At 63.4% G+C, this 56,175-nt stretch carries 53 protein-coding genes and 1 tRNA gene (1 of these 54 cut by a window edge); 36 read left to right on the top strand and 18 right to left on the bottom strand.

Translation table 11 applies throughout. The annotated features are described in order from the left end of the window. Together AC0L2U_RS09065 and AC0L2U_RS09060 are read right to left on the bottom strand one after the other, a co-directional pair. On the bottom strand, window positions 1-304 hold the start of the coding sequence (locus tag AC0L2U_RS09065) for a prephenate dehydratase (RefSeq protein ID WP_473601760.1). Its footprint begins 560 nt before the window's first position; only the first 304 of its 864 coding nucleotides appear in the window; it begins with the start codon at window positions 302-304; its stop codon lies beyond the left edge, outside the window. Between the two features lie 9 nt (window positions 305-313). Beyond that, the gene (locus AC0L2U_RS09060) at window positions 314-1,042 is read right to left on the bottom strand and encodes a 3-deoxy-manno-octulosonate cytidylyltransferase (protein ID WP_292659621.1); all 729 of its coding nucleotides are present in this window, start codon (window positions 1,040-1,042) and stop codon (window positions 314-316) included. A 193-nt stretch (window positions 1,043-1,235) separates the two neighbouring features. On the opposite strand from AC0L2U_RS09060, the gene AC0L2U_RS09055 reads away from it, so the two are divergent. From AC0L2U_RS09055 to AC0L2U_RS09025, 7 genes are all read left to right on the top strand, one after another. Next, a complete protein-coding gene (locus tag AC0L2U_RS09055; RefSeq protein ID WP_127807985.1) occupies window positions 1,236-1,919 on the top strand; it encodes a c-type cytochrome in 684 nt (227 codons plus the stop codon). Window positions 1,920-2,074: 155 nt separating this feature from the next. Further along, window positions 2,075-3,952, top strand: a complete 1,878-nt coding sequence (locus tag AC0L2U_RS09050) for an extracellular solute-binding protein (RefSeq protein WP_473601759.1) — start codon at window positions 2,075-2,077, stop codon at window positions 3,950-3,952. After that, window positions 3,952-5,820 (top strand): extracellular solute-binding protein, encoded by a 1,869-nt coding sequence (locus AC0L2U_RS09045; RefSeq protein ID WP_128362710.1) that lies wholly within the window; start codon window positions 3,952-3,954, stop codon window positions 5,818-5,820. The genes AC0L2U_RS09050 and AC0L2U_RS09045 overlap by 1 nt, the downstream gene beginning before the upstream one ends. 30 nt (window positions 5,821-5,850) lie before the next feature. Beyond that, window positions 5,851-6,948 carry a microcin C ABC transporter permease YejB gene (locus AC0L2U_RS09040; protein WP_127321004.1) on the top strand — a complete coding sequence of 366 codons (1,098 nt, stop codon included), beginning with the start codon at window positions 5,851-5,853 and terminating at the stop codon, window positions 6,946-6,948. Then, window positions 6,948-8,093 carry an ABC transporter permease gene (locus AC0L2U_RS09035; RefSeq protein ID WP_473601758.1) on the top strand — a complete coding sequence of 382 codons (1,146 nt, stop codon included), beginning with the start codon at window positions 6,948-6,950 and terminating at the stop codon, window positions 8,091-8,093. The genes AC0L2U_RS09040 and AC0L2U_RS09035 overlap by 1 nt, the downstream gene beginning before the upstream one ends. Then, window positions 8,090-9,721, top strand: a complete 1,632-nt coding sequence (locus AC0L2U_RS09030) for an ABC transporter ATP-binding protein (protein ID WP_127807990.1) — start codon at window positions 8,090-8,092, stop codon at window positions 9,719-9,721. The genes AC0L2U_RS09035 and AC0L2U_RS09030 overlap by 4 nt, the downstream gene beginning before the upstream one ends. Before the next feature lie 29 nt (window positions 9,722-9,750). Next, entirely contained in the window at window positions 9,751-10,692 is a 942-nt protein-coding gene (locus AC0L2U_RS09025; protein WP_473601757.1) for a 2-hydroxyacid dehydrogenase, read from the top strand. On the opposite strand, the gene AC0L2U_RS09020 is transcribed toward AC0L2U_RS09025, so the two are convergent. Then, entirely contained in the window at window positions 10,689-11,051 is a 363-nt protein-coding gene (locus AC0L2U_RS09020) for a hypothetical protein (RefSeq protein WP_127326244.1), read from the bottom strand. The two genes, AC0L2U_RS09025 and AC0L2U_RS09020, sit on opposite strands and share 4 nt — an antisense overlap. A 276-nt stretch (window positions 11,052-11,327) precedes the next feature. Next, window positions 11,328-12,257, bottom strand: a complete 930-nt coding sequence (locus AC0L2U_RS09015; RefSeq protein WP_473601756.1) for a class I SAM-dependent DNA methyltransferase — start codon at window positions 12,255-12,257, stop codon at window positions 11,328-11,330. Between the two features lie 106 nt (window positions 12,258-12,363). On the opposite strand from AC0L2U_RS09015, the gene AC0L2U_RS09010 reads away from it, so the two are divergent. Then, window positions 12,364-13,374: a ligase-associated DNA damage response exonuclease gene (locus tag AC0L2U_RS09010; protein WP_473563770.1), complete on the top strand. Its 1,011-nt coding sequence runs from the start codon at window positions 12,364-12,366 to the stop codon at window positions 13,372-13,374. Window positions 13,375-13,378: 4 nt separating this feature from the next. Next, window positions 13,379-14,980 carry a cisplatin damage response ATP-dependent DNA ligase gene (locus AC0L2U_RS09005; protein WP_473601755.1) on the top strand — a complete coding sequence of 534 codons (1,602 nt, stop codon included), beginning with the start codon at window positions 13,379-13,381 and terminating at the stop codon, window positions 14,978-14,980. A 14-nt stretch (window positions 14,981-14,994) separates the two neighbouring features. Here AC0L2U_RS09005 and AC0L2U_RS09000 read toward each other — a convergent pair whose 3' ends face one another. Then, window positions 14,995-16,134, bottom strand: coding sequence for a hypothetical protein (locus tag AC0L2U_RS09000; protein ID WP_473601754.1), 1,140 nt, complete (start codon window positions 16,132-16,134; stop codon window positions 14,995-14,997). 331 nt (window positions 16,135-16,465) lie between these two features. On the opposite strand from AC0L2U_RS09000, the gene AC0L2U_RS08995 reads away from it, so the two are divergent. The 7 genes from AC0L2U_RS08995 (at window position 16,466) to AC0L2U_RS08965 (ending at window position 19,439) form a co-directional block, all read left to right on the top strand. Then, window positions 16,466-16,541, top strand: a tRNA-Thr gene (locus AC0L2U_RS08995). Between the two features lie 135 nt (window positions 16,542-16,676). Beyond that, complete coding sequence (locus tag AC0L2U_RS08990; RefSeq protein ID WP_023811455.1) at window positions 16,677-16,865, top strand: YodC family protein; 189 nt, start codon at window positions 16,677-16,679, stop codon at window positions 16,863-16,865. 163 nt (window positions 16,866-17,028) lie between these two features. Then, window positions 17,029-17,460, top strand: coding sequence for an EF-hand domain-containing protein (locus tag AC0L2U_RS08985; RefSeq protein WP_473601753.1), 432 nt, complete (start codon window positions 17,029-17,031; stop codon window positions 17,458-17,460). 45 nt (window positions 17,461-17,505) lie between these two features. Continuing rightward, the gene (locus AC0L2U_RS08980; protein WP_473601752.1) at window positions 17,506-18,048 is read left to right on the top strand and encodes an RNA polymerase sigma factor; all 543 of its coding nucleotides are present in this window, start codon (window positions 17,506-17,508) and stop codon (window positions 18,046-18,048) included. Window positions 18,049-18,134: 86 nt separating this feature from the next. Beyond that, window positions 18,135-18,587: a hypothetical protein gene (locus tag AC0L2U_RS08975; protein ID WP_473601751.1), complete on the top strand. Its 453-nt coding sequence runs from the start codon at window positions 18,135-18,137 to the stop codon at window positions 18,585-18,587. Next, on the top strand, window positions 18,584-19,039 hold the full coding sequence (locus tag AC0L2U_RS08970) for a periplasmic heavy metal sensor (RefSeq protein WP_127269063.1): 456 nt from the start codon (window positions 18,584-18,586) through the stop codon (window positions 19,037-19,039). The genes AC0L2U_RS08975 and AC0L2U_RS08970 overlap by 4 nt, the downstream gene beginning before the upstream one ends. A 112-nt stretch (window positions 19,040-19,151) precedes the next feature. After that, window positions 19,152-19,439 (top strand): GCG_CRPN prefix-to-repeats domain-containing protein, encoded by a 288-nt coding sequence (locus AC0L2U_RS08965; protein ID WP_127397731.1) that lies wholly within the window; start codon window positions 19,152-19,154, stop codon window positions 19,437-19,439. Between the two features lie 120 nt (window positions 19,440-19,559). On the opposite strand, the gene AC0L2U_RS08960 is transcribed toward AC0L2U_RS08965, so the two are convergent. The 5 genes from AC0L2U_RS08960 to AC0L2U_RS08940 are packed head-to-tail and all read right to left on the bottom strand — an operon-like array spanning window position 19,560 to window position 26,191. Then, window positions 19,560-21,140, bottom strand: a complete 1,581-nt coding sequence (locus AC0L2U_RS08960) for an indolepyruvate oxidoreductase subunit beta family protein (RefSeq protein WP_473601750.1) — start codon at window positions 21,138-21,140, stop codon at window positions 19,560-19,562. After that, the gene (locus tag AC0L2U_RS08955) at window positions 21,133-23,286 is read right to left on the bottom strand and encodes a thiamine pyrophosphate-dependent enzyme (RefSeq protein ID WP_473601749.1); all 2,154 of its coding nucleotides are present in this window, start codon (window positions 23,284-23,286) and stop codon (window positions 21,133-21,135) included. The genes AC0L2U_RS08960 and AC0L2U_RS08955 overlap by 8 nt, the downstream gene beginning before the upstream one ends. A 44-nt stretch (window positions 23,287-23,330) precedes the next feature. Beyond that, complete coding sequence (locus tag AC0L2U_RS08950) at window positions 23,331-23,813, bottom strand: MarR family winged helix-turn-helix transcriptional regulator (RefSeq protein ID WP_292189333.1); 483 nt, start codon at window positions 23,811-23,813, stop codon at window positions 23,331-23,333. Further along, window positions 23,813-25,384 (bottom strand): phytoene desaturase family protein, encoded by a 1,572-nt coding sequence (locus tag AC0L2U_RS08945; RefSeq protein WP_473601748.1) that lies wholly within the window; start codon window positions 25,382-25,384, stop codon window positions 23,813-23,815. Before AC0L2U_RS08945 ends, AC0L2U_RS08950 begins: the two co-directional genes overlap by 1 nt. A gap of 15 nt (window positions 25,385-25,399) precedes the next feature. Then, entirely contained in the window at window positions 25,400-26,191 is a 792-nt protein-coding gene (locus AC0L2U_RS08940; RefSeq protein WP_256745904.1) for a cyclase family protein, read from the bottom strand. Between the two features lie 119 nt (window positions 26,192-26,310). Here AC0L2U_RS08940 and AC0L2U_RS08935 point away from each other — a divergent pair, with 119 nt between their 5' ends. The 13 genes from AC0L2U_RS08935 to AC0L2U_RS08875 all read left to right on the top strand — a co-directional run bounded on the left by AC0L2U_RS08935 (window position 26,311) and on the right by AC0L2U_RS08875 (window position 40,166). Then, window positions 26,311-27,885, top strand: a complete 1,575-nt coding sequence (locus AC0L2U_RS08935) for a phytoene desaturase family protein (protein ID WP_473601747.1) — start codon at window positions 26,311-26,313, stop codon at window positions 27,883-27,885. A 111-nt stretch (window positions 27,886-27,996) separates the two neighbouring features. Next, entirely contained in the window at window positions 27,997-29,526 is a 1,530-nt protein-coding gene (locus AC0L2U_RS08930) for an ABC transporter substrate-binding protein (RefSeq protein WP_128287531.1), read from the top strand. Between the two features lie 222 nt (window positions 29,527-29,748). After that, window positions 29,749-30,756 (top strand): ABC transporter permease, encoded by a 1,008-nt coding sequence (locus AC0L2U_RS08925; protein WP_127381535.1) that lies wholly within the window; start codon window positions 29,749-29,751, stop codon window positions 30,754-30,756. Further along, complete coding sequence (locus AC0L2U_RS08920) at window positions 30,749-31,597, top strand: ABC transporter permease (protein WP_473601746.1); 849 nt, start codon at window positions 30,749-30,751, stop codon at window positions 31,595-31,597. The genes AC0L2U_RS08925 and AC0L2U_RS08920 overlap by 8 nt, the downstream gene beginning before the upstream one ends. Continuing rightward, window positions 31,594-32,472 carry an ABC transporter ATP-binding protein gene (locus AC0L2U_RS08915; protein WP_128287530.1) on the top strand — a complete coding sequence of 293 codons (879 nt, stop codon included), beginning with the start codon at window positions 31,594-31,596 and terminating at the stop codon, window positions 32,470-32,472. Before AC0L2U_RS08920 ends, AC0L2U_RS08915 begins: the two co-directional genes overlap by 4 nt. Then, window positions 32,465-33,301 (top strand): ATP-binding cassette domain-containing protein, encoded by an 837-nt coding sequence (locus AC0L2U_RS08910; protein ID WP_292701028.1) that lies wholly within the window; start codon window positions 32,465-32,467, stop codon window positions 33,299-33,301. The genes AC0L2U_RS08915 and AC0L2U_RS08910 overlap by 8 nt, the downstream gene beginning before the upstream one ends. 78 nt (window positions 33,302-33,379) lie before the next feature. Further along, complete coding sequence (locus AC0L2U_RS08905; protein WP_127808064.1) at window positions 33,380-33,979, top strand: VOC family protein; 600 nt, start codon at window positions 33,380-33,382, stop codon at window positions 33,977-33,979. Window positions 33,980-34,120: 141 nt separating this feature from the next. Then, window positions 34,121-36,415 carry a bifunctional salicylyl-CoA 5-hydroxylase/oxidoreductase gene (locus AC0L2U_RS08900; RefSeq protein WP_473601745.1) on the top strand — a complete coding sequence of 765 codons (2,295 nt, stop codon included), beginning with the start codon at window positions 34,121-34,123 and terminating at the stop codon, window positions 36,413-36,415. Further along, window positions 36,412-37,185, top strand: a complete 774-nt coding sequence (locus AC0L2U_RS08895) for an SDR family NAD(P)-dependent oxidoreductase (RefSeq protein WP_292139042.1) — start codon at window positions 36,412-36,414, stop codon at window positions 37,183-37,185. The genes AC0L2U_RS08900 and AC0L2U_RS08895 overlap by 4 nt, the downstream gene beginning before the upstream one ends. Beyond that, window positions 37,179-37,649: a MarR family winged helix-turn-helix transcriptional regulator gene (locus AC0L2U_RS08890; RefSeq protein WP_473601744.1), complete on the top strand. Its 471-nt coding sequence runs from the start codon at window positions 37,179-37,181 to the stop codon at window positions 37,647-37,649. Before AC0L2U_RS08895 ends, AC0L2U_RS08890 begins: the two co-directional genes overlap by 7 nt. After that, window positions 37,646-38,458: an enoyl-CoA hydratase family protein gene (locus AC0L2U_RS08885; protein ID WP_473601743.1), complete on the top strand. Its 813-nt coding sequence runs from the start codon at window positions 37,646-37,648 to the stop codon at window positions 38,456-38,458. Before AC0L2U_RS08890 ends, AC0L2U_RS08885 begins: the two co-directional genes overlap by 4 nt. Before the next feature lie 99 nt (window positions 38,459-38,557). After that, window positions 38,558-39,706 carry an acyl-CoA dehydrogenase family protein gene (locus AC0L2U_RS08880; RefSeq protein ID WP_128362778.1) on the top strand — a complete coding sequence of 383 codons (1,149 nt, stop codon included), beginning with the start codon at window positions 38,558-38,560 and terminating at the stop codon, window positions 39,704-39,706. A 64-nt stretch (window positions 39,707-39,770) separates the two neighbouring features. Next, the gene (locus AC0L2U_RS08875; RefSeq protein WP_473601742.1) at window positions 39,771-40,166 is read left to right on the top strand and encodes a RidA family protein; all 396 of its coding nucleotides are present in this window, start codon (window positions 39,771-39,773) and stop codon (window positions 40,164-40,166) included. A gap of 144 nt (window positions 40,167-40,310) precedes the next feature. Here AC0L2U_RS08875 and AC0L2U_RS08870 read toward each other — a convergent pair whose 3' ends face one another. Beyond that, on the bottom strand, window positions 40,311-41,402 hold the full coding sequence (locus AC0L2U_RS08870) for an LLM class flavin-dependent oxidoreductase (protein ID WP_128287525.1): 1,092 nt from the start codon (window positions 41,400-41,402) through the stop codon (window positions 40,311-40,313). Window positions 41,403-41,514: 112 nt separating this feature from the next. Here AC0L2U_RS08870 and AC0L2U_RS08865 point away from each other — a divergent pair, with 112 nt between their 5' ends. The 4 genes from AC0L2U_RS08865 (at window position 41,515) to AC0L2U_RS08850 (ending at window position 44,856) form a co-directional block, all read left to right on the top strand. Beyond that, entirely contained in the window at window positions 41,515-41,838 is a 324-nt protein-coding gene (locus AC0L2U_RS08865; RefSeq protein WP_127322019.1) for a hypothetical protein, read from the top strand. A 71-nt stretch (window positions 41,839-41,909) separates the two neighbouring features. After that, the gene (locus tag AC0L2U_RS08860; protein WP_127268313.1) at window positions 41,910-42,707 is read left to right on the top strand and encodes an ABC transporter substrate-binding protein; all 798 of its coding nucleotides are present in this window, start codon (window positions 41,910-41,912) and stop codon (window positions 42,705-42,707) included. A 153-nt stretch (window positions 42,708-42,860) separates the two neighbouring features. Then, window positions 42,861-43,535 (top strand): amino acid ABC transporter permease, encoded by a 675-nt coding sequence (locus AC0L2U_RS08855; protein WP_023811481.1) that lies wholly within the window; start codon window positions 42,861-42,863, stop codon window positions 43,533-43,535. Between the two features lie 46 nt (window positions 43,536-43,581). After that, entirely contained in the window at window positions 43,582-44,856 is a 1,275-nt protein-coding gene (locus AC0L2U_RS08850; RefSeq protein ID WP_127808072.1) for a cysteine desulfurase-like protein, read from the top strand. A gap of 251 nt (window positions 44,857-45,107) precedes the next feature. Here AC0L2U_RS08850 and AC0L2U_RS08845 read toward each other — a convergent pair whose 3' ends face one another. Further along, entirely contained in the window at window positions 45,108-45,692 is a 585-nt protein-coding gene (locus AC0L2U_RS08845; RefSeq protein WP_245481810.1) for a TetR/AcrR family transcriptional regulator, read from the bottom strand. A gap of 103 nt (window positions 45,693-45,795) precedes the next feature. On the opposite strand from AC0L2U_RS08845, the gene AC0L2U_RS08840 reads away from it, so the two are divergent. Beyond that, window positions 45,796-46,707 carry an alpha/beta fold hydrolase gene (locus AC0L2U_RS08840; protein WP_127397773.1) on the top strand — a complete coding sequence of 304 codons (912 nt, stop codon included), beginning with the start codon at window positions 45,796-45,798 and terminating at the stop codon, window positions 46,705-46,707. A 144-nt stretch (window positions 46,708-46,851) separates the two neighbouring features. Here AC0L2U_RS08840 and AC0L2U_RS08835 read toward each other — a convergent pair whose 3' ends face one another. From AC0L2U_RS08835 to AC0L2U_RS08815, 5 genes are all read right to left on the bottom strand, one after another. Further along, entirely contained in the window at window positions 46,852-47,682 is an 831-nt protein-coding gene (locus tag AC0L2U_RS08835) for a dipeptide ABC transporter ATP-binding protein (protein WP_023811483.1), read from the bottom strand. Next, window positions 47,679-48,536, bottom strand: coding sequence for an ABC transporter ATP-binding protein (locus AC0L2U_RS08830; protein WP_473601826.1), 858 nt, complete (start codon window positions 48,534-48,536; stop codon window positions 47,679-47,681). The genes AC0L2U_RS08835 and AC0L2U_RS08830 overlap by 4 nt, the downstream gene beginning before the upstream one ends. Before the next feature lie 2 nt (window positions 48,537-48,538). Then, a complete protein-coding gene (locus AC0L2U_RS08825; protein ID WP_224618710.1) occupies window positions 48,539-49,393 on the bottom strand; it encodes an ABC transporter permease subunit in 855 nt (284 codons plus the stop codon). A 70-nt stretch (window positions 49,394-49,463) separates the two neighbouring features. Further along, window positions 49,464-50,471 (bottom strand): ABC transporter permease subunit, encoded by a 1,008-nt coding sequence (locus AC0L2U_RS08820; RefSeq protein ID WP_127398204.1) that lies wholly within the window; start codon window positions 50,469-50,471, stop codon window positions 49,464-49,466. 50 nt (window positions 50,472-50,521) lie between these two features. Then, on the bottom strand, window positions 50,522-52,114 hold the full coding sequence (locus tag AC0L2U_RS08815) for an ABC transporter substrate-binding protein (protein ID WP_127330705.1): 1,593 nt from the start codon (window positions 52,112-52,114) through the stop codon (window positions 50,522-50,524). 470 nt (window positions 52,115-52,584) lie between these two features. Here AC0L2U_RS08815 and AC0L2U_RS08810 point away from each other — a divergent pair, with 470 nt between their 5' ends. Both AC0L2U_RS08810 and AC0L2U_RS08805 read left to right on the top strand, forming a co-directional pair. Continuing rightward, window positions 52,585-54,588, top strand: a complete 2,004-nt coding sequence (locus AC0L2U_RS08810; protein WP_127397300.1) for a long-chain fatty acid--CoA ligase — start codon at window positions 52,585-52,587, stop codon at window positions 54,586-54,588. Beyond that, on the top strand, window positions 54,585-55,322 hold the full coding sequence (locus AC0L2U_RS08805; RefSeq protein ID WP_127808075.1) for a class I SAM-dependent methyltransferase: 738 nt from the start codon (window positions 54,585-54,587) through the stop codon (window positions 55,320-55,322). Before AC0L2U_RS08810 ends, AC0L2U_RS08805 begins: the two co-directional genes overlap by 4 nt. A 233-nt stretch (window positions 55,323-55,555) precedes the next feature. Here AC0L2U_RS08805 and AC0L2U_RS08800 read toward each other — a convergent pair whose 3' ends face one another. Continuing rightward, window positions 55,556-56,170, bottom strand: coding sequence for a TetR/AcrR family transcriptional regulator (locus AC0L2U_RS08800; protein WP_127397304.1), 615 nt, complete (start codon window positions 56,168-56,170; stop codon window positions 55,556-55,558). Window positions 56,171-56,175 lie beyond the last annotated feature (5 nt).

The raw sequence follows: 56,175 nt of genomic DNA, 5'->3' as shown, positions 1-56,175 counted from the left end.
TGATCTCGTCGCGCTTGACGCCCGGCAGCACCATCAGCTGGAAATGGATGGGCAGGAAATATTCGCCGATGATGTGCAGCTTCGATTCCGGCAGGAGATGATGGATATCGGCGACGCGCCCGGCAATGGTGTTCTCGATCGGGATCATGGCGAGGTCGGCCTTGCCGGTCTCGACCGCGCTGAACGCATCCTCGAAGGTCGGGCAGGGCAACGGCTCCATCGAAGGGAACATGTTGCGGCTGGCGGTGTCGGAATTGGCGCCCGGCTCGCCCTGGAAGGATATTCTGTTGGTCTTTTCAGGCATGCCGATATCTCAGGTTGAAAGGATCTGTCTGGCGCGTTCGAGGTCTTCCGGCGTGTCGACGCCGAGCGGCAGCGACTGGACGATCTCGGCGTCGATGCGCATGCCGGCTTCCAGCGCCCGCAACTGCTCCAGTCGCTCGCGCCGTTCGAGCGGCGACGGCTTCAGCGCGACGAAACGCTCGAGTGCTTCGCGGCGATAGGCGTAGAGGCCGACATGATGGTAGAGCGGCCCCTCGCCCCAAGGCGCCGTGGCACGGGTGAAATAGAGCGCCCTCAGCCTGCTGCCGGAAAGCGGCGAGCCAACGATCTTGACGACATTGGGATTGGCCTTTTCCTCGTCACGGACGATCTCGACGCCGAGCGTGGCGATGTCCACCGCACTGTCCTCGAAAGGCCTGAGCGACGCGGCGATGATCTGGGGATCGATCGTCGGCAGGTCGCCTTGTACATTGACGACGGTTTCGACCTTGCGCCCGGGGTCGAGCGCGATCAGCGCCTCGTGGATGCGGTCGGAGCCGGATTCGTGATCCATGCGCGTCATCACGGCCTCGAAACCGTGCGCGCGCACCGCCTGCGCCACGCTTTGGGTGTCGGTCGCCACCACCACCCGTCCAAGGCCGGCTTCGGCGGCACGGCGGGCGACATGGACGATCATCGGGGCGCCTGCGATGTCGGCCAGCGGCTTGCCCGGCAGGCGGGTCGAAGCCATGCGGGCCGGGATCAGGATCAGCGTGGACATTTCGGGTGCAAGGCGTCTCGAAAGAGGACAGGGAAAGTGGCAAAAGGTCTCACTGGAAGCGCCCTTATAGGTGTTGCAACGCCGCAGCAAAAGACCTAGTTTCCGCCCGATTTGACCGCCCTGGCAGGACGGGTCACGATACCGACGGACGGAGTGGACGGTTCTGTCCGCCGGAAAAGGGAGCAAGGGGCGTATGGATTCCAACGAAGTCAACAAACTGCTCGCCGGATTGCTCGGAACCGTTTTCGTCGTCTTCTCGGTCGGCATTGTGTCGGACGCGCTGTTTGCCTCGCCGGCGCCGGAAAAGCCCGGTTTCGCCATCGAGGCCGCCGAGCCCGCCGAGGGCGGCCCGGCCGCTCCTGCAGCAGCCGAAAAGCCGATCGCAGATCTTTTGGCCAACGCAAGTGTCGAACAAGGCGCTGCCATCTTCAAGAAGTGCCAGGCCTGCCATTCCGGCGAAAAAGGCGGTCCGAACAAAGTCGGCCCCGACCTGTGGGACATCGTCGACCGTCCGGTCGCCTCTCACGAGGGCTTCGCATATTCGGCGGGGATGAAGGAATATTCCAAGGGCGGCACAGAGAAGTGGACCTACGATAACCTCAACCACTTCATCACGTCGCCCAAGAAGGACGTGAAAGGCACAGCGATGGGCTTTGCCGGCCTGCCGAAGGAAGAAGACCGCGCCAACGTTATCGCCTATCTGCGCACGCTGTCGGACAATCCCAAGCCGCTGCCGGCACCGGGTGCCGCCGCCGATGCAGGCGCGCCCGCCAAGCCTGCCGATGCAGCCGCTCCGGCAAAGCCGGCTGAGGGTGCCGCGCCGGCCGCTCCCGCCGCCCCGGCTCCGGCCGCACCGGCACCGGCGCCTGCCCAATAGCCAGATATCATCTCGACGACCTTGAAAAAGCCGGGTTCAGCCCGGCTTTTTTGTTGGGAAAACCGCATAGGCGGCGACAAAGCCGCGCATGGCGGTTTTCACGAGCGCCAAATCATCTAGATTGCCATGAACGGGCATTGCGAAGAGGATAGTGCATGACGGTTGGCCGAACGCTTCTCAAGTCGTTGCTGGCGGCAGCCCTTCTGGCGGCGGGCTTGCAGGGTGCCCGCGCCGACGAATGGCGCACCACCTCATCGCTGATCGGCGAGTCCAAATACGGCGCCAATTTCCAGCACTACGACTACGTCAACCCGAACGCGCCCAAGGGCGGCACGCTGAATTCGGTGGTGCCAGGCACATTCGACAGCTTCAACCCCTACATCGTCCAGGGATCACCGGCCGCGGGCCTGGTCGGGTTCGGCGGCGGCGTGCTCTACGACACGCTCATGGAGCAGGCGACCGACGAAGGCAGCACCAGCCATCCGCTGATCGCCGATGCCTACAAATATCCTGATGATTATTCCTCCGCGACCTACCGGCTCGATCCGCGCGCCAAATGGCATGACGGCCAGCCGATCACCGTCGATGACGTGATCTGGTCGTTTCATGTGCTCAAGGCCAACAGCCCGCAATACAGCCGCTATTTTGAAAATGTCACCGATGCGGTGGCGATTTCGGATCGCGAGGTGGAGTTCCATTTCAACCAGAAGGGCAATCGCGAACTGCCCAAGATCATCGGCGACCTTGCCGTGCTGCCGAAACATTGGTGGGAAGGCACCGATGCCAACGGCAAGAAGCGAGACGTAACCAAGCCGACGCTGGAAATTCCGCTCGGTTCGGCCGCCTACAAGATCGCCAGCTTCAAGCCGGGTTCGGAAATCATCTGGCAGCGTGTGCCGGACTATTGGGCGGCCAAGCTGCCGGTGAAGATCGGCCGTGAGAATTTCGACACCCGACGCTACACCTATATCCTGGACGACAACGCTGCCTGGCTCGCCTTCACCAAGGGTGGGCTGGAAGACATCAACCGCGAATACAGTTCGCGCAAATGGGCGACGGCTTACAATTTCCCGGCATTCCAAGCCGGCGATGTCATCAAGAAGGATTTCCAGACCCAGGCGCCGGAACCGATGCAGGGCTTCGTCCTCAACCAGCGGCGGCCGCTGTTCCAGGACCGGCTGGTGCGTGAAGCGCTGACCATTCCGTTCGATTTCGAGAGCATGAACCGCACACTGTTCTTCGGCTTCAACACCCGCACGTCGAGCTATTTCCAAGGCACCGAACTGGCCTCGAACGGGTTGCCGCAGGGCAAGGAACTGGAAATCCTGGAAAAATACCGAGACAAGCTGCCGCCCGAACTTTTCACCCAGGAATTCAAGCTGCCGGTTTATGATTCACCGCAGGCGGAACGGAAGTACCTGAAACAGGCGGTCGATCTCTTCGCCAAGGCGGGCTGGGTGATCAAGGGCGGCAAGATGGTCAATGCCAAGACCGGCGCGCCGTTCAAGTTTGAAATCCTCGGCTGGAACGACACCGACCAGGTCATCGCCAGCCCCTACATCGCCAATCTGCGCAAGATCGGCGTCGACGCCACTTTGCGCATCATCGACCAGACGCAGTACATCAACCGCGTCAACAATTTCGATTTCGATGTCGTTACCGGGATGCTGCAGCAGTCGGAATCGCCGGGCAACGAGCAGCGCGACTTCTGGAGCTCGAAAGCTGCCGACTCGCCCGGTTCGCGCAATCTGATGGGCATCAAGGACCCGACCGTCGACGCGCTGGTCGATCGCATTATCTTCGCGACCGATCGCGACGATCTCGTCGCCGCCACCCATGCGCTCGACCGCATCCTGCTGTGGAACTTCTACGTGGTTCCCCAATATTACCGGTCGGCGGTGTGGCTGGCCTATTGGGACAAGTTCAAATTCCCCGACAAGCAGCCTGCCTATGCCGGAGCCGACATCGATTCCTGGTGGATCGACCCGGACAAGGAGAAGGCGCTGGCGGCCAAGTACAAGGGTGGCAATTGATGGCGGCCCTTCCCCGCCGCGACTTCCTGGCCCTGGGCAGTGCCGCGGCAGCCGCCGCCTTGCTGCCCGGCAAGGCCTTCGCCGACACTGCGACCGGCACCAAGCTGCACGGCCTGTCGGCCTTCGGCGACCTCAAATACAAACCCGATTTCGCGCATTTCGACTACGTCAATCCTGACGCCCCAAAGGGCGGCCAGATGAATTTCGCGCCGCCGAACTCGACCCTCAATCAGAGCTTCCTGACCTTCAACACCCTGAATTTCCTGGTGTTGAAGGGAGAGGCTCCGCCGCGCGCCGAACTCTGTTTCGATTCCCTGATGACAAGCGCGCTCGATGAGCCGGATGCGGCCTACGGCCTGCTCGCCGAAACCGTTACCCTGTCGCCAGACCGCAACGGTTTCCGCTTCGCCCTGCGACCGCAAGCGCGTTTTCATGACGGCTCGCCGCTGACCGCGGACGACGTTGTCTTCGCGCTGAAGCTTTATAAGGACAAGGGCCATCCGAACCTTTCCCAGGCGTTGCGGTACATGACCGACGCGGTTGCGGTCGATCCCGCCACCGTCAACCTCACTTTCAACGGCGAACAGTCAGCGCAAAACATCCTGGCGATCGTGGGGATGCCGATCGTCTCCAAGGCCTTTTATACGGCCAATGATTTCGATGCCTCGACCATGACACCGCCGCTTGGCTCGGGTCCCTACAAGATTGGACGCGTGGCGGCCGGACAGACTGTCGAATATGACCGCGTGGCCGACTATTGGGGCCGCGATCTGCCAGTGAACCGCGGCCTCTACAATTTCGACCGCATCCGCATCGACTTCTATCTTGACCGGCAGGCGGCGTTCGAAGCCTTCAAGAAAGGCGACACGCATTTCCGCGAGGAATTCACCTCGCGGGTATGGGCGACCGGATACGACTTTCCGGCGCTGAAGGACGGCAAGGTCGTCAAACGGGAATTTCCCGGTGAGAAGACGCCGGACATGCAGAGCGTCGCACTGAACCAGCGTCGTCCGCAATTCCGCGATGAGCGGGTGCGGCGGGCGATCGCCAGGTGCTTCGATTTCGAATGGATGAAGCGGGCGCTGTTTTACGGCTCCTACGAGCGTTCTCAATCGAACTTCGAACGGTCGGATTACAAGGCCGAAGGCCTGCCCTCGCCTGAGGAATTGGCCCTGCTGGAGCCGTTCCGGGCCGAATTGCCGCCAGAGGTTTTCGGTGAAGCGGTGACGCAGCCCCTTTCCGACGGTTCGGGCCATGACCGCAAGCTGCTGGGCGAGGCTTCGAGATTGCTTGCGCAGGCCGGCTGGAAGCGCGATGGCAGTTTTGTCGTCAACGACAAGGGTGAGCGGCTGCGGGTCGAAATGCTGGCGGAGGACGACGGCATCGTTCGCATCTACACCCCGTGGTCCGAGAATATGAAGGCGATCGGGATCGACGCATCGATCCGGCAAATCGATTCGGCGCAGTATGAGCAGCGGCACAGCAATTACGACTTCGATCTTGCCTTGCTGCATTGGTCGATCGGGGCGACGCCGACTGACGACAGCCTGCAGATGCTCTATGATTCCCGAATGGCGAAAATCCCGGGGCAGCGCAACTATCCGGGCACGGAAAGCAAGGCCATCGACGCCCTGATCGCGGCAGCCGGCAAGGCGAAAGACCGTATAGAACTCGTCACGGCGCTCAGAGCGCTCGACCGGGTCTTGCGCGCGCGGCTGGACTGGATTCCAACATACTATCTGGCGAATCACCGCGTCGCCTATTGGGACATGTTCGGCTTTGTCGAACAGAAGCCCGATTTCGGCTTTCCGGTCGAGACGCTGTGGTGGTTCGATAAGGGCAAGGCGGCAAGAATTGGCAAAGGCTGAGATGTTCGCTCAACGAGGGCAGAAGGCCTGATGGGCGCCTATATCCTGCGCCGCATCCTTTTGATGATCCCGACGCTGTTCGGCATCATGGCGATATCCTTCGCCGTCATCCAGTTCGCCCCCGGCGGTCCGGTCGAACAGGTCATCGCCCGGCTGACCAATCAGGGCGGCAGCGACCGCCTCGGCGGCGGTGGCGGCGACGCGGGTGCTGGGGGCAACCTGGATGTCGCCGGTGACGTCAGTTCGAAATATCGCGGGGCGCAGGGGCTCGATCCGGAATTCATCAAGAAGCTGGAAAAGCAGTTCGGCTTCGACAAGCCGCCGCTCGAGCGCTTCGGCATGATGCTGTGGAACTATGCCCGCTTCGATTTCGGCGACAGCTATTTCCGCGACATTTCGGTGCTCGACCTGATCCTGGAGAAGATGCCGGTGTCGATCTCGATCGGGCTGTGGATCACGCTTTTGTCCTACCTGATCTCGATCCCGCTCGGCATCCGCAAGGCGGTCAAGGACGGCACTCCCTTCGACGTCTGGACCAGCGGCGTCGTCATTGTCGGCTATGCCATTCCGGGCTTCCTGTTCGGCATCATGCTGATGGTGCTGTTTGCCGGCGGGTCTTTCTGGGACTGGTTTCCGTTGCGCGGCCTCACCTCGGACAATTGGGATCAATTGTCCTGGTGGGGAAAGATCGTCGACTATTTCTGGCACATGACCTTGCCGCTGACCGCGCTGGTGCTGTCGGCCTTCGCCACCACGACGCTGCTGACCAAGAACTCGTTCCTCGAAGAAATCCGCAAACAGTATGTTGTGACGGCGCGGGCCAAGGGTCTGTCGGAACGGCAGGTGCTCTACGGCCATGTCTTCCGCAACGCCATGCTGATCGTCATCGCCGGCTTTCCTGGCGCCTTCATCTCGGCCTTCTTCACCGGCTCGCTGCTGATCGAGAACATCTTCTCCCTCGATGGCCTCGGCCTGCTCGGCTTCCGGTCGGTGGTCGAGCGCGACTACCCCGTGGTGTTCGCCAATCTTTACATCTTCTCGCTGCTGGGGCTGTTCGTCGGTCTCTTGTCCGACCTGCTCTACACCTGGGTCGATCCGCGCATCGATTTCGAGCGGAGAGACGTCTGATGTCGGAGACTACAGTCCCCGTGGACGCGGCACCCGCGCGGATCAAGCGGCCGTTTCTGTCGCCGCTCAACAAGCGGCGCCTGCAGAACTTCAGAGCCAACCGGCGCGGCTACTGGTCGCTGTGGATCTTCCTCGTCCTGTTCGTGCTGTCGCTGTTTTCCGAGTTCATCGCCAACGACAAGCCGATCATCGCCTCCTACAAGGGCGAGATCCTGTTTCCGGTGCTGGTCGCCTACCCCGAGGAAAAATTCGGCGGTTTCTATGCCGTCACGGATTATCGCGACCCGGTCATCCAGGACGAGATCAACGCCAATGGCTGGATGATCTGGCCACCGGTGCGCTACTCCTATCAGACCGTCAACAACGCCATTCCGGAAGCAGCACCGGCCAGGCCGTCGTGGCAGTATGACGCCACGAAGCGCTGCAACCAGTATCCGCAGGGTGCCGCCGACCCGGCCTGCATGGTCGGCAACTGGAATTGGCTCGGCACCGACGACCAGGCGCGCGACGTGCTGGCACGCGTCATCTACGGCTTCCGCATTTCGGTGCTGTTCGGCCTGATCCTGACCGCCGGCTCGGCCTTGATCGGCGTCGCGGCCGGCGCCGTGCAAGGCTATTTCGGCGGCTGGACGGATCTCTTGTTCCAGCGTTTCATCGAAATCTGGTCCGCCATTCCGGTGCTCTATCTCCTGCTCATCGTCGCCGCCATCCTGCCGCCGGGCTTCTTCATCCTGCTCGGCCTGATGCTGCTGTTCTCGTGGGTGGCGCTCGTCGGCGTGGTGCGGGCCGAGTTCCTGCGCGCCCGCAATTTCGAATATGTCAACGCGGCCCGGGCGCTCGGCGTGCCCAACCGCACCATCATGTTCCGGCACCTGCTGCCCAACGCCATGGTGGCGACATTGACCTTCATGCCCTTCCTGCTCTCAGGCTCGATCTCGACGCTGACCTCGCTCGACTACCTCGGCTTTGGCCTGCCGCCCGGCTCCGCCTCGCTCGGCGAACTGCTCAAGCAGGCGCAGCGGAACCTCAATGCGCCGTGGCTCGGCATTTCCGGCTTCGTCGTCATCTCGCTGATGCTGTCGCTGCTGGTCTTCGTCGGCGAGGCGACGCGCGACGCCTTCGATCCGCGCAAGACGTTCAGATGAGCGAAGCCCCCTTGCTCAGCGTACAGGACCTCAGCGTCGCCTTCAGCCAGGGCGGCGGCCAGTCGACGGCGGTCGACCACATCTCGTTCGACATCGCCAAGGGCGAGACGGTGGCGCTGGTCGGCGAATCCGGTTCCGGCAAATCGGTCTCGGCGCTTTCGGTGCTGAAGCTGTTGCCTTATCCAAGCGCCAGCCATCCCTCGGGAAAGATCCTGTTCCAGGGCGCCGACCTGCTGGCGATGAACGAGAAGCAGTTGCGGCAGGTGCGCGGCAACAAGATCACCATGATCTTCCAGGAGCCGATGACTTCGCTCAATCCGCTGCACACGATCGAGCAGCAGATCGTCGAGATCCTGAAGCTGCACCAGGGCATGGCCGACCGCCCGGCCAAGGAGCGCACGCTGGCCTTGCTCAACGAGGTCGGCATCCGCGATCCGCACAAGCGCCTCGATGCCTATCCACACCAGTTGTCCGGCGGCCAGCGCCAGCGCGTGATGATCGCCATGGCGCTGGCCAACGAGCCCGAACTTCTGATCGCCGACGAGCCGACGACGGCGCTCGACGTCACCGTGCAGGCGCAGATCCTCGAACTGCTGGCAGGCTTGAAGAGCCGCAAGGGCATGTCGATGCTGTTCATCACCCATGATCTCGGCATCGTGCGCAAGATCGCCGACCGTGTCTGCGTGATGACCAAGGGCAAGATCGTCGAGACAGGGCCGACCAAGGAGATCTTCGCCAATCCGCAGCATGCCTATACGCGGCATCTGCTGGCGGCCGAGCCGAAGGGCAAGCCGCCGGCCGCCAATGCCGATGCCAAGCCTGTCATGACCGGCAAGGACGTAAAGGTCTGGTTCCCGATCAAGCAGGGCTTCTTCCGCCGCACCGTCGACAATGTGAAGGCGGTCGACGGCATCGATGTCACCGTGCGCGCCGGCCAGACGCTTGGCGTGGTCGGCGAATCCGGCTCCGGCAAGACGACGCTCGGCCTGGCGCTGGCAAGAATGATCTCGTCGACCGGAACGATCCAGTTCAACGGTCGCGACATCAACCAGCTGACTTTCAACGCCATGCGGCCGCTCAGGCGCGAATTGCAGATCGTCTTCCAGGATCCGTTCGGCTCGCTCAGCCCGCGCATGTCGATCGCAGAGATCATCGAAGAAGGCCTCAAGATCCACGAGCCGAAGCTGTCGCCCGACGAGCGCGACGACAAGGTGGCCGCCGTGCTGAAGGAGGTCGGGCTCGATCCGGCGACACGCAACCGCTATCCGCACGAGTTTTCCGGCGGCCAGCGCCAGCGCGTTGCCATCGCACGCGCCATGGTGCTCAACCCGCGCTTCGTCATGCTGGACGAGCCGACATCGGCACTCGACATGAGCGTGCAGGCGCAGGTCGTCGATCTGCTGCGCAGCCTGCAGGCCAAGCACGACCTCGCCTATCTCTTCATCAGCCATGATTTGAAAGTCATCCGGGCGCTCGCCAACGACGTCATCGTCATGCGCAATGGCCGGATCGTCGAAGCTGGTCCTTCCCAGCAGATTTTTGAAAATCCGCAAACCGACTATACTCGGGCGCTGATCTCGGCCGCCTTCAAGATCGAGACGGCACCGGTCGGCATCGTCAGCGAGTGATTTGCGTAGAGAGGGACTAAAAGACCGCAATGGAAAAAGGCCGTATCCTGCTTGCCGTCACCGGCTTTCATCCGCAGCGCTGGCGCGAGCTCCTGTCGGCCGAGCGCGAGGTGGTGCTGGAGCCCGACGGCGCCAGCGACCCGTCCATCACCTATGCCGTGGTGTGGAAGCAGAAGCCGAACCTGTTGTCGTCGCTGCCCAATCTGCGCGCCATCTTTTCGATCGGCGCCGGCGTCGATCATATCTTCGCCGATCCCGGCCTGCCCGATGTGCCGATCGTCAAGGTCGTCGCCGACAATCTCACCCAGTACATGACCGAATATGTCGTCTGGCGGGTTCTCGATCATCACCGCCAGGGCCTGCTCTACCGGTCGCAGCAGCCGAAGAAGATCTGGCACGAGCCGCAGCAGAGGCCTGCCGGTGACATTTCGGTCGGCATCATGGGCCTCGGCAGTCTCGGCCGCGCCGCGGCCTCGGTGCTTTTGCCGCTCGGCTTTGCCGTCAATGGCTGGTCGCGCACCGACAAGGTCATGGAAGGCGTCGCGACTTATTCCGGCGAGGCTGGACTGATCCCCTTCCTCAAGGCCACCGACCTCCTGGTGGTGCTTTTGCCGCTGACGCCGGAGACCAAGGGCATTATCAACTACGGCGTGCTGAAGGAACTGCGGAAACGCAACGGCCTCGGCGGTTCGGTGCTGATCAATGCCGGGCGCGGCCGTCTGCAGAAGGATGCCGACATCTTGCGGGCGCTGGATGACGGCACATTGAAGGAGGCGAGCCTCGACGTGTTCGAGGTCGAACCGCTGCCGAAGACCAGTCCGCTGTGGGGGCATCCAAAAGTGTTCGTGACGCCGCATGCGGCAGCGACCTCCGATCCGGTGCATCTGGCGCCGATCATGCTGCGCCAGATGGACGCCTTCGAACGCGGTGAAAAGCTGGACAATCTGGTGGACCGCAAGGCGGGGTACTAGCCAGGCAGAGCGAGCTTCTTCTGCTTGTCCGGCTGGCCGCAGTCGCGTCGATCGATCGACCGGTTCATGGCATCGATCTCACCGCTCGCCTTGTCGGTATCGCGCTTGGCCTTGGAGCGCATGTCAGGCGTGAACGGGCCGAAGCCCATCGCCGGGTTGGAGAATGTCGGCTTGGCCTTCGCCGGAAGGTTGTATTGCTGCGCCAAGCCGTTGCGCTGCGCCAGCAACTGATCGCACGGCACGGTGTCGTATTGCAGGGAGGACTGGACGTTCGCATCCTGCTGTTCCGACATCGAGGTGCCGCCGACACAGCCGGCGGTCAGCAGGCAAGAGGCCAAGATCATCATGTTCCAGCGCATCGGCTATGCTCCTCCTGATATCCCGCCCTGATGCGAGCAGATCGCAAATATCAGTCGCGCATGCAAATCGGACTTTTTCACAGCAAGAAGCGGCGAGGCTGCCCCTCCGCTGGCGCGTGGCTGACGGAGCATCAAACGAAAAACCCGCCTGCGCGGCGGGTCACTGGCGCAACTCAGCACCATGGGCGAAAATGTACCATAGCTGAGGGCAGGGTGTCAAGAAAAAATTCCTATCGCTGCCGGCAAAAGCTGCCGACACCGCCGAACTGGCTGTCGTCAGGTCCTTTGTCGGGCTGAGTTCGGAGCCCCGGCCACAACGACCAACCCGTTGACGTGTTCCCCACGATCCTGCCGGATGACGGTTGGCTCCAGTGAGAGGACCGAAAGCCCGTTGGCGGCCAGGACGTCGCGCACATAGTGTTGCGCATGCGCATAGCGGCGCGACGGCAGCAGCACGAAATCGCCATCGCCAGCCAGCGTCTCGACGGAAAACGCGAACAGGCCATCCGTGGCCAGCAAGCCGGCAATCGTCTTCACCACGCCGTCCAGCGCGCCGACATAGATGAAAACATCGGCCACCGTCACCAGATAGGCTTTCGGACCGGCATAGGGAAAATCCCGCAGATCGGCCTTGTCGAGGAAATCGTAGACGCCCTTGGTCCGCGCCTTTCTCAGCATTTTGGCCGAAATGTCATACCCCTCCAGCCGGTCGACGATCGGCCGCAGCCTCTGCCCCATCAGGCCGGTGCCGCAGCCGAGATCCAGAGCGAGCGGGAAGCGTCCCGGCCTTGCCGCTCGAATGGCCTGGTCGAGCATTTCAGGCAGGCGGTAACTCAGCCTGCCGACCAGGGACTCATCGAAGCTCTCGGCATAGTGGTCGAACAAGGTCTCGACGAAGGCGCTGGGGAGCGCGTCGGGCGCCGGCGCCTTGCCGATCAATTGCAGGTTCAGTGCAGCGCCTTGACGATCCGATGGATCGAGTTGCAGCGACATCGTCCAGGCCTGCGCGGCCAGCTCCGCCGCGCCCGCCGCCTGCTGCATCTCGCCGAGGCGAAACCAGCCCATCGCCCATAGCGGTGTCATTTCCAGGGCGCCGAGCAGCAATTCCGCCGCCGCCGCATGATCGCCATCCGCGTGCAGCATCTCGGCATAATCGGCACGGCGATCGGCGTTCAAGTCGCCGGACGAGGCCTGAAGCGGTTTCATGACGATGGATCCTGCCGGCGGATCGAGCCGGCGGTGCTCTATGCCGGAGTCAGCAGTGACTTACAACAGGCTTCCCGCCGCGGAATTATATCCTATCTTGGAGATCATGCGCGCCAGCGACCTGCTTCATCCCCGGCCTGAAGGCCTCTATTGCCCGCCGGGCGATTTCTTCATCGACCCGGTCCGGCCGGTCAACCGGGCACTGATCACGCATGGCCATTCCGATCACGCGCGTTCCGGCCACCGCTCGGTGCTGGCGACGCGGCAGACGCTCGACATTATGGGCCTGCGCTACGGCGAGGATTTCGCGGGAACAACGCAAGCGGCACAGCTCGGCGAGACGATTGCACTCAATGGCATCAGCGTCAGCTTCCATCCAGCCGGCCATGTGCTGGGCTCGGCGCAGATATTGGTCGAGCATCAGGACACGCGCATCGTCGCTTCCGGTGACTACAAGCGGCAGAGGGACGCGACCTGCGCGCCATTCGAGCCGATCCCGTGCGATGTGTTCATCACCGAAGCGACCTTCGGCCTGCCGGTGTTTCGCCATCCGCCCGACACCGAAGAAATCGCTCGCTTGCTGAAATCGGCGGCGCAGTTCCCCGAGCGCTCGCATCTGGTCGGCGCCTATGCGCTGGGCAAGGCGCAAAGGGTGATGCGGCTGTTGCGCGACGCCGGCTACGACAGGCCGCTCTACATCCATGGCGCGCTGGCCAAACTCAGTGAGTACTACCAGAGCCAAGGCATCGATCTCGGCACCCTCGAACCGGCGACCGTCGAAAGCGGCGGCAAGGATGATTTTACCGGCGCCATCGTCGTCGGCCCGCCATCGGCCTTCGCCGACCGCTGGGCGCGGCGTTTTCCCGATCCGATCTCGTGCTTCGCGTCGGGCTGGATGCGCATTCGCCAGCGCGCCAAGCAAGGCGGCGTCGAGCTGCCGCTGATCATCTCCGATCATGCCGACTGGGATGAGTTGACCGCCACGATCAAGGAGACCGGAGCCGAGGAGATCTGGGTGACCCATGGCCGCGAGGAAGCGCTGGTGCGCTGGTGCGAACTCGAAGGCATCGCCGCCCGGCCGCTGCATCTGGTCGGCTACGAAGACGAGGGCGATTGAAGCCATGAACCGCTTCGCCGAGCTTCTCGACCGCCTGGTGCTGACGCCGTCGCGCAACGGCAAGCTGACCTTGCTGACCGACTATTTCCGCGCCGTGGAGGATCCCGATCGCGGGCTGGCGCTGGCTGCCATCACCGGCGATCTCCACATCGCCGCGGTCAAGCCGGCGATGCTGCGCATGCTGGTCACCGAACGCATGGATCCGGTGCTGTTCGGCTATTCCCACGATTATGTCGGCGATCTCGCCGAAACGGTGTCGCTGATCTGGCCGCAAACGCCTGGGAACATCGCGAACCGCGAGCCGACGCTTGGCGAAGTCGTGGCCAAACTGCAGGCGGCAAGCCGCTCCGACGGACCGAAGGTGCTGGCCGGGCTGCTCGACAGCGCGGGCATCTCGGCGCGCTTCGCGATCATCAAGCTGGTCACCGGCGGCTTGCGCATCGGCATGTCGGCGCGGCTGGCCAAACAGGCGCTGGCCGATTTCGGCAAGGTCGACGTGGCCGAGATCGAGGAACTCTGGCACGGGTTGACGCCGCCTTACACAGCGCTGTTCGCGTGGCTGGAAGGCAAGGCCGAAAAGCCCAGGAACACGGCGTTGGCATTGTTTCGCCCGGTGATGCTGTCGAACCCGGTCGGTGACGGCGATCTCGAAAAGCTCGATCCGGCGGATTATGCCGCCGAATGGAAATGGGACGGCATCCGTGTCCAGGCGGTGGCCGAGGGCGGCATCCGCCGGCTCTATTCGCGCACCGGTGACGATGTTTCCGGCGCCTTTCCGGACCTCGCCGATGCCATGCATTTTTTCGCAACGCTGGACGGCGAACTGCTTGTCGGCGATCCCCGAGAGGCGACGGGAACCTTCTCGGATCTGCAGCAACGGCTGAATCGCAAGACGGTGACACCGAAGATGCAGCAGCAATACCCGGCCTTCATGCGCTGCTACGATCTGCTCCAGGTCGGCGGCGAGGATCTGCGCGCGCTGCCGTTTCGCGAGCGGCGCGGCCGGCTGGAAGCGTTTGTCGGAACGCTCGACCCGAGCCGTTTCGATCTTTCGCCATTCGTCGACTTCACGGATTGGCAAACGCTTGAGGAACTACGCCGGGTGCCGCCGCATCCGATCATCGAAGGCGTCATGCTGAAGCGCTGGGACTCAGCCTATGTCGCCGGCCGGCCGAAAGGTCCATGGTTCAAATGGAAACGCGATCCGCACACGGTGGACGCGGTGCTGATGTATGCCCAGCGCGGCCACGGCAAACGCTCGAGCTTCTATTCCGACTATACGTTCGGCGTCTGGACAGGTGCCGAAGGCGAAGAGGAACTGGTGCCGGTCGGCAAGGCCTATTTCGGCTTCACCGACGAGGAGTTGAAGCAGATCGACAAATATGTCCGCGACAACACGATCGAGCGTTTCGGGCCGGTGCGCTCGGTGCGGGCCGACCGCGACAACGGCCTTGTGCTGGAAGTCGCCTTCGAAGGGCTGAACCGCTCGACCCGGCACAAATCCGGCGTCGCCATGCGCTTTCCCCGCATTTCGCGGCTGCGCTGGGACAAGCCGGCCAACGAGGCCGACCGCATCGAGACGCTGCAGGCGCTGCTCGACCGCTAGACCGTTCAGCGCTCTTACGGCTCGATCGAAACGCGGATTTCGTAGATGTCCGCGGCCTTGCCCTGCTTGTCGAAGTCGGAATTGATGGCAATGGTGCCGGCCGAGCCCGGACGCTTGTCGGGAAACTGCACATCGAACAGATATTCGTTCTGCTGCTGGCCGACCGCATAGCGCTTGCGGCCGCAGTCGCCGAGTTCGCCGAAATTGCAGTCGACCGAAATCTGCGTCTCCTTGCCTTCTTCGGAGCGGGCAATGATGTCGAACACGGCATGTTTGCCGGCCAGCTTCTCCAGCACGCCTTGTCCGACGTCGAAACTGATCGCCGAACCGGACGCGCCGGAACGGATGCGCAGGAACGAACCGGTATCGTCCTTCATCACCTCGGCCCTGGCGTCAGACGGCGCGCTGACATGGGATGCATCGGCCGGCGAAAACACATTGATCCAGTCGCGCGCCTGGTCCGCGGCGTCGGGTTTTGCCGGACCGCCGTCGGCCGGTGTGAAATCGTCGTCCTCGACGGTCGGCGGCGCCTGCGGCGGGGCGGTGTCGAGTTGCGCGGATGTCTTGAACACGCCGGTCTGCACGGCGAAGAACAGGCCGATGCCAACCGCGGCGAGCAGTGTTACGGTCAGGAAGATGGCGGTCAGCGGCAGGCGACGCCCCCTTATGCGCCGTTCATCGCGGTCGGGCGCCACTTCCGTCGTCGCGCCGGCCGAGGCCGGAACCGACATGTCGATGGCCGGAGCATCGGGAAGCGTGGCCTCCGGCATGATGTCGGGAACGACGGGCAGAACGCGGGAGCGCGGCGCATCGGCAGCGGATTGCACGGGTCCGTCGACGACGACATCGGGGGACGATGCCTGTCGGCCGGTTTCGATCGCGGGCGCCGGATCCGCTCCGAGTTCGACCGCCGGTGCATCGCCCTGCGGACCGACATCCGGCACCGCCGGCAGGAACTCGGATTCGATTTCGGTGATTTTCGCCTGAATTGCCTTGCGGCGCTTGATGGCGACCTCAACGGTCACACCCGGATTGGCCTGGAGCGCGCGATCGAGCGCGGCAAAAGCCGAGCGATAGACCCTCTCGCGGAACGCGCGGTCCTCGGCATTGCCTTTCTCCAAGGCGTTCCGGATCGCTTTTTCGATCGCGTCCAAGCGGGTCCCTCTGTCTTTGCCAACCTTGCCGTGATCGTTAGCCGCAGGCGACCAATCAATCAACGGGCGAGCGGCGTATTCTGCCTCGCAGAGGTGTGCAAAGTCCATTCCGGCGCTGTTCCGGCAACAAAATCAGCATGTTTCGCCGATTTTCGCGCACAGGGAGCACACGCACCGTGCGCCGCATTCCCTTGGCGACTGACTGGCGGACAAGGCGGCGGCCGGCTTTCGAGGGTGCCACGACGCCGACGCAGGAATTGCCAAGTCGCATCTTGAATTCGCGCCCGGTTGCGTCTATCACCGCCGCATCCTGGAGGCCTTGGCTTCCTGGGCCGCTTTAGCTCAGTTGGTAGAGCACCGCATTCGTAATGCGGGGGTCGCGTGTTCGAGTCACGCAAGCGGCACCATTCCTCCTCCATTTTTGTCGTCTGTCTGCCCCTTCGCAGCTGGTGCAAAGGATTGCGGCGCCGGCCTGGCAGATCTGCCATTGTCGAGACACCGGTTTGGTGTGAAAATCATGGCCTCAGCATGGGAGGTCAAAAATGCCCAACAATTTCAAGACCGGAGACGTCGTCAGGCTGAAATCCGGAGGTCCCAGGATGACGATCAGCGATGGGGCAGCCTCGGGCATGTATCTGTGCCACTGGTTCAATCGCGAGGGCGAGGTGTGGACCCCGCAACATGCCGGGTTCAAGCCCGAACAACTGATTGCGGCCGACCAGTCGGACTAGAGTTCCTTCCATCCAGATCGAGCCGGGATGGGCACCCTCTTTTGTCCGGGCGTGAACGGATCAGCAGGCGCGACCGACGGATTTTCCGGGTCGCGGCGTTTAACGGTTGAAGCGCGATGGCGGCACAAGCCGTCTGCGTCGCGCCAACCTGGAGACGCACAGCATGATCAGTCGTTCGATATCAGTCGTTGCCTTGAGTTTGCAGACCGTTGCGGCTTTCGCCCAGGCAACGACGCCGCCTGCACCGCCGACCGCCGCGCCACTTGCCGCGCCAGGCGCTTCGGGGACCAGGTCCGACATCACGCTGGCCAAATTCCAGAAGCGGCGCGAAAAGGCGATCATGGCGGCCGACACGGATGGCGACGGCAAGATCAGCCTGCTGGAATGGGAGGCCTTTCAGACGAAGCGCAACGTCAAGGGCGACGCCGCCAAATCCTTCGCGCGGATCGATTCCAACCATGACGGCTTCATCGATCGCGCCGAACTCGATGCATTCTTCGCCAGGCGCTTCGCCCGGCTGGACAAGAATGCCGACGGCATTTTGACGGCCGACGAACTGCCGGGCCACAAAACCGCTCCCAAGCAGGAGCAATGACCAAGAGGCAATGACGCGCGATGAATATCGGGAGTGCGCCGACTGATGGCTGCGGATCCGGACGAGGAACTGGTTCGCCGTGTTGGCGCCGGCGAGCCGGCAGCGGTGCAAACCCTCGTCGCGCGCAAGCTGCCGCGTATCCTGGCGCTTGCCGTGCGCATGCTCGGCGATGCGGCGGAGGCCGAAGATGTCGCGCAGGAAACCTTCGTGCGGATCTGGCGCCATGCCGCGAGCTGGCGGCGCGGCAATGCGCGCTTCGACAGCTGGATCCACCGGGTGACGCTCAACCTTTGCTACGACCGGCTGCGTCGCAGGCGCGAGTGGGTGACCGGCGACCTGCCGGAGATGGTCGACCCCGCGGCACTTCCCGACGCCCATCACCAAGAGGACGCGCTTCGGGTCGAACGCGCACTGCAAGCCATAGCGCCGCGCCAGCGCGAAGCCATCGTTCTGGTCTACTATCAGGAGATGTCCAATATCGAGGCGGCAGCGACCTTGCAGGTCAGCGTCGATGCCCTGGAGAGCCTGCTCGCGCGCGGCCGGCGGTCGCTGCAGGCGATCCTGACGGGGGATGGCGCCGATGAGTAAGCACCGGGCAAGCACCAACGCACCACGGCCATTGCGCCTTGCTGGTGCCGCCTGGCGCTCGGCGCCGACGGGCAAGGGGGCGACACATGGCTGAAGGATCCAGGAACGAACCCGCAATGGATGCCAAGCGCTTTGCCGCCTTGGCCCAGGCCTATGGCGGCGACTTGCGGCGATGGCCCGAGGCTGAGCGAATGGCCGGCACGGTCTTTGCCGCGAGCGGCGCGGGCAAGGCCATCTTGAGGCAGGCCGGGACACTTGACGCGCTGCTCGACAGCTACCGCGTCGACGCCCCGGACAAGGCACTGCACGGCAGCATTCTGCAGGCTGCCGGCCGGCACCTCGTCCAGCGCCGGCGTAAGCGGTTCTGGTGGCTGGGGCTGGGACTTGCCGGCATTGGTCTGGCCGGTGCCGTGGCAGGGCTGGCCCTGGTGACCATCGTCACGCCGGAGGTCCAGCCGGACCATTATGTGCTGGATGCCAATGCGACGGCGTTTGGCGATGCCGGCCCCGCTGCCGAGAACGGTGAGGAAAGCCTATGAGCACGCGCTGGGTCCGTGGTCTGGTTATTGCTTCCGTGGTGCTGAACGTCTTTCTTGCCGGCGCATTCGTCGGCGGTGCGGTCTGGCTGAGAAATGCCAAAACAGGTGTCTCGCTGGAATCGGCCGGCCGACAACTTCCCGACCAGGATCGCAAGGCGTTCCGCGAGGCGCTGCGCCAGGTTCGCGTGCAGTCCCGTCAGATCATTCTCGATGGCCAGCAGGCCAGGCAGCAGGCAGCGGACCTGCTGCAACAGCCTGTCATGGACAAGGCCGCCGTGTCGGCGGCCCTGGAGCGGGCACGCAACGCCGACGCGACGGTTCGCACCCGGCTCGAGCAGGCCATTGTCGACTTCGCGGCGAACACATCACCCGAAAACCGGAGCGTGCTGGCACAGGCATTGCTGCGCCACATGGAACGCCGCGCTGCCGTGGCGCCGAAAAAATCGCCATGACGACCGACGGAAAAGGCGGGAGACGCCGTTTAACGAAGAGAAGGGACAAGCCTGCCCGATCGCACCGTGCCGGGCGGCCATCTTCAAACTCGAATGCACTCGGAGCCCAATTATGAGTCGCCTGAAAAACTATGCAGCAGCCGCTATCCTGGCGGTCAGTGGAACTGTCGTGACCGCCACCGCGTCCAACGCAATGCCCGTCATGTCTGTAACCCATCCGGCCGCCCCGGCATTGGTCGAGCATGTCCGCTGGGGGTGCGGCATCGGCTGGCACCCGAACCGATGGGGCCGTTGCGTGCCGAACGGCGTCGTCATCGTGCGCCCGCGCTACCACTACTGGCACGCTCCGGTCTATGGCTGGCACCCGCACCATCACTGGCGCCGCTGGCACCATAACTGATCAAAGCACCGCGGGGTCAGGCACCTGGCCCCGCGTCAGCGCCGGCGCACGGGCAATCCTGTCAGCCAGCCCGGAGTTAAGGTTAGCGCCGCTCCAATCCGTGGACGCCCGCTAGATATCTCAGCTGATTGGGTCCGGCCCCAGCGTCGCCACCGTCTTCAGCGCGCCGTCGAGCATGTCGCCCTTCTCATCCTTCAGCGCCATTTCGCGCAGGCGGCGGATCCAGTCGGCGGCGTCGGCGCGGCCCTTGACCAGATCGAGCGCGGACAGAACGCGGTCGAATTTCGACTGTGCCCGGACATGGGTGTCGCTGTAGCCCTTGATCAGCCGGCGACAATTGAGGATCTCGACGGCCAGTGCGTAATCCTGGGGCACATGGTCGAGAGCCAGCGCGTACCAGCGATCGAGATGCGCGATCTCAACCTTGTGGCGCAGAAAGCTGCGGCGCCAGCGGCGCAGGCCGCCGATGAACCACAGAGCGGCAAAGCCAGCAAAACTGTCGGTGCGGATGCGGCGGCCATGGTTGATGCGGCGATCGAGAAAGGCGGCCAGCTTTGGGCGGCTTTCGATATAGCTTCCCAGTCCCGCCGGCAGCGTGCCGCAGAACTCCTCGATGCGCGGGTGGAAATATTCGGTCACCTGCAGGATCGAGCCGTCCTTGACGCCGACCTCGCGGCGCACGCGTTTGTCGCGCGTCGAACGTGTCTTGAGATCGGCGACACGGATCATGTCGTCGTAGCATAGCGCGTTGGCCAGATGCTTGGCAGCAGCGATCGACAGGCCATAGCCCTGAAGCGGCCCGTCCAGCGCGACGGCCTTGTCCAACCGGTCGAGATACTCGCGCCCATAGGCGATGTCCTGATAGTCGACGACCTTTCTCAAGCCCCGAAGTGCCATGTCGCGTACGGCTACCGGCAACAGGTCGATGCGGGCAGCCAAGGCCTGCCAGCCCTGCAGCAGGTTTTGCGGGCCACTCACCTGTCCTGTGCCCAGGGCAGATTCGACAATCGCGGGCTCAGCCGACTTCTGCGCCGGTGCTGCCGTGCCGCGCGCGCGGTCAAACGCAGCGCCGAAGGCGGCGAGGCTGGCCTTGACGCCCCGGCCGCCGGCACCGATCGCCTGTTCGTAGCTCTCGCGGGTGAAGGGCAGCGCATCGGACCCCGCTAGCGCGCCAAGCAGGCTGGCCGAGATCATCGAGCCATTGTCGGCTGCGATCTTTTCCATGTCGAAAGCGATGAAGCGCTTCGATGCGGCTTCCGCCGTCGCATGCACCTTGGAGGACGAAGCCCGGCCATCGCCCGGTTCGATCTTTTCCGACACGGCGGCGATGCGGTGCGACGAGGCAATCAGCGTGGTGCGGTCGGGCGTGACGAAGCCGCGAATGATGGCACGGCCGGCTTCCATCAATTCGGCGGCGATCAGGATGTCGACGTCGCCCTGCGACGGCGACAGCGCGAAGACCGGCAGCCGGCCGGTGTCGCGGGCCATCTCGACATAATAGATGGTGGCGCCGGTACGCTGGGCGACACCGGCGACCGAGGTCGATTGCGCAACATAGCCGTTGCGCTCGGCGACATCGGTGATCCAGTCGGCGAGCACGCCACCGCCCTGGCCGCCGACCGCCAGCACGGCGAGCTTGGTGACACGCTCGCTATCCTGAGCGCCGGCGCGGGCGCGAAGTGGGGGGACGGCGTCAAGCATCGGCGAAGGTCAGGCGCCGGCTTTCGCGGCGGCGCTGCAACAGGCTGATGGTGGCCCGGCGCGCGGCTTCCAGGAAGCGATCCCAGCGGCTCGGATTGTGCACGACGTCGGCGCGGTAGAAGGATGGGCAGAGCACCGCCGCATCGGCGACCTCGCCGCAATTGCCGCAGCCGACGCAGCTCTGGTCGATATGAGCGACCGGATCGTCGCGCAGCGGATCGTCTGTTGACTTGACCGACAGCGAGGGACAGCCGGACAGCCGCATGCAGGCATGGTCGCCCGTGCAGATGTCCTCGTCGACACCGAATTTCGGTTTCACGACACGGGTCCCGCCCTTGATCGCCTTGTCGACCAGCGGCTTTTCGCGGCGCTGCCGGTTGAGCATGCATTCGGACGAGGCGACGATGACCTTCGGCCCTTTCTCGTCCGTCGTCAGCGCCTCGCGCAGCGTGTCCTGCATCTTGGTCACGTCATAGGTGCGGTCGACATGGCGCAGCCATTTGACACCCATGCCTTTGACCGCCTCGGTGATCGGATGTTTCGTCGACTTGGTCTTGTTGCCGGCGCGGGACGAGAGGATGTCCTGCCCACCCGTGGCCGCCGAGTAAAAATTGTCGACGATGACGATGACGCCGTCGTTCTTGTTGAAAACCGCATTGCCGATCGAAGAGGTCAGGCCGTTGTGCCAGAAGCCGCCGTCGCCGACGAAGGAGATCGAGCGGCGCTTGGCATCAGGCGAATTGAAGGCTGAGGCGGAGGCCGGGCCCAGGCCATAGCCCATGGTGGTGGCACCGAGCTCGAAGGGCGGCATGATCGAGAACAGATGGCAGCCTATGTCGGAGGCTATGTGGTGCTTGCCGAGCTCCTGCTCGACCAGCTTGGTCGCGGCAAAGATCGGCCGTTCCGGGCAGCCGATGCAGAAGCCCGGCGGACGGCCCGGCACGACGTTGATCAGGTCGGCTGCGTCGACGCCGTCGCCGACCTTGTTGGGCGCTCGCACTTCGCCGGGCAAAAGATGCGGCGCCTCGGCGCGCAGGAAGGCGCCGATTCCGTCAAGCATGACCTGGCCGGTATATTCGCCGGCCATCGGCAGATGCTCCTTGCCGACCAGCCTGGTGCCGCGGCCCGCCTTGTGCAGCATCGAAGCAAAGGCCTGTTCGATGTAGTTGGGCTGGCCTTCCTCGACGACCAGCACCGCCTGCTTGCCCTCGCAGAATGACAGGAACTCGTCATCGATCAGCGGATAGACGGCGTTGAGCACATAGAGCGGCACGTCGGTGTCGCCATAAATGTCGGCAAGGCCGAGCCGCTGCAGCGCGCGGATGACCGAATTGTACATGCCGCCCTGCAGAACGATGCCGACCGAACCATGATCCGAGCCGAAGAACTCGTTGATCTTGTTCTTGGCGATGAAGTCCACCGCCGCAGGCCAGCGCTTCTGCACCTTCTCCTTCTCATGCAGGAAGGACGCTGGCGGCAGCACGATGCGGCCGGTGTCGCGGCGCGGTGCGTCAAGCGCATCGGCGACAGTCATCGGCGGCCGTTTGTTGTCCTTGGCGATGAAATGGCCGTGCACGTGGCAGCAGCGGATGCGCACCTGCAGCATGACCGGCGTGTTGGAAATCTCGGACAGTTCGAAACCATCCTCCACCGCCTTGACGATCGATGGCAGATTGGGGCGCGGATCGAGCAGCCAGACCTGGCTTTTCATGGCGAAGGCATGGCTGCGCTCCTGCATGATCGAGGAGCCTTCGCCATAATCCTCGCCGACAATGATCAGCGCGCCGCCGGTGACGCCGCCAGAGGCGAGGTTGGCCAGCGCATCGGAGGCTACATTGGTGCCGACCGTCGACTTGAAGGTTGCGGCACCGCGGATCGGGTAGTGCACCGAGGCGGCCAGCATGGCGGTGGCGGTGGCTTCCGAAGCGCTGGCTTCGAAATGCACGCCGAGTTCGCCCAGAATGTCCTGCGCATCGGCCAGCACGTCCATTAGATGGCTGATCGGCGCGCCTTGATAGCCGCCGACATAGCCGACGCCGCATTGCAGCAGCGCCTTGGTGATGGCGAGGATGCCTTCGCCGGCAAACTCCTCGCCGGCGCCGAGCCTGAGCTTCTCGACTTCCTTGGCAAAAGACCGTTCGGCCATTTTTTTCTCCCTTCCGTTACCGCCCGGGTTGGCGGCGCGTAGGTCTAGATGTCGTGCTTGCGAATGTTCTTGAGCATCTTCAAAAGCGTGGCGATGAGCGCGGAATATTCGGCGTCGTCGATATCGTCGAACATCGCCTCGAAGGCATCGTGCATGGCCGGCCAGGCGCGGGTGAACTCGGCGCGGCCGTCGTCGGTCAGGAACACGTGGCGGATGCGGCTGTCGGTGACGCCCTGTTCGCGCCGTACCAGGCCCTGGCCCTCGAGTGAGTCGAGCGTCCGGCTCAAAGTCGACTGCTCGATGACCGTATAGACCGAGAGGTCGTTGACGGTGATGCCGTCGGTGACCGACAGCACCGCCAGCGTGCGCACCTGCGGAATGGTCAGGCCCTGCTTGCGGAAATCGTCGCGCAAGGTGGCATTGTAGCGGCCCATGATGCGGTTCATCAGATAGGGCGCGAATTGCTGCAGGCCGATCTGCCCCAGGGTCGAAATGCGCTGGCGCTTCTCAGTGACCTTCTCTTCCATCACAGCCTCCCCGCCAGGAGAAAGCCGGAACCGCCGCCAAGGCCCGCGCCCGGGTGGGTCGAGGCGCCGATATGGTAGAGGCCCTTGATGCCGGTCTGATGGTTGCGGCTGGTCTTGAACGGCCGCCAAAGGAAGGACTGGTCGATGGTCGAGGAACCGCCATAGGGATCGCCGCCGACCAGATTGATGTTCATCGCCTCGAGATCGGCCGGCGAATAGGCGCGCCGCGCAATGACGCTGTCCTTGAAGCCCTCGATATGGCTGGCGAGGATCGCTTCAGCGCGATCGGCATAGGCTTCGCGCAGCACATCGGTCCATTGCCCGTCCGCTGGTGCCTGCAGCTTGCCGGCGGCGTCGCCCTTGATGTGGCGAGGCGCCTCGGGTAGTTGCAGCCAGAGGACCGCCTTGCCTTCCGGGCAGCGCGACGGGTCGAGCGCATGCGGCTGGCCGACACAGATGGTCGGCACCTCCGGCAGCATGCCGCGCGCCGCCTCGTTGCAGGATTTCGAGACGCCATCCAGCCCAGGCGTCAGATGCAGCAGTGCCACCTTTACCAGGCCTTCGCCCCGCCATGCTGGCGATTTGTCCAGGGCGTAGTGGATCTGGAAATTGCCTTTGCCGTAGCGGTATTTCCGCGTCGCCTCGACATCGGCTTTGGGAGCATCCGCGCCAAGCAGCCTGCCATAGAGCTGCGTCGGGGTGACCGAGCAGATGACGCTCTTGTTGGCCGTGATTGTCTCACCCGAGGCCAGCAGCACGCCGGTTGCCCGGCCATTGCTTTGAACGATCGAAGCGACGTCGGCGCCGGTGCGGATGTCGCCGCCGCGTTCCCGGATCAAAGCCTCGAAGGCCGCCAGCAGGTTTTTTGCCCCGCCCTTGACGATCGGCGCGCCCGCCGCCTCAAGCGCGAAGGCGATAACCCTGGCGATCTGGCCGGAGAACGCATCTTCAGGGCCTAATCCAGCATGCAGTACCCAGGGTGCCCACAACGCACGGATGGTTTCGGACTGGTAGGTGCTTTCGAGCCAGCCGCGCGCCGGCACGAGTGCCTCGCCGAGAAAGGCGGCAAGGCCACGCGGGCCACGCCGCCAGCCATCACCGGCCAGCAGCTTCGCTGTCGGATAGGACCACAGGCTGCCGCCGAGCAGGCCGAACAGCAGGCCGGCATTGCGCTCGATGCCGCCGACATCATCCGTGTGCCGGTCACCCTCGCCTGCCGCGATCGCATTAAGGGCGACGACGTTGGCGGCACGGTCGGTGCTGAGCACGGCATGGCTGCCGTCCGGCCGCAGCACGCCGGTCGGCGTTCCCGTGTGGCAGAACTCCAGCCCGTGGCGCGCGAGGTCGGCGCCCAGTGCCGCAAAGGCCGGCGAGGTGATGAACAGCACGAAGGTCGTCGCCATCACGTCATGGATGAAGCCGGGCGCGGTGATCTCCTCGGTGCGCAGGCAGCCGCCGATGCGGTCGTTGCGCTCGAGGACGAGCACACGCGCCCCTTTGCCGCCAAGCATCGCCGCGCAGACCAGCGCGTTGATGCCGCTGCCGACGATGATGTGATCCGGCTGGGTCACGGCAAACGCTTTCGCTTAGCCCTTCGACACCAGCGCCAGCGCGCGGATCGGGCTGCCGGTGCCGTGCTCGATCTTGAGCGGCGCCGCGATCAGGATGGCGCCCTTCGGCGGCAACTGGTCGAGGTTGCAGAGGCTGGCGAGACCGTAGCGGTTGGCCTTGTGCATCAGCGTGTGCGCCGGGAATGGCGGCTCCATGCCGCCGGCCTTGCCGGCATCGGTGCCGATCGTCTCCGAGCCCCAGCCCTTGATGTCCTTGCTGATCAGGAACTGGATGGCTTCGGCCGTCGGGCCGGGCGTGTGCGGGCCGGTCTCGTTGGCGTTGAGGAACTCGGCTTCCGAGCCGTTGCGCTTGTACCAGTCGGTGCGCATCACCACCCATTCGCCGGCATTGATCGCGCCATGCTCGGCTTCCCAGGCCTTGATGTGGTCGACGGTGAGCAGGAAATCGTGGTCGGCGGCGGCTTCCTTCGAACAGTCGATGACATTGACCGGGCCGACGAAGTTCTGCGCCGGAATGGTGTCGGTGGCGCCGTCCGGATAATCCTTGCCGGAAATCCAATGCTGCGGTGCGTCGAAATGCGTGCCCGAATGCTCGCCGAGCTTCAGCCAGTTCCAGGCCCACCACGGACCGTTCTTGTCGTAACGGGAAATGTTGTGGATCTCGACCTTCGGCGTGTCGACGGCGAGTTCCGGCGGCAGCTTGATCAACGGCGTGTCCGGCCCGAGCGGCGCCGACAGGTCGACCACCTTGATGGCGCCTGAAAGAAGCTGGCCGGCGACTTCGCCGAGGAGTTTTTGCGTATCCATGGTCTGAAGTTCCCTCTTTCGTGTGATGATCAAGGCTCGTCTCGGCCCTTAATATCCTACTAGACGAAAACATATGCATCTGCAATTATCTTTAAGCATAAAGGAAATGGGGACGAGGCGTGAGCCAGTTCGACGCCATCTTTGTCGGGGCCGGCCACAACAGTCTGGCATGCGCCGCGCATTTGGCGCTCAAAGGCTGGAAAACCGGGATTTTCGAGGGCAGCGCAACAATCGGCGGCGCCGTCCAGACGCGCGAATTCACCCTCCCCGGCTTCCGCCACGATTTCGGCGCGATGAATCTCAGCCTCTTCGCCGGCTCGGCCTTCCACCGGAAATATGCAAATGAATTGAAAGCGCAGGGGCTGGAGTTCGCCCCGGTCGTCGACTGTTTTGCCAGCGCATTCCCCGACGGACGCTGGTTCGGCGTCAGCAACGATCTGGAAAAGACCGCCGCGCGCATCGCCGCCTTCTCCGCTGCCGACGCCGCCACATGGCGCAGGCTGGTCGCCGCCTTCCCGGCGGAGGCCGAGCATCTGTTCCGGCTGCTGGGTTCGCCGATGAGTGCCCGCGCGCTTGCCGGCACGGCGTGGAACCTGTGGCGCAAGAAGGGCATTGCCGGCGCGCTCGATACGGGCCGGCTGCTGCTGTCCTCACCCCGCGCCTGGCTGGAGGAGAATTTCGAGTCGCCGCATATCAGGGCAACGCTCGCCACCTGGGGCATGCATCTCGACTTCGCGCCGGACATCGCCGGCGGCGCCGTCTTCCCCTATCTGGAATCGATGGCCAACCAGAGCTTCGGCATGGTGCTGGGCAAGGGCGGCGCCGACACCATCATCAAGGCGCTGTCGGGCATGGTGACCTCCGCCGGCGGCAAGATTGTCACCGGGGCCGAGGTAGCGGAAATCACGGTTTCAGCCGGCAAGGCGACCGGCGTGCGGCTCGCTTCGGGTGAAACGCATAGCGCCACCAAGGCGGTCATCGCCGGCGTCGCGCCCAAGGCGCTGACCGGCAAGCTGCTGGCGAACGGTTCGGGCGATGCCGGCTTCGATACGGCGATGCAAAAATTCCGCCATGCACCGGGCACCATGATGATCCATCTGGCCCTCGACGATCTGCCGGACTGGCGCGCCGGAGCGGAGCTTCGGCAGTTCGCCTATGTGCATCTGTCTCCGTCGCTCGACGCCATGTCGCGCACCTATCAGCAGGCGATGGCGGGCATGCTGCCGGACCAGCCGGTGCTGGTCGTCGGCCAGCCGACGGCGATCGACCCGTCGCGGGCGCCTCAGGGCAAGCATGTGCTGTGGGTGCAGGTGCGCATGCTGCCCGCCGAAATCCTGGGCGATGCCGCCGGCAAGATCGCGCCGGACCGTTGGGACAAGGTGAAGGAAGCCTACGCCGAGCGTGTCCTCGACATCATCGAGACCTATGCTCCCGGCCTGCGCAACAAGATCCTCGGCCGCGCCGTGTTTTCACCCATCGATCTCGAGCGCGAGAACCCCAACCTCGTCGGCGGCGACCAGGTCTGTGGCAGCCATCATCTGGCGCAGAACTTCCTGTTCCGCCCGGCGCGCGGCTATGCCGGCTGGAACACGCCGGTGGCGCATCTGCACCTCACTGGAGCCGCGACATGGCCGGGCGCCGGCACCGGTGCGGCGTCGGGCTTCATGCTCGCACAACAGCTTGGCGGGAGGTAGGAGCCGAGGATTTCCTTGAGGCTACAAGGGGCAAGGCGCTGCTGCCCAAGAAGCCTGAACCAATGAACTAAGACGCCGCGCGCAGAAACAAAACCAACAAGGGGAACGACCATGACAATCAACAGACGTGAATTGCTGGGATACAGCGCCGCGGCACTCGGGGTGGCCGCCGTCGGCCTGCCGCCGATCGCTAGGGCGGCTGCCGGCGAACTGACCATCGCCTACAACGTCAATCTGCCATCCTGGGATCCAACCACCGGCCCCTCGGCCGTCAACCCGACCATCCAGGGGCTGTACCAGTCGGTGTTCGACCAGTTCATCCCACAGAAGCCCGACCTTTCCTTCGCGCCGGGCCTGCTCACCGAATGGGGCTGGAACGACGACCGCACCAAGATCATGATGACGGTGCGCGAGGGCGTGACCTGGCATGACGGCTCGCCGTTCACGGCCGAGGACGTCGTCTGGTCGCTGCAGCGGGCAGGCGACGAAAAGACCGGCAACCCGATCCAGTTCGTCTGGAAGAACGTCAACAACTTCAAGATCGACGGCAACAAGATCACCGGCGACGTCGTGCAGTTCGACCCGGTCTATTTCAAATGGATGTCGTTCCTGACCGGCTACATCATGCCGAAGGCCTACTACGAGAAGGTCGGCGCCGAAGGTTTCGAGAAGGCGCCGATCGGCACCGGCCCCTACATGGTGGAAAAGTTCGAGCGCAACGCCTTCCTGCGGCTCAAGGCCAATCCGAACTATTGGGGCGGCAAGCCGGCCTTCGAGAATGTGACGATCAAGTTCGTCGCCGACGCGGCAAGCCGAGTCGCAGAGATCGAATCCGGCTCCTCGCAAGTGACGCTCGAAATTCCCTATGAGGAGTATGACCGGCTGATCGCCAAGGACGGGCTTGCCGGCTCCTGCAAGAACGTTTCCGACATCGGGATGATCTTCTTCAACGACATCGAGGCGATGCTGGACAAGAACGTCCGCCAGGCCGCCGTGATGGCCGTCGACAAGAAGCTGCTGGTCGATCGCCTGCTGCGCGGCTACGGGCAGCCGATCGATACACTGGAAACGCCGGAATACGCATCCTACGACGCGTCGATCAAGGTCGAGCACAATCCGGAAAAGGCCAAGGAATTGCTCGCCGCTTCCGGCTATTCGCCGGAAAAGCCGGTCAAGTTCACCATCCAGACGACCAAGGGCTTCAAGCCCAAGGACTATGAGATGATCCAGGCGATCGTCGGCATGTGGCGCAAGGTCGGCATCGAGGCGACGATCGAAGTCTACGAGATCGCCAAGCACTACGAACTGCGCGCCGCCGACAAGCTTGCGCCGGCCGCCTTCTACAATTGGGGCAATGCCATCGGCGATCCGACCACCTCGACCGGCTTTGCCATGTATGGCCCGAGCCCGCATTCGGTGTGGGACAGCCAGGATTTGATCGACATGATCAACCCGCTGTGGGGCGAAAAGGACGAGGCCAAGCGCATCGCCGGCTGGAAGGCTGTCGACAAATACATCGCCGAGCAGGCCTATGTGCTGCCGCTGATGCAGTATGCGCAGCCGATCGTGCATGCCAAGGGCGTCAATGTGGTGCAGCATGTGTCCGGCGCGCTGCTGCCGGCCCTGATGACCCCGGCCTGACCAATATGGGAAGGCGCCCCGTCGCGAGACGGCGTGTCTTCTCCCAACTTGCGCAGGGCCCCTCATCCGGCCCTTCGGGCCACCTTCTCCCCGCTGGGGAGAAGAGACTGGTTCAGCCGTCAGCGACCTCTTCTCCCCTCGGGGAGAAGGTGGCCGCGAAGCGGCCGGATGAGGGGGCTGTTCGTTCGATCAATCACTGAAACGCATTAGGCCTGCGCCAGAATGCTCCTGCAAAGATTCATGATCCGTCTTCTGACGATGCTGATCACGCTGTTCGGCGTGGCCGTCGTCGTCTTTGTCGTGATCCGCGTCGCACCCGGCGATCCGATCGCCATGATGCTGCCGCCCGGCGCGACGGATGCCGACATTGCCCGGCTGCGCGCGCTCTACGGCCTCGACAAGACCATCGTCCAGCAATTCTTCATCTGGCTGTCGGGCGTGGCCCGGGGCGATTTCGGCACTTCGATTTCGCTGCGGCAGGATGTGCTGGGTCTCGTCTTCAACCGGCTGCCGGCGACGCTGGAACTCGCCATCGTCGCGCTTGTGATGGCGGTGGCGATCGGCGGCACGACGGCGATCATCGGCGCGCGCGAACGCGGCACGGCGGTCGAGGCCGGCATCGACATCGCCAGCGGCGCGGCGCTTTCGATTCCCGATTTCCTGTGGGGCCTGGTGCTGATCCTGTTGTTCGGCGTGCTGGTGCCGATCTTCGACATTTCCGGGCGGGTGTCGCCGCAACTGGACCTGCCCTTCGTCACCCAGTTCTATCTGTTCGAGAGCCTGTTGCGCCTGCGCCTCGACCTCACTTGGGATCTGCTGAAGCACATGCTGATGCCGGCCGTGGCGCTGGCGCTGCCGCTGGCAGCAATCATCTCGCAGCTGCTGAAACAGTCGCTGAAGGAAGTGCTCGACCTCGACTATGTCGTGCTGGCACGGGTGAAGGGTTTTTCGGAAACGCAGGTCATCCTGCGCGAGGCCTTGAAGAATGCCGCTTTGCCGACGCTGACACTGGTCGGCGTGCAGTTCACCTTCCTGATCGGCGGCACCGTCATCGTCGAACGGCTGTTCTCCTATGAGGGCCTCGGCAATATGGCGATCGACGCGGTCATCAACCGCGACCTGCCTTTGATTCAAGGCATCGTGCTGGTCTTCGCGCTGCTGTTCGTGCTGATCAACCTCAGCGTCGACATGATGTATGCGCTGCTCAATCCGAGGCTGCGCCATGGATGAGGGCCGTGCTCGAAGGCGAGGTGTGTCGCCACGCCTGTGGCTGGCCGGCGGCTGGCTGCTGCTGGCGCTGTTGGCCGCGATCTTCGGTCCGCTTGTCGCGCCCCAGGATCCGCTGGCACAGGATTTGATGCTGGAACGACTGCCGCCATTCTGGATGAATGGAGCCGAACCCGGCTATTGGCTCGGCACCGACAGCCTCGGCCGCGATCTGTTGTCGAGGTTGATCTTCGGCGGCCGCATCGCTTTCATCGTCGCCTTTGCCGCAGCCGTCGCGGCGTGCCTGGTCGGCTCGACGCTGGGCCTCATCGCAGGCTATTTCGGCGGTTGGGCCGACCGCATCATCTCGCGCATCGTCGATGTCTGGATGGCGTTTCCGCCGGTGCTGTTCGCCATCCTGCTGGTGGCGGTGCTCGGCACCGGCCTGGGTTCCGTCATCCTCGCTATCGCCATCATCGACTGGACGCGCTTTTGCCGGGTGATCCGTGCCGAGGCGATGGGCCAGTCGCGCATGGACTATGTCGAGAATGCCCGCATTGCCGGCTACGGCCGAATCGGCATCATGCTGCGCGAAGTGCTGCCCAATGTGGTGCCGTCGATCGTCGCATTGCTGTCGCTGGAAATGGGCATCGCCGTCATCGTCGAGGCGATCCTGTCCTTCGTCAATCTGTCGATCTCGACCGACGATCCGACCTGGGGCGGCATCATCGCCGAGGGCCGGCTGTCGATCCATCAGGCCTGGTGGGTGCTGGTGTTTCCGCTGATCACGCTGATCCTGACCGTGCTGTCGTTCAGCCAGTTCGGCGAGGCGCTGAAGACGCGTTTCGATCCGGTGCTGCGATGAGCGCCTGCCTCGACATCAGGGATCTGAGTGCGGTGCTGCCCAACGGCCAGCGCGTGCTGCGCTCGGTGTCGCTCTCCGTTCAGCCCGGCGAAGTGCGCGCGCTGGTCGGCGAGAGCGGCGCTGGCAAGACGATGATCGGCAAGGCGGTGCTCGGTGTGCTGCCGTCGAGCGTGCGCATTGTCGAAGGCGACATGCTGCTCGAGGGTGAAGACCTCGGCAAATTGCAACCCAAGGCACGACGCACGCTGATCGGGGCGCGCACGGCGCTGATCCCGCAGGACCCGCTGACCGCGCTCAACCCGTCGCGGCGCATCGGCTCGCAGATGACCGACCGGCTGGTGCGCATCCTCGGCTGGAGTGGCGAGAAGGCCGATACCCGCATCCGGCAATTGCTGGACGAGGTGCAAATCCGCGATCCCGACCGCGTGCTGAAGAGCTATCCGCACGAACTTTCCGGCGGCATGCGCCAGCGCGTGCTGATCGCTGCCGCCTTCGCCGCGGAGCCAAGGCTGATCGTCGCCGACGAGCCGACCACGGCGCTTGATGTGACCGTGCAAAAACAAATCCTGCGGCTGATCGTGCAGTTGCAGCTCGAGCATGGCACGGCGATCCTGTTCGTCACCCATGATCTCGGCGTCGTCGCCAAGATCAGCCAGAGGGTCTCGGTGCTTTATGCCGGCAAGGTGGTGGAGGAGGCCGACACGGCGGCCCTCTTCGCAGCACCGCAGCACCCCTACACGCGAGCGCTGATGGCGGCGACGCCACGCTACACCGATCCTTTCGCCTCGCTGAAGCCGGTGGACGAGGCGGTGCTAGCCGGGCTTGCTTCAGAGATTGCTGCCGCAGACCAAGCCTGGAGGCGGCCGCATGGTTGAACCGTTGTTCTCCGTGCGCGGGCTGAAGGTCGCGCTGCCCGACATGACGCGCAAGCCACTGATCGGCCGCGCGCCATTGGTCGAAATCCTGAAGGGCCTGGATTTCGACCTGCCCAAGGGCTCGGTGACCGGCATTGTCGGCGAATCCGGTTCCGGCAAGTCGACGCTCGGCCGCGCCTTGGTGCGCCTGCTGGAGCCCAACGCCGGCAGCGTCACTTTCGACGGTCGCGACATCACCCATCTGCCGGAAGCGGAGCTGCGGCCGCTGCGCCGCAACCTTCAGATGATTTTTCAAGATCCGATGTCGTCGCTCAACCCGCGCCGCACCATTGCCAGCATCATCGCCGCACCGCTCAAGCAGAATGGCCTCGGCGACAATCTCAAGGCGCGCGTGGCTGAGGCGCTGCAGCGTGTCGGCCTGCCGCAAAGTTTCGCCAGCCGCTACCGCCACGAACTGTCGGGCGGCCAGCGCCAGCGCGTCGGCATTGCGCGCGCGCTGGCGCTGTCGCCGAAATTCGTGCTGGCCGACGAGATCGTCTCCGGCCTCGACGTGTCGACGCAGGCGCAGATCCTCACCCTGCTGGAGAAGCTGGCGGCGGAGATGGGCCTGACCGTCGCTTTCATCAGCCACGATCTGTCGGTCATTCGGCGGCTGTGCCGGCAAGTGATCGTCATGCGCGAGGGCGTGATCGTCGAGGCGAGCACCACCGACGTCTTGTTCGACAATCCACGGCAGGCCTACACGCGCGACCTGATCGCAGCCATTCCGCTGCCCGAGATCGATGCTGGCTGGCTGGACATCCCCGCCGCCGCCAAGGCGCCGACATGAATGCATACGCACGCCGAAGAGCGGGCCTCGGGCGTGCGACCACAAAGACCCAAGTCCCGCCAAATGGAGAGGACTGACATGAAGACCACTATCGCAATTGCAACGCTGGCCGCCGCGATGCTCGGCAGCGCCGGCATGGCCTCGGCGGATTCGATCCCGGGCATGCGCGGCCACGACCACACCGGCATCACCGTTCCCGACATGAAGCAAGCGGTCGACTTCTTCACCGAAGTGGTCGGCTGCAAGAAGGCGATGTCGTTCGGTCCGTTCGCCGACGACAAGGGCACCTTCATGCAGGATCTCCTGGGCGTCGACCCGAAGGCGGTGATCGAAGAGGTCACCATGGTGCGCTGCGGCTATGGATCGAACATAGAGCTGTTCAAATACACAGCACCGGACCAGAAGGACCTGACGCCGAAGAACAGCGACATTGGCGGCTTCCACATCGCCTTCTATGTCGACGACGTCGCTGCCGCCAAAGCCTATCTCGAAGGCAAGGGCGTCAAGACGCGGATGGGGCCGCTGCCGGTCAAGGAAGGGCCGGCCGCCGGCCAGACCATCCTCTATTTCCAGGCGCCGTGGGGACTGCAACTGGAAGCGATCAGCTATCCCGATGGCATGGCCTATGAGAAGGACGCCGAGACGGTGCTGTGGAGCCCGAAGAACCCGGAAAAGTGATCCGGCAGCGCGCTTGCGCGATGACACGCAGGCGCGCTTTCGCCATGTCAGGATAATCGTTTTGATATAAAACTTTAAGCTTGAAATATCTTGTTGCCGGCGCGATACTGAACTCCAGCAAGCGAAGAGGAGATCGCAGACATGAAGGTTGCGGTTCTCGGCGGCGGACCAGCCGGCCTCTACTTTGCCATTTCGATGAAGCTGAGGGACGCCGCGCACGATGTGACGGTGTTCGAGCGCAACCGCGCCGACGACACGTTCGGCTGGGGCGTCGTGCTGTCGGCCGAGACGCTCGACAATCTGTCGAAAAACGACCCGGTCAGCGCTGTCTGGATCAAGAAGCACTTTGCCTACTGGGACGACATCGCCGTCATCCATGACGGCGTGCGCACGGTCTCGTCAGGTCACGGTTTCTGCGGCATCGGCCGCAAGCGGCTGCTGGTCCTGCTGCAGCGCCGGGCGCGCGAACTCGGCGTCAAGCTGATGTTCGAGACCGACATTGCAGATCCCAAGCCCTACATGGAGACGCATGATCTGGTTGTCGCGGCCGACGGCCTGAACTCCAGGGCGCGCAACAGTTTCGTCGACATCTTCAAGCCCGACATCGACACCCGCAAATGCAAGTTCGTCTGGCTCGGCACCAACCAGAAGTTCGACGACGCCTTCACCTTTATCTTCGAGAAGACCGAGCATGGCTGGGTGTGGGCGCACGCCTACCAGTTCGACAGCGACACCGCGACCTTCATCGTCGAGTGCAGCGAACAAACCTGGGCTGCCTTCGGCTTCGGCGCGATGTCGCAGCAGGAATCGATCGCCCTTTGTGAGCGGATCTTCGAAAAACATCTCGGCGGCCACGCGCTGATGACCAATGCCAACCATATCCGTGGTTCCGCCTGGATCAATTTTCCGCGCGTGCTGTGCGAGCGCTGGTCGTACAAGAATCTGGCACTGATGGGCGATGCGGCGGCATCGGCGCATTTCTCGATCGGCTCCGGCACCAAGCTGGCCCTGGAAAGTGCCGTGGCTCTGGCCGAGTATGTCGAAACCGAGCCGGACCTCGACGCCGCCTTCCGTAGATATGAGGATGCCCGCCGCACCGAGGTGCTGAAGCTGCAATCGGCGGCGCGCAATTCGCTCGAATGGTTCGAGGAGGTCGAGCGCTATCTCGGCCTCGATCCGGTGCAGTTCAACTATTCGCTTTTGACCCGCTCGCAGCGCATCAGCCATGAGAATTTGCGGCTGCGCGATGCCGAATGGCTTGAAAGCGCGGAGGAATGGTTCCAGCGCCAGGCGGGCGCCGGCGGCAACACCCTGCGCCGCGCGCCGATGTTCGCGCCGTTCAAGCTGCGCGACATGAGGCTGCAGAACCGCGTCGTCGTCTCACCGATGGCGCAGTACAAGGCCGTCGACGGTTGCCCGACCGACTGGCATTTCACCCATTATGCCGAGCGGGCCAAGGGCGGCGCAGGGCTCCTCTATATCGAGATGACCTGCGTCAGCCCGGAAGGCCGCATCACGCCTGGTTGTCCCGGTTTCTATGCGCCCGAACATGAGGTGGCGTGGAAGCGGCTGGTCGATTTCGTCCACACCGAGACAGAAGCCAAGATCTGCGCCCAGATCGGCCATTCCGGCGCCAAAGGTTCGACCCGGCTTGGCTGGGAAGGCACCGACGTGCCGCTGGTCTCCGGCAACTGGCCGGTGATCGCCGCCTCGGCCGTGGCGTGGTCGCCGCAGAATCAGGTGCCGAAGGCGATGGATCGCGCCGACATGGACCGCGTGCGCGACGAATTCGTGGCTTCGGCCGAGATGGCCGATCGTTGCGGCTTCAACATGCTCGAGATCCACGCTGCGCATGGCTATCTCTTGTCGTCCTTCATCACGCCGGTCACCAACCGGCGCACGGATGAATATGGCGGTTCGCTTGACAATCGGATGCGCTATCCCCTCGAAATCTTCCGCGCGGTGCGCGCTGCCTGGCGGGCGGAGAAGCCGATCTCGATGCGCATTTCGGCCAATGACTGGGTGGGCATCGAGGGCGTCACACCGGCCGACGCGGTGGAGATCGCACGGCTGCTGCACGAGGCCGGCGTCGACATCTGCGACGTCTCGGCAGGCCAGACCTCGGCACTGGCCAAGCCTGTCTATGGCCGCATGTTCCAGACGCCGTTTTCCGACCGCATCCGCAACGAAGTCGGCATGGCGACGATGGCGGTCGGTAACATCTACGAGCCGGACCATGTCAATTCGATCCTGATGGCCGGCCGCGCCGACCTCGTCGCACTGGCACGGCCGCATCTCGCCGATCCCTACTGGACACTGCATGCCGCCGTCACGCTCGGCGACCGTGGTGTCAAATGGCCGGATCCCTATCTGCCCGGGCGCGACCAGCTCTACCGTCTGGCCGAGCGCGACGCCGCAGCGGGGCTGAAAGTATGAGTACCGCCGCGACGATACCCGGCAAGCATGCGCTGGTCACTGGCGGCGGCTCCGGCGTCGGGCGGGCCATCGCGCTGGCGCTGGCTGCTGCCGGCATCGACGTCACCATCTGCGGCCGCCGGGAAGCGGAGCTCGCTGAGGTGGCCGGCGAGAACGACCGCATCTTCGGCATCGCCGCCGACGTCACCGATGAGGCGGCGATGGCGTCGCTTTACGAAAGGGCGCAGGCCGCGCGCGGACCCTTCGACATCGTCGTCGCCAATGCCGGCATGGCCGGCAGCGCCCCGGCGCACAAAACCGCGCTCAGCGACTGGCAGCGAACGCTCGACGTCAATCTGACCGGCGCCTTCCTGACGGTGAAGCCGGCGCTGGCCGGCATGGCCGTGCGGAAAACAGGACGAATTGTTTTCATCGCCTCGACCGCCGGCCTGAAAGGCTACGCCTACGTCGCGCCTTACGTCGCCGCCAAGCACGGCGTCGTCGGCCTGATGCGGGCGCTTGCCGCCGAAACGGCGAAATCGGGCGTCACCGTCAACGCGGTGTGCCCAGGCTTTGTGGAAACCGAAATGCTGGAAGAGTCCATCCAGCGCATCATCGAGAAGACCGGCCGCTCGGTCGAGCAAGCGCGGTCAAGCCTCGCCTCTACCAACCCGCAAGGCCGCTTCATCCAGCCGGATGAGGTCGCCGCCGCCGTGCTGTGGCTGTGCGGCGACGCCGCCCAGTCGATCACCGGACAGGCGATTTCCATCTCAGGAGGCGAAACATGGTAGCCGGCCCCCTGCCCGCGCCGTCGGGACCCGGCAAGGACCACTTGCGGCTGTGGATCAGGCTGCTGCGAGCCTCGCGCACGATTGAGGCCGAGCTGCGCGAGCGGCTGAAGAAGGAGTTCAACACGACGCTGCCGCGCTTCGACGTGATGGCCGCCCTCTATCGCGCGCCGGAAGGCATGCTGATGAGCGACCTGTCGCGTTTCCTGCTGGTCTCCAACGGCAATGTCACGGGCATCGTCGACCGGCTGGTTTCGGAAGGACTTGTCGCCCGCGCAAGGCGCAATGGCGACCGCCGCACGTCGATGGTGCGGCTGACCGAGGAAGGCGCGCAGGCATTTGCCGCCATCGCTGCGGCGCATGAAGGCTGGATCGGCGAATTGCTGGGCAAGGTCAGCGAGGACGACGCGCGCCGGCTGACCGGCATGCTGACCTCGTTCCGCAGCAACTGGGAGGGACGCGAATGACCGCAATGGCGGGGCGCAAGCCGAAGCATTTCCTGTGGGAGGTCGAGGGCAGGATCGCCAAGGTCCGGCTCGACCGGCCGGAGCGCAAGAACCCGCTGACCTTCGACAGCTATGCGGAACTCCGCGACACGTTCCGCGACCTCGTCTATGCCGACGATGTCGACGCCGTGGTGTTCCTCTCCAATGGCGGCAATTTCTGCTCCGGCGGTGATGTCCACGACATCATCGGCCCGCTGGTCAATATGGACATGAAGCAGCTTCTCGCCTTCACCCGCATGACCGGCGATTTCGTCAAGGCGATGCTGAATTGCGGCAAGCCGATCATTGCTGCGGTCGACGGCGTCGCGGTCGGCGCCGGCGCCATCATTGCGATGAGCTCCGATATCCGCATCGCCACGCCGGAAGCCAAGACCGCGTTCCTGTTCACCCGCGTAGGCCTCGCCGGATGCGACATGGGCGCCTGCGCGATCCTGCCGCGCATCATCGGCCAGGGCCGCGCCGCAGAACTGCTCTACACAGGCCGCACCATGACGGCGGCGGAAGGCGAACGCTGGGGTTTCTACAACCGGCTGGTCGATGCCGCCTCGCTGGAGGCCGACACGCTCGATATGGCGGCGCGCATCGTCTCCGGCCCGACCTTTGCACACGGCATCACCAAGACGCAGCTCAACCAGGAATGGTCGATGGGTCTCGACCAGGCGATCGAGGCGGAAGCCCAGGCACAGGCGATCTGCATGCAGACCCGCGATTTCGAGCGCGCCTACAAGGCGTTCGTGGCCAAGGAAAAGCCGGTGTTCGAGGGGGATTGAGGATGATGCATTCCGTGGAGACGTCGGCGGGACAGCGCCCCCCTCTGTCCTGCCGGCGCCGTAGAGCGCAGGGCCTGGAGAATAGCGGTGGAAGCACCCATGCCTGACCGCTCCTTCCTCTCCTGGCCGTTCTTCGAAGACCGCCATCGCAAGTGGGCCGAGCAGCTCGACGTATGGTGCGCGAAAAACCTGCCGGTCTCCCACCATGATGTCGACGCCGCCTGCCGCGAGCTGGTCAGCAAGCTCGGGCGAGACGACTGGCTGAAGCCGACGGCGATCGACCCAGACAATCCTGGCCCCCTCGACGTCCGCACTTTGTGCATCACGCGCGAGACGCTGGCGCGCCATGACGGGTTGGCCGATTTCGCCTTCGCCATGCAGGGGCTTGGCACCGGCGCGCTCAGCCTGTTCGGCACGCCGCACCAGCAGCAATGGCTTTCGAAGACGCGTGCCGGCAAGGCGATATCAGCCTTTGCCCTGTCGGAACCGCGCTCGGGATCGGATGTCGCCAACACGGAAATGACGGCGACCCGCGACGGCGACAGTTACGTTCTGTCGGGTGAAAAGACCTGGATCTCCAATGGCGGCATCGCCGACCTCTATGTCGTCTTTGCCCGCACCGGCGAGGCGCCGGGCGCCAAAGGGCTTTCCGCCTTCCTCGTGCCTGGCGACGCCAGGGGCCTTGGCATCGCCGAACGGCTGGAAGTGATCGCGCCGCACCCGCTGGCGCGCCTGTCTTTCGATCAGGTCCGCCTGCCCGTCGCCGCGCGGATCGGCAAGCCCGGCGACGGCTTCCGTATCGCCATGTCGGTGCTCGACGTGTTCCGCTCGACCGTTGGTGCGGCGGCACTTGGCTTTGCTCGCCGCGCACTGGATGAAAGCATCAAACGGGTGTCCGAACGCAAACTGTTCGGCGCGCCAATGGCCGAACTGCAGATGGTGCAGGGTCATATCGCCGAGATGGCGCTGGACGTCGATGCCGCGGCGCTGCTGGTCTACCGCGCCGCCTGGACCAAGGACATGGGCGCGCCCCGCGTCACCCGCGAGGCGGCGATGGCCAAGCTGTTTGCCACCGACAAGGCGCAAGAGGTGATCGACAAGGCCGTGCAGCTGCATGGCGGCGACGGTGTCCGCAAGGGCCATATCGTCGAAAGCCTGTATCGCGAGATCCGCGCGCTGCGCATCTACGAGGGTGCCTCCGACGTGCAGAAAGTGGTGATCGCGCGGCAAGTGATGGGCGCGGCCTGACGGCAGAGATTTTGACGAGCGTTCGATTTTGAAAATTGGGTTTTGGAATACCGGGAGGTTTTGAATGCACAGGATTCTGCAGCCCGAAGGCTGGGCAAAACCTGTCGGCTACGCCAATGGCGTCGCGGCACGCGGGCAGCTCGTCTTCGTCGGCGGACAGGTCGGCTGGAACGGGCAATGCCAGTTCGAGACCGACGATTTTGTCGGCCAGGTGCGGCAAACGCTCGAGAATATCGTCGCGGTGCTGGCGGAAGCCGGTGCCGGGCCGCAGCACATCACCTCGATGACCTGGTATTTCACCGACAAGGCCGAGTATTTGGCCAACCTCAGGGGCATCGGCGAGGCCTATCGCGAGGTCATCGGCCGGCATTTTCCGGCGATGGCCGCCATGCAGGTGATGGCGCTGGTCGAGGATCGCGCCAAGGTGGAGATCCAGGCAACTGCCGTCATCCCGGAATAGGTGTACTGATATTCAGGTGATGCCGGTCTGCAAACGGCAGCTTCCTGCGCTTCCGGTGCTCGCGTACGAAAAGTACGCTCCGCTCCGGTTCTCGTAACCCACCGTTTTCGACTCGGCCTGACCTGAATCTCAACACACCTTCGGCTATACGCGCAGTCCCGCTTGCCGTAAAATCGGCAGTACGTGATCGCAGAAATAGGGCAGTTCTTGCGTGTAGTTGACGAAGGACAGCGCGATGCCCTGGTAGCCGTGTCCGGCGATGGCGGCCATGTCGGCGGCGATCGTTTCAGGCGTTCCGATCAGCGGGTAGGTGCCGGCGCCGCCGGCGAAGCGCTGCCGGTAGCGGTCATAGGCGTGCGGGTCGTGGGACTGCGAGAATTCCTTCTTGCCGGCCATATGGGCATCGACCGCATCGTGGTCGGCCATATCGACGGCATAGCGCGTGTAGTAGGCCTGCGCCTCTTCCATGGTAGGGCGGCAGACGACATGCGCCACCGTGTAGACACCGACATCACGGCCTGCCTTGTCGGCCCGCTCGCTGATATCGGCGACATGCTTGCCGGCATCGCTCATTTCCGAAAAGGTCGTGAACAGATAATCGCACCGGGCGGCGGCGAAATCGCGGCCCGGCCCGCCGAATGCGGCGTTCATGGTCACGGGGCGGGGAACCTGCAGGCTGGCCGGCCGGCTGACAGCCTCCTTGAGGCGATAATAGGTGCCTTCGTAATCGAGCGGTTCGGCCGAGGCATAGAGCTTTTCGAGGATTTCGATCCATTCGGCCGCCTGGTCATAGCCCTTCTCGACCAGCGGCGTGCCGAACATGCCGAATTCCTTCGGGTTCCAGCCGCAGACGATGTTCAAGCCCGCGCGGCCCTGGCTGATATGGTCGACCGTCGCCAGCGCCTTGGCGGCATAGAGCGGATGCACCAGCGGCACATGCACGGTCATGAACAGGCCGATCTGCTCGGTAGCCACAGCAAGCGCCGCCGCCCATGTGAAGGTTTCGAACGACCATTCGCGCACCTTGTTGCGGCCGCCAAAACCGCGCCAGCGCGCGATCGGCAGCATGAACTCCAGCCCTGCGCGGTCGGCGATCTGGGCCGCGGTCACATTGTCCTGCCAGTTTGCCGTCCAGCGTTCCGGAACGTCTGTGATAGCAAGGCCGCCATCGGCATTGGTCGAAAAGACGCCAAGCTTCAATCTGTTCGGGCCGTGCAAAGGGTGTGGTTTGTTCATGTCGCGACCTCCCGGCGAGAGAGCACACGCTAGGCCCGTGCCGAGATATTTCAAGCCTGAAATAGCTTCGGGTCGCCATCGCTCGCGGGTATCGGTTCCAGCGGGCCGCACGGTGTCCGCCACGCAACCGACACCGCAGCTTTTTAAGCTTAAAACTTTCGCCTTGAAAAGCGCCGCACTTTGGATAAGCATTCCACAGTCGATGGCGATTGCCTTGCCGGACGGGCTTGCCGGCCAGTCCATCGTGCAGACCAGTCCATCGTGCCGGCCAGTCCATCGTGGGTGCTCCGGGTGGGAGTCTCAGTTCTTGTCGTTCATACTGTCCCAGTCATCATCCAATGCGCGCCATGCCTTCGATGACGTGCGCGCGCAGATCCGCGATCTGCAACAAAAAACGTCGCCAACCATGACCGCATTGGTCGCTGCCATGAATTGACGCCCTGCGGTGCGGGGCGGCAAAAAACCGTGCGGGAGCAACCCGCCCGATCAACAACAGAGGGAACACAAATGAGCTTCACACGTCGCAAATTGCTTCTTCTCGCCGCCGCCATCGGCATCGCCGCCGGCCCCGCCACCGCTTATGCCGCCGATGTGCTCAATGTCGGCGCCTACCCGACCAATCCACCCTTCGAGTACAAGAACGAGAGCGGCACTTTCGAAGGCTTTGAAGTCGACATCGTCAACGAAGCCGCCAAGCGCATCGGCATGACCACCGATATCGCCGATCTCGGTTTCCAGGCACTGTTTGCCGCCACCACCTCGAAGCGCATCGACGTCGCCATCTCGTCGATCACCATCACGGCGGAGCGGCTGAAGTCACAGTCGTTCACGCAGCCCTATTATGATTCGGACATGGGCATCGCCACCAAGACCGACAGCGCGATCAAGGCCGAGGCCGACCTCAAGGGCAAGATCATCGGCGTGCTGTCCGGCTCGACCGGCGAAACCTGGGTCAAGGCGCATCAGGAAGCCGATGGCTTCAGCGACGTGAAGGGCTACGACACGCAGCAGAACCTGCTCCTCGACCTCAGCGCCGGCCGCGTCGATGCGGCCGTCAGCGACATTCCGGGCATGGAGTATTCCTTCACCAAGATGAAGGACCTGGTCGTCAAGGAGCGCATCAAGACCGGTGAGCAATACGGCCTGATGATGACCAAGGACCACCCGCTGCTCGGCAAGCTGAACGATGCGCTGAGCGCGATGAAGAAGGACGGCACCCTGGCCGCCATCCACAAGAAGTGGTTCGGCAGCGACGCGCCGGCCGACTCCTCGACCATGAAGGAAATGCCGCTGCCGAAGGCCTGATCTGAAAGCTGCGCTGACATCGTGCCGGCTTTCCAGGCCGGCACGATTCATTTCATGCTCCAGCGCCGGCTTCCGCGCCGACTGCCTCGCCATCGGGCGAGGCATATTGGTTTTAACCTGAGCATGATTGCTCTCGGGTTCGGGAACGCTCCCATGTCGCTGCTGGATACCTTCTTTAACCCCGACGTCATCATGTCCAGCCTGCCGGCGCTGCTGCGCGGCTTCCTGAACACGCTGCTGCTCGGCATTTTGAGCATCGGCATCGGGATCCCCATCGGCCTGGGGATCAGCCTGGTGCGGCTCTATGCGCCGAAGCCGCTGCGCTGGCTCGCGGTCGGCTACACCGACATCTTCCGCGCCCTGCCGGTGCTGGTCGTGCTGATCCTGATCTACTACGCGCTGCCCTTCCTCGGCATACGCCTGTCGTCCTGGGCGTCGGCGGTGACTGCCTTCGCCTTCATCATGTCGGCTTACTCGGCCGAAGTGTTCCGCTCCGGCATCGAAAGCATTCCGCGTGGCCAGTTCGAGGCGTCGCAGGCGCTTGGCCTGCCGTTCCTCCTGACCTTGCGCAAGGTGGTGCTGCCGCAAGCGATCCGCGTCGTCATCCCGCCGATGACCAGCAACTGCGTCTCGATGTTCAAGGACACCTCGCTCGCCTCCACCGTGGCGCTGCCGGAACTCTTGAAGGAGGCGACCAACGCGCAGTCGCTCTACGCCAACCCCTCGCCGCTGATCGGCGCAGCCCTCGTCTATCTCATCTTCCTCTGGCCGATGGTCCGCCTCGTCAGCCTGCTTGAAGAGCGCTTCAAGACCGAAAAGAAGCGCTGACCTCCGCCACCTGATCCCCGCCCAAGTCCTTTGCAGGAGCCTACCCGTGAACAAGCACCAGACCGACAATGCGAATGCCACCGCGTTCCCCGTCGACGCCATCCGCGCCATGTTTCCAGCTTTACAGCGGGCTGGCGACTTCATCTTCTTGGACAATGCCGCCGGCGCGCAAATTCCGCAGAGCGTGCTCGACGCGGTGACCAACCATCTGGTTTCGCACAATGTGCAGCGTGGCGGCCGTTATGGCCGCAGCGTCACTGTCGACCAGTCGGTCGCCGATGCGCGGACAAGCGTCGCGCTGCTCATCAACGCCTATAGCCCGGCGGAAATCTGCTTCGGCATGAACGCCACCTCGTTCATCCGCCTGGTCAGCCTCGGCATCGGTCAGATGCTGCAGGAGCGCGACGAGATCGTCATCACCGACATGGACCATGATGCCAACATCGCGACCTGGCTGGCTCTGGAGTCCGCCGGTGCAAAGTTCAAATGGTGGCGCATGCGCGAGGACGGCAATCTGCATGTCGACGACCTTCGCCCGCTGGTTTCCGACCGCACCCGTCTCGTCGCCAGCACGGTCACCGCGCATTCGATCGGCTCGATCGTCGATGTCGCCGCGGTGGCCGAGATCGCACATGCGGCCGGCGCCGAAGTGTTCCTCGACTGCGTGCATTACGGACCGCACGGGCTGATCGACGTGCAGGCCTGGGATTGCGACTATCTCGTCTGCTCCGGTTACAAGAATTTCTCGCCGCATATGGGCTTCCTGTGGGGCCGTTTCGAAACGCTGAAGCGGCTGCCGACCTTCCGCGAGGATTTCATCCCCGACGAGCCGCCCTACAAGGTCGAGGCCGGCACCTTCATCTACGAGAACGTTTCCGGAATGGATGCCGCCGTGCAGTATCTTGAACTGATCGGCCGCAATCTGGCGCCGTCCAACAACCGCTCGCGGCGCGACAACATCGTTGCCGGCATGGGCGCCATCCGCGACTATGAGCTGGTGCTGGCGCGTGAGATGCTGGCCGTGCTGAAAGGTTGCGGCGCGACCATCTACGGCGTTGCCGACGAGGCCCGCATCAATGAGCGTGTGCCGACCTTCTGCTTCAACATCGGCAGACTGTCGCCGCAGCGGGTCGTCGAGGAAATGGCCGAGATGCAGATCGGCATCCGCGACGGCCACATGTACGCGCCGCGACTGATGAAGCGTCTCAACCTCTCAATGGACAGCGGCGCCATCCGCGCCTCCCTGGTCCACTACAACACCGTGGGCGAAATCCACAAGTTCGGCGAGGCGCTGCGCGCCATCATCGCCAAGCTGTCGTGATCGGCGTCTAGAGCGAGATGCAGTCAGGCCGAACCGCGTGGGCTCCATCTACCTTCAGCGCATTTGGTGCGACGCCAAGTTATTCCACCTAGCTGAAAACGCTCCAAGTCAAAACTCGGTCGGCTGGCAGCCGCAAATGGCTGGTCAGAAATGGACGCTAGGACCGCGCCAGAAGCGGCCATTCGGATATGCATTTCGGAACGATGGGAACGGGGCCGACAACGGACTGTCAGCATTTATCGGTAGAATGGCTATTGGGTCGGCCAGGCTCTCATCGCGATATCAGCGATGCGGTGGAGTTCGTCTGGCTGGGCTCCGCTCGCGGCCTCGACGGCGATGCCGCGCAGAATTGCAACCAGGTATCCTGAGAGGGCAGCTGTATCGGTGTCCTTGCCGACATCACCGTCTATCTGAGCACGTTCGAGACGTTTAGCTATCTGGTTTCTAAGTTGCCCGCGTCGAAGATTTGTCTCCTTGCGGGCCGACGCGCTGTCGTCGCTCCCTATCAGGGCACCATGCACCATAAGGCAACCTGGCGGATTTCTCGTGTCGGAGTGGAACGCGCATGCACCATATATCAGCCCCGCAGCAAGCGCGCGTGCAGTTGGCGCGTCCAAGGCATTCTGGATGAAATGCGACGTCTCGCGGTCATAGCGGTCGAGCACCTTCAGGAACAACTCTTCCTTGTTGCCGAACGCCGCGTAGAGACTGGGGCGCGTAATGCCTAGCTCTTCAGTAAGGTCAGTCAGCGATGTGCCCTCGTAGCCCTTGCGCCAGAAAAGCCGCATCGCCTGCACGAGTGCTTTCTCGGTATCGAACTCTCTCGGCCTGCCCATAGTCACTCACTCTCTTTATTGTACCGACTGGTATATTATCGCTTGACGCGTGAATCGATCTGCCTTTTATATACCGATCGGTAGATAATGGGGAAGTGAAGCGATGTCGAAGCTGTTGATCTTTTGTACTGCGCTGTTGCTGGCCACGCAGACCGCCAGCGCCAACGTTAAACCGTTTCCGGCCAGCTTCGAAACGCGCGAGGTCAAGACGGACGGTGTGACGATCCACGTGCGCGTAGGTGGTTCCGGTCCTGCGGTACTAATGCTGCACGGGTACGGTGAGACGGGAGACATGTGGGAGCCGCTCGCCGTTGAAATGGCAAAGGATCACATGGTCGTCGTGCCGGATCTACGTGGCATGGGTCTGTCGTCTCATCCTGAGACTGGCTACGACAAGAAAACTCAGGCTGCCGACATGGAAGCAGTCCTGCGCAGCCTAAATATCCAAAGCGTCGATCTCGTCACGCATGACATTGGCAATATGGTGGGTTTTGCCTTTGCTGCGCAGCATCGGGATCAGGTGTCCAAATTTGTGCTGATCGACGCACCTGTTCCCGGCGTCGGCCCCTGGGAAGAAATACTCAAGAACCCGCTTCTCTGGCATTTCAGGTTCGGTGGACCGGATATGGAGCGGCTCGTGGCAGGTCGGGAGCGGATTTATCTCGACCGATTTTGGAACGAGTTTTCTGCCGATCCATCACATTTCGACGAAGCGTCCCGTGAGCACTATGCCGCTCTCTACGCTTTGCCGGGCGCGATGCACTCCGGCTTCGCGCAGTTCGCAGCCTTCGACCAGGACGCGCTCGACAACAAGGCGATCCTGGAAACGTCAGGAAAGCTGAAGATGCCCTTGCTGGCAATCGGAGGAGAAATGTCGTTCGGTACTCAAATGGCGACGGTGATGCGCTTCGCCGCGGACAACGTTACCGAGGGCGTCATTCCCGGTTCGGGACATTGGATCATGGAGGAGAATCCGGTCGCCACGGTGAAAGTGGTCACTGACTTCCTCAGATAAACGCGATCGGTTTGCTATCAGCTTTCAGGCATCGCGCAAACAGAGTTTGGTGGACGACTTGGGCGCAAAGCTGCCGTCCACTTCGCGGAAGACGTAAGTCGTGTTCGGGCAAAACTCAATCGTTCAGAGTAATTGGGTTTTGGCTCAAGCCGCCTTCTTCTTCGCCAGTCTTGCCTTGATCGAGGCGACGTCGGCGCGCGGGGTCGCGGCGAACAGCGTCCTGGTGTAGCTGTGCTTGGGGTCGGCGAAGACCTCGTCGCGCGAGCCGTATTCGACCGCCTCGCCGAAATACATCACCATCACATCGTCGGCGATGTAGCGCACCACGGACAGATCGTGGCTGATGAAGACATAGGTCAGCTGGAACTCGTCCTGCAGGTCGGCGAGCAGGTTGAGCACCTGTGCCTGCACGGAAAGATCGAGCGCCGAGACCGGCTCGTCCAGCACCAGCAGGCTTGGGTTGAGCATCAGCGCGCGGGCAATGGCAATGCGCTGGCGCTGGCCGCCCGAGAACATATGGGGATAGCGGTTGTAGTGCTCGTGGCCGAGGCCGACCTTCTTCAGCATCTTCATCGCAAGGTCGCGCCGCTCGGCCGCCGGCTTGTCGGTGTTGATCAAAAGCGGCTCGCCCAGCACGTCGCCGATCTTCTGGCGCGGATTGAGCGATCCATAGGGGTTCTGGAAGACGATCTGGACCTTGCGGCGCATCTCTTTGGTCAATCCTCCCTTGGCGATATCGACCTTGTTGCCGTCGATGAACAGGTCGCCTGACGTCGCCGGATCGATCAGCGTGATGATGCGGGCGAGCGTGGACTTGCCGCAGCCGCTTTCGCCGACGATGGCCAGCGTCTTGCCCTTGTCGACCTTGAACGAGACGCCCTTGACCGCGTGCACGGTACGCGGCCCGGTGAACAGGCCGCCGCCGATGTGGTAGTCGCGCACGATGTTCTTGCCTTCGAGGACCGTGGTGCTCATGAGGCGGCTCCCGCAGCAGAGGGGGCCGGTTCGAACATCATGTCGGAAACGGTCGGCAGCCGGTCGCCGACGGCGTTCTCCGGCAGCGCCGACAACAGCGCACGCGTGTAATTGCTCTTCGGCGATTCAAACAGCGACAGCACGTCGGCCTCTTCCATCTTACGGCCCTTGTACTGGACGATGACGCGGTCGGCGGTCTCGGCCACCACGCCCATATTGTGGGTGATCATGATCAGTCCCATGCCGTATTTGGCCTGCAGCGAAACCAGCAGGTCGAGGATCTGCTTCTGGATGGTGACGTCGAGCGCCGTGGTCGGCTCGTCGGCGATCAGCAGTTTCGGATTGCAGGCGATGGCGATGGCGATCATGACGCGCTGGCATTGGCCGCCCGACATCTGGTGCGGAAACGAACTCAGCCGTTCTTCCGGATCGGCGATGCCGACCAGCTTCATCAATTCGATGGCCCGCGCCCGCCGCTGAGCGCGATCCATACCCATATGGAAGCGCAGCACCTCCTCGATCTGGAAGCCGACGGTGAAGCACGGATTGAGGCTGGCGATCGGCTCCTGGAAGATCATCGAGATGTCCTTGCCGACGATCTTGCGGCGTTCGGACGGGCTGAGCTTCAGGAGATCGACGCCGTCGAAGGCCATGCGGTCTGCCTTGACGGTTGCCGTGTTGGGCAACAGGCCCATCACCGCGAGCATCGCCACGGACTTGCCGGAACCGGACTCGCCTACAATCGCCAGCACTTCGCGCGGCTCGATCGAGAGGTCGATGCCTTGCACGGCCATGAACGGTCCGGCCGCGGTGTCGAAGGAAACGGTGAGGTTCCTGATCTCGAGCAGAGGCATGCTCACGACCTCTTCAGCTTGGGGTCGAGCGCGTCGCGCAGGCCGTCGCCGATCAGGTTGATGGCGAAGACGGTGATCAGGATGGCGAGGCCCGGGAAGGTCACCACCCACCAGGCGCGCAGGATGAACTCGCGCGCTTCGGCCAGCATGGTTCCCCATTCCGGCGTCGGCGGCTGCGCGCCCATGCCGAGGAAGCCAAGGGCCGCCGCCTCGAGGATGGCGTTGGAGAAGGACAGCGTCGCCTGCACGATCAGCGGCGCGATGCAGTTGGGCAGGATGGTGACCAGCATCAGCCTGAGATGGCTGGCCCCGGCGACCTTGGCCGAGACGACATATTCGCGGGTCTTCTCGGCCATCACGGCGGCGCGGGTGAGCCGGGCGAAATGCGGCTGCAGCACAAAGGCGATGGCGATCATGGCGTTGACGAGGCCAGGGCCGAGAACCGCGACAAGCACCAGGGCCAGCAGCAGCGACGGGAAGGCCAGGATGATGTCCATGATGCGCATGATCAGCGTGTCGACCCAGCCGCGGCAGTAGCCGGCGAGCAGGCCGAGAATGACGCCTGAGATCAGCGCTGACGTGACGACGACGAAGCCGATGGCGAGCGAGAACCGCGAGCCGTAGATCAGCCGCGACAGCATATCGCGGCCGACAGCGTCGGTGCCGAGCAGGAACTGCGCGTTGCCGCCTTCCTGCCAGGCCGGCGGCGTCAGGAAGAAGTCGCGGAACTGATCGTCCGGCGAATGGGGCGCCAGCAGCGGCGCGAAGATGGCGATCAGGATCAGCAGCGCAAAGACGAAGAGCCCGATCACCGCGCCCTTGTTGACGGAGAAGTAATGCCAGAACTCGCCGAACATCTGCAGCCTGGCGTCCTGCGGCTTGACGACGGTCGCGGCTTCGATGGTGGCTGGGCCTTCGTTGCTCATGTCAGTTGGCCCGGATGCGTGGGTTGATGACGGCGTAGAGCACGTCGACGATGAGGTTCACCGACATGACGATCAGCGCGATCAAAAGCAACCCGCCCTGCACGGTGAAATAGTCGCGCTTGGAAATGGCGTCGATCATCCATTTGCCGATGCCGGGCCAGGAGAAGATGCTCTCGGTCAGGATGGCGCCGGTCAAAAGCGTGCCGACCTGCAGGCCGATGGTGGTGACGACCGGGATCAGCGCGTTGCGGAAGGCATGCAGGCCGATGACGCGGCGCGGCGCCAGGCCCTTGGCACGCGCGGTGCGGACATAGTCCTCACCCAGCACTTCGAGCATCGCCGAGCGCGTCTGCCTGGCGATGACTGCGAGCGGGATAGTGCCGAGCACGATCGTGGGCAGGACGAGGTGCGACAGTGCCGAGCGGAATGCGCCCTTCTGGCCCGAGATCAGCGAATCGATGGTCATGAAACCGGTCACCGGCTTGAAGAAATAGAGAAGGTCGATGCGGCCGGAAACCGGCGTCCAGTGCAGCGTGCCGGAGAAGACGATGATCAGCAGCAGGCCCCACCAGAAGATCGGCATGGAATAGCCCGCCAGCGCCGTGCCCATCGTCAGCTGATCGAACCAGGAACCGCGACGGATGGCGGCGAAGATGCCGGCGGCGACACCCAGGATGACGGCAAAGATCATGGCGAAGATGGCGAGTTCGACCGTTGCCGGGAAGCGCACCAGGAAATCCTTCAGCACCGGCGTCTTGGTGGAAAACGAGGTGCCGAAATCACCGCTGAGGATGTTGGTCAGATAGGTCAGATATTGTTGCCAGATCGGCAGGTCGAAACCGAACTGGTGCATCAGCGCCGTGTGGCGTTCGGGCGACAGGCCGCGTTCGCCCGCAAGCACCAGCACCGGATCACCGGGCAGGATGCGCACGAAGCCAAAGGCGAGGATGGTTATCCCGATGAAGGTCGGGATGATGAGGGCGAGCTTGCCGAGGATATAACGCAGCATGGCGGGCGAGTGGGGGCGTCACCATATGGTGGCGCCCCCGTTTCGCAACCTTATTCGGCGATATCGACGCCGTCGAAGCGGTGGATACCGAGCGGATCCATCGCAAAGCCGGTGACGGTCTTCTGCATCGGCATGAACACCTTGGAGTGAGCGAGCGTCGCCCAGGGTGCCTGTTCCTTGAAGATGACCTGTGCCTGTTCATAGAGCTTGGTGCGCTCGGCCTGATCCGAAACGGTCTTGGCCTTGTTGATGAGCGCATCGAAGTCCTTGTTGCACCATTCCGCGCGGTTGTTCGAACCGACGGAAGCGCAGCTCAGGAGCACGCCGAGGAAGTTGTCCGGATCGCCATTGTCGCCGGTCCAGCCGACGATGACGGCGCCGTCGTGATCGACCGCGGAAGCGCGCTTGAGGTATTCACCCCAATCGTAGCTGACGATCTCGACGGTGACGCCGACCTTGGCGAAGTCCGCCTGGATCAGCTCGGCGGTACGGCGCGCGTTCGGCATATACGGGCGCGACACCGGCATGGCCCAGACGTTCATCTTGAGGTCCTTGACGCCGGCCTCTTCAAGCAGCTTCTTGGCTGCATCCGGATCGTAAGGATCGTCCTTCACTTCCTTGTTGTAGGACCACATGGTCGGCGGGATCGGATTGATCGCCACCTGGCCGGCGCCCTGGAAGACGGCGTCGATGATGGCCTTCTTGTTGATGGCCATGTTGAGCGCCTTGCGGACGCGCACGTCGTCGAACGGCTTCTGCTGGGTGTTGTACATCAGCGCGCCGACATTGAGGCCTTCCTGCTCCTCGACCTTCAGGTTCGGATCGGCCTGCAGGCCTGCGATGTCGGCCGGTGCCGGGTACGACATGATGTTGCATTCGCCGGCCTTGAGCTTCTGCGCGCGCACCGCCGGATCGGTGGTGATGGCGAAGACCAGATCGTCGATCTTCTGCTTGCCGCCCCAATAGTCCGGGTTGGCCTTGTAACGGATGGCGGCGTCGGTCTGGTAGTCGACGAAGATGAACGGACCGGTGCCGATCGGCTTCTGGTTGAACAGCTCAGGCGTCTTGTCGGCCTGCAGCTTGTCGGCATATTCCTTGGAGACGACCGAAGCGAAATCCATGCCCAGCGTTGGAATGAAAGTGATCGCCGGCTCCTTGAGGGTGAACTTCACCGTCAGGTCGTCGACCTTCTCGACCTTGGCGATGTTTTCGCCGAACTGGTCATTGTAATACTGGTATGCAATGCCCGGAATGTACTGAAACCAAGGGCCGTTCTTGTCGACCTGGCGTTCGAACGAGAACACCACGTCGTCAGCGTTGAAGTCGCGCGTCGGGGTGAAATAGTCGGTCGCGGCGAACTTGACGCCCTTGCGCAGCTTGAAGACATATTCCTTGCCATCGTCGGAGATCGTCCAGCTCTCGGCCAGGCCCGGCGAGGTCGTCGTCTTGCCGTGATCGAATTCGACAAGGCGGTTGAAGACGGTGCGCGATGACGCGTCGAACGTCTGGCCTGCGGTATACGGCGCCGGATCGAAACCCTCCGGCGAAGCTTCCGCGCAGTAGACCAGAGTTTTCGCATTGGCCACGCCGCCCAGGACGCTTGCAGCCAGCAACGCGGCTGCAAAAGTCAGCTTCTTATTCATTGAGCACTCCCTGATGTTCTTCCAAGCCCCTCTATCAGGCTCGCGAAGCGCGCATATAAGCACCGTTTTTCCGGCTTTGGAACACCCCGTTTGCTTACCCCGCGGGAAGCAGGAAAAAAATCCGCTATTTTGCCAAATTGGAGAAAAAATTAGCAGTTTCTTCCATTCACGAGATTATTAACAACCGAATTTTTTTATTGATCGCCAAGCTGACGTTATAATGTTCCCCGCGCTTCCGAGCGGCCGAGGGATGCGCCAGAACACCGTTTGGCAGCGCTGGCGGCGGCAAGGACTTTCGACGGCAAATCTTTCGCCGTGTTGCCGCAAGGGCAAGACTTGCACGGTCACCAAGGGAGGCAATACATAGGGTATAACGGCCGCAGCGGAGGGCGCCCTTGTGAATTCAGAGGCGAGGTCAATTCAGGGGCGAGCGCGGCGCGAATGAACAAGACTTGTCCAGGGAGGAACGGGTGGCAAAAGCATCAAGGACGACGACGGTGAAAGCGGGAGCCAAGGCGCCGTCGAAAGCAGCCGGTACTGCCAAGCCGAAAGCACCCGTTGCCAAGGTCGCCACGCCGAAGGCGGCCGCGGCGCCCGTAAGGGCAAGCACAAAGCCGGCGGTGAAAGCCCCGGCCAAGGCCGCGGCCGAAAAGACGGCGCCGGGGAGTAAAGCGGGTGCGGCAAAGCCCGCTGTCAGGCCGGCGTCGAAGGCTGCGGCGGCGGTGAAGGCCCCACCGGCGGCAAGGCCGACCGCCGCCACCGCCAACCGATTGCCGAAAGCATTGACGGCGCTGGCCGCCGGCTTGCCGGAAAAGCCGTGGCTCAAGAGCTATCCGAAAAACGTGCAGGCGGAGATCGGCGCCCTGCCCTACAGCTCGATCGGCGATTTCCTCGTCGGCGCCTGCAAGCAGTTTTCCGCGCAGCCGGCCTTCACCTGCATGGACAAGTCCATCAGCTACACCGATATCGAGCGGCTGTCGGCGGCCTTCGGCGCCTACCTGCAATCGAAGGGCCTGCAGAAAGGCGCGCGCGTCGCGCTGATGATGCCGAACGTGCTGCAATATCCGGTGGCGATGATGGCGATCTTGCGCGCCGGCTATGTCGTGGTGAACATCAATCCGCTCTACACGCCGCGCGAGCTCGAACACCAGTTGAAGGATTCCGGTGCGCAAGCCATCGTCATCCTGGAAAACTTCGCCAACACCTTGCAGGCGGTGATCGCGAGGACGGCGGTCAAGCATGTGGTGGTCGCCGCGATGGGCGACATGCTCGGCGGCCTGAAGGGCACCATCGTCAATTTCGTCGTGCGCCGCGTGAAGAAGATGGTGCCGGCATGGTCCTTGCCCGGCCATGTCAAGTTCAATGCCGCCATGAAGGCCGGCGCCGGCATGGGCTTCAAGCCGGCCAAGGTGGAAGCCGACGATGTCGCCTTCCTGCAATATACGGGCGGCACCACGGGCGTGTCGAAGGGCGCCACACTGCTGCACAGAAACGTGCTCGCCAACGTCGCGCAGAACGCGCAGTGGATGGAGGACGCCTACACGATCAAGCCGAAACCGGCGCACCCCAACTTTATCTGCGCGCTGCCGCTCTATCATATTTTCGCGCTGACCGTGAACGCACTGATGGGCATGCAGCAAGGCGCCCGAAATGTCCTCATTCCCAATCCGCGCGACATTCCCGGCTTCGTCAAGGAACTGCAGAAGTATCCGGTGCACATCTTTCCCGGCCTCAACACGCTGTTCAACGCGCTGCTCAACAATGAGGATTTCCGCAAGCTCGACTTCAAGCCGCTGGTGCTGACGCTGGGCGGCGGCATGGCGGTGCAGAAGGGCGTTGCCGAACGCTGGAAGACGCTGACCGGTTGTTCGGTCACCGAAGGCTACGGCCTCTCGGAAACTTCGCCGGTGGCCACCGCCAACAAGTTCACCGCCGGCGACTTCACCGGCACCATCGGTTTGCCGCTGCCCTCGACCGAGATCGCCATCCGCGACGACGACGGCAACAATTTGCCGCTCGGCGAGGTCGGCGAGGTCTGCATCCGAGGACCGCAAGTGATGGCGGGCTACTGGAACCGGCCCGATGAGACCGCCAAGGTGATGACCAAGGACGGCTACTTCAAATCCGGCGACATGGGCTTCATGGACGAGCGCGGCTACACCAAGATCGTCGACCGCAAGAAGGACATGATCCTGGTCTCGGGCTTCAATGTCTATCCGAACGAACTCGAGGAAGTCGTGGCCATGCATCCGGGCGTGCTCGAAGTGGCGGCGGTCGGCGTGCCGGACGAGCATTCGGGCGAGGTGCCGAAACTGTTCGTGGTCAAGAAGGATCCGGCGCTGACCGCAGAGACGCTCACCGCCTTCTGCCGCGAGAACCTGACCGGCTACAAGCGGCCCAAATACATAGAATTCAGGACCGAGCTGCCGAAGACGCCGGTCGGCAAGATCCTGCGGCGAGCTTTGCGCGAATGATTGCAGCCGGCGGCGCGGATGCCGTAAATGCACCTTGCCGTCCTGACCCGGCAGAATTCATCAGGACGAACATGCGCCTCGCCCCGGTGCCGTCGGTGCCTGAGATCCGGCTCTACACGCCGCACCCGGCCAGCGGCCTGAGGCGGCTTACCGATCCGCTCCAAGGCTCCGACGCCGATGACGACACATTCGAGGCGGACGAACCTGAGCCGCAGCCGCCTTACTGGGCTTATGTGTGGGCCGGCGGCGCGGTGCTTGCGCGCCACATCATGGATCACCCGCAAACGGTGGCCGGTCGCCGCGTGCTCGACCTTGGCGCCGGTTCCGGCCTCGTTGGCATCGCCGCAGCCAAGGCCGGTGCGCGCGAAGTGATCGCCGCCGAAATCGACCGCAACGGCGTTGCCGCAATCGGCCTTAACGCCGCGGCCAACGACATCGAGATCACCATTGTCGACAAGGACATCACGACGGCTCCCCCGCCGCCGGTCGACCTCGTGCTTGCGGGGGACGTGTTCTATGGCCGCGAGGTCGCTCTACGCTTCATCCCGTTCCTCGACCGCTGCCTGGCAGCCGGCATCGAAGTGCTGGTCGGCGATCCCCGCCGCAACGACCTGCCGCTGTCGCGGCTGCGGTTGCTCGCCGAATACAAGGTGCCGGATTTCGGCGACGCGAAGGGTGCCGCGAGCAAGCCGAGCGGTGTGTTTTCCTTCGAGGCGGATAACCGCTGGCGCTGAGATCAAAACCCAGTCAGTCGGAATGACCGGGTTCGACCTCCATCTTTGCCGCAACGACGTTGCTGGCCATTACCTGAAAGCAGACATTCGACTGCTGCACCACGTTGGCCGTTTTGCGCCTCATTTCGGCCGTTGCCGTCGTGACGGCCGCTGCCCAGAAGCGGACAAAGGCGAGGCAGAGCACCGTGGCACCTTTGCGCCAGAAGCTGCCATTGGCAAATGACCAAGTTAGGTCAATCCCCCTGCTCGACCGCCAGTCCTTCGATGAGAGTGTCCAGTGCCGCCTCGAGGGGGTTCGGCCCCACCTTTTCGGGCACGAGAAGGCCGTCAATAGCAAGCATGGCGATGCCGTGCAGCAAGGCCCAGCACGTCGCTGCCTGGCCCTGTATTGGTCGATTGCGAATAAGGCCGGCGGCCTGACCCCGTCGCAACAGCTCGACCGTCACCTCAAATACGCTGAGAGCACTATCGCTCAAGTGGAGGCCTGTCGATCGTCCCTCTTCAGCGCTGAACATCAGGCGATAGAGCGCCGGATTTTGCATGGCGAAGGCGATGTACGCCTGTGCGATCGGCACGACCTCATCGCGCAATGATGCAGTGTTTTTTGGTGTCGCACCGTTGAGTGTTGCCGCTAGTTCGGCAAATCCCAACTTCGCCAGCTCGGCCAACAACGCCGACTTGTCGTGAAAGTGCTTATAGGGCGCCGCGTGGCTCACACCGGCCCGGCGAGCGACTTCCCGCAGCGTGAACTGCCAGTCCTTCTCCTCCCGAAGCATGTCCTGTGCCGTGTCGATGACTGCACGACGGAGATCACCGTGATGGTAGGGGCGACTAATCGGGTCTGGCATGATAG

The sequence above is a fragment of the Mesorhizobium sp. WSM4808 genome (assembly GCF_055811675.1).
This window is presented reverse-complemented; position numbering and strand designations above follow the sequence as displayed.

Bases quoted from the DNA above. Each gene is read 5' to 3' on its own strand.
- AC0L2U_RS08915 (WP_128287530.1), top strand. From the start codon at position 31,594: ATGAGCGCCTGCCTCGACATCAGGGATCTGAGTGCGGTGCTGCCCAAC.
- AC0L2U_RS08805 (WP_127808075.1), top strand. From the start codon at position 54,585: ATGATTGCAGCCGGCGGCGCGGATGCCGTAAATGCACCTTGCCGTCCT.
- AC0L2U_RS09055 (WP_127807985.1), top strand. From the start codon at position 1,236: ATGGATTCCAACGAAGTCAACAAACTGCTCGCCGGATTGCTCGGAACC.
- AC0L2U_RS09015 (WP_473601756.1), bottom strand. From the start codon at position 12,257: ATGAAACCGCTTCAGGCCTCGTCCGGCGACTTGAACGCCGATCGCCGT.
- AC0L2U_RS08875 (WP_473601742.1), top strand. From the start codon at position 39,771: ATGCACAGGATTCTGCAGCCCGAAGGCTGGGCAAAACCTGTCGGCTAC.
- AC0L2U_RS08920 (WP_473601746.1), top strand. From the start codon at position 30,749: ATGGATGAGGGCCGTGCTCGAAGGCGAGGTGTGTCGCCACGCCTGTGG.
- AC0L2U_RS09045 (WP_128362710.1), top strand. From the start codon at position 3,952: ATGGCGGCCCTTCCCCGCCGCGACTTCCTGGCCCTGGGCAGTGCCGCG.
- AC0L2U_RS09010 (WP_473563770.1), top strand. From the start codon at position 12,364: ATGCGCGCCAGCGACCTGCTTCATCCCCGGCCTGAAGGCCTCTATTGC.
- AC0L2U_RS08950 (WP_292189333.1), bottom strand. From the start codon at position 23,813: ATGGAAGAGAAGGTCACTGAGAAGCGCCAGCGCATTTCGACCCTGGGG.
- AC0L2U_RS08825 (WP_224618710.1), bottom strand. From the start codon at position 49,393: ATGTTCGGCGAGTTCTGGCATTACTTCTCCGTCAACAAGGGCGCGGTG.
- AC0L2U_RS08880 (WP_128362778.1), top strand. From the start codon at position 38,558: ATGCCTGACCGCTCCTTCCTCTCCTGGCCGTTCTTCGAAGACCGCCAT.
- AC0L2U_RS08905 (WP_127808064.1), top strand. From the start codon at position 33,380: ATGAAGACCACTATCGCAATTGCAACGCTGGCCGCCGCGATGCTCGGC.
- AC0L2U_RS08985 (WP_473601753.1), top strand. From the start codon at position 17,029: ATGATCAGTCGTTCGATATCAGTCGTTGCCTTGAGTTTGCAGACCGTT.
- AC0L2U_RS08900 (WP_473601745.1), top strand. From the start codon at position 34,121: ATGAAGGTTGCGGTTCTCGGCGGCGGACCAGCCGGCCTCTACTTTGCC.
- AC0L2U_RS09025 (WP_473601757.1), top strand. From the start codon at position 9,751: ATGGAAAAAGGCCGTATCCTGCTTGCCGTCACCGGCTTTCATCCGCAG.
- AC0L2U_RS08970 (WP_127269063.1), top strand. From the start codon at position 18,584: ATGAGCACGCGCTGGGTCCGTGGTCTGGTTATTGCTTCCGTGGTGCTG.
- AC0L2U_RS08910 (WP_292701028.1), top strand. From the start codon at position 32,465: ATGGTTGAACCGTTGTTCTCCGTGCGCGGGCTGAAGGTCGCGCTGCCC.
- AC0L2U_RS09040 (WP_127321004.1), top strand. From the start codon at position 5,851: ATGGGCGCCTATATCCTGCGCCGCATCCTTTTGATGATCCCGACGCTG.
- AC0L2U_RS08820 (WP_127398204.1), bottom strand. From the start codon at position 50,471: ATGCTGCGTTATATCCTCGGCAAGCTCGCCCTCATCATCCCGACCTTC.
- AC0L2U_RS08840 (WP_127397773.1), top strand. From the start codon at position 45,796: ATGTCGAAGCTGTTGATCTTTTGTACTGCGCTGTTGCTGGCCACGCAG.
- AC0L2U_RS08845 (WP_245481810.1), bottom strand. From the start codon at position 45,692: ATGGGCAGGCCGAGAGAGTTCGATACCGAGAAAGCACTCGTGCAGGCG.
- AC0L2U_RS08955 (WP_473601749.1), bottom strand. From the start codon at position 23,286: ATGGCCGAACGGTCTTTTGCCAAGGAAGTCGAGAAGCTCAGGCTCGGC.
- AC0L2U_RS08980 (WP_473601752.1), top strand. From the start codon at position 17,506: ATGGCTGCGGATCCGGACGAGGAACTGGTTCGCCGTGTTGGCGCCGGC.
- AC0L2U_RS09050 (WP_473601759.1), top strand. From the start codon at position 2,075: ATGACGGTTGGCCGAACGCTTCTCAAGTCGTTGCTGGCGGCAGCCCTT.
- AC0L2U_RS08860 (WP_127268313.1), top strand. From the start codon at position 41,910: ATGAGCTTCACACGTCGCAAATTGCTTCTTCTCGCCGCCGCCATCGGC.
- AC0L2U_RS08895 (WP_292139042.1), top strand. From the start codon at position 36,412: ATGAGTACCGCCGCGACGATACCCGGCAAGCATGCGCTGGTCACTGGC.
- AC0L2U_RS08800 (WP_127397304.1), bottom strand. From the start codon at position 56,170: ATGCCAGACCCGATTAGTCGCCCCTACCATCACGGTGATCTCCGTCGT.
- AC0L2U_RS08815 (WP_127330705.1), bottom strand. From the start codon at position 52,114: ATGAATAAGAAGCTGACTTTTGCAGCCGCGTTGCTGGCTGCAAGCGTC.
- AC0L2U_RS08975 (WP_473601751.1), top strand. From the start codon at position 18,135: ATGGCTGAAGGATCCAGGAACGAACCCGCAATGGATGCCAAGCGCTTT.
- AC0L2U_RS09005 (WP_473601755.1), top strand. From the start codon at position 13,379: ATGAACCGCTTCGCCGAGCTTCTCGACCGCCTGGTGCTGACGCCGTCG.
- AC0L2U_RS08885 (WP_473601743.1), top strand. From the start codon at position 37,646: ATGACCGCAATGGCGGGGCGCAAGCCGAAGCATTTCCTGTGGGAGGTC.
- AC0L2U_RS08930 (WP_128287531.1), top strand. From the start codon at position 27,997: ATGACAATCAACAGACGTGAATTGCTGGGATACAGCGCCGCGGCACTC.
- AC0L2U_RS09060 (WP_292659621.1), bottom strand. From the start codon at position 1,042: ATGTCCACGCTGATCCTGATCCCGGCCCGCATGGCTTCGACCCGCCTG.
- AC0L2U_RS08855 (WP_023811481.1), top strand. From the start codon at position 42,861: ATGTCGCTGCTGGATACCTTCTTTAACCCCGACGTCATCATGTCCAGC.
- AC0L2U_RS08990 (WP_023811455.1), top strand. From the start codon at position 16,677: ATGCCCAACAATTTCAAGACCGGAGACGTCGTCAGGCTGAAATCCGGA.
- AC0L2U_RS08870 (WP_128287525.1), bottom strand. From the start codon at position 41,402: ATGAACAAACCACACCCTTTGCACGGCCCGAACAGATTGAAGCTTGGC.
- AC0L2U_RS08925 (WP_127381535.1), top strand. From the start codon at position 29,749: ATGCTCCTGCAAAGATTCATGATCCGTCTTCTGACGATGCTGATCACG.
- AC0L2U_RS08835 (WP_023811483.1), bottom strand. From the start codon at position 47,682: ATGAGCACCACGGTCCTCGAAGGCAAGAACATCGTGCGCGACTACCAC.
- AC0L2U_RS08965 (WP_127397731.1), top strand. From the start codon at position 19,152: ATGAGTCGCCTGAAAAACTATGCAGCAGCCGCTATCCTGGCGGTCAGT.
- AC0L2U_RS08830 (WP_473601826.1), bottom strand. From the start codon at position 48,536: ATGCCTCTGCTCGAGATCAGGAACCTCACCGTTTCCTTCGACACCGCG.
- AC0L2U_RS08890 (WP_473601744.1), top strand. From the start codon at position 37,179: ATGGTAGCCGGCCCCCTGCCCGCGCCGTCGGGACCCGGCAAGGACCAC.
- AC0L2U_RS09030 (WP_127807990.1), top strand. From the start codon at position 8,090: ATGAGCGAAGCCCCCTTGCTCAGCGTACAGGACCTCAGCGTCGCCTTC.
- AC0L2U_RS08940 (WP_256745904.1), bottom strand. From the start codon at position 26,191: ATGGATACGCAAAAACTCCTCGGCGAAGTCGCCGGCCAGCTTCTTTCA.
- AC0L2U_RS09035 (WP_473601758.1), top strand. From the start codon at position 6,948: ATGTCGGAGACTACAGTCCCCGTGGACGCGGCACCCGCGCGGATCAAG.
- AC0L2U_RS09020 (WP_127326244.1), bottom strand. From the start codon at position 11,051: ATGCGCTGGAACATGATGATCTTGGCCTCTTGCCTGCTGACCGCCGGC.
- AC0L2U_RS08960 (WP_473601750.1), bottom strand. From the start codon at position 21,140: ATGCTTGACGCCGTCCCCCCACTTCGCGCCCGCGCCGGCGCTCAGGAT.